The 57,671-nt window shown below is 41.6% G+C and carries 56 protein-coding genes and 2 other annotated features (2 of these 58 cut by a window edge); of the genes, 9 read left to right on the forward strand and 47 right to left on the reverse strand.

Translation table 11 applies throughout. The features are described from left to right. Positions 1–817 carry the 5' portion of a phenylalanine--tRNA ligase subunit alpha gene (pheS, locus tag NST73_RS13330; RefSeq protein WP_096881720.1) on the reverse strand. Its footprint begins 218 nt before the window's first position, so only the first 817 of its 1,035 coding nucleotides appear in the window; its start codon is at positions 815–817; its stop codon lies off the left edge, out of view. Positions 818–1,193: 376 nt separating this feature from the next. Then, positions 1,194–1,937: an RNA methyltransferase gene (locus tag NST73_RS13335; protein ID WP_096881721.1), complete on the reverse strand. Its 744-nt coding sequence runs from the start codon at positions 1,935–1,937 to the stop codon at positions 1,194–1,196. A 113-nt stretch (positions 1,938–2,050) separates the two neighbouring features. On the opposite strand from NST73_RS13335, the gene sspI reads away from it, so the two are divergent. Continuing rightward, a complete protein-coding gene (sspI, locus tag NST73_RS13340; protein ID WP_008346010.1) occupies positions 2,051–2,272 on the forward strand; it encodes a small acid-soluble spore protein SspI in 222 nt (73 codons plus the stop codon). Positions 2,273–2,317: 45 nt separating this feature from the next. On the opposite strand, the gene cstA is transcribed toward sspI, so the two are convergent. Both cstA and NST73_RS13350 read right to left on the reverse strand, forming a co-directional pair. After that, positions 2,318–4,114 carry a carbon starvation protein CstA gene (cstA, locus tag NST73_RS13345; RefSeq protein ID WP_039168858.1) on the reverse strand — a complete coding sequence of 599 codons (1,797 nt, stop codon included), beginning with the start codon at positions 4,112–4,114 and terminating at the stop codon, positions 2,318–2,320. A gap of 349 nt (positions 4,115–4,463) precedes the next feature. Then, on the reverse strand, positions 4,464–5,552 hold the full coding sequence (locus NST73_RS13350; protein WP_017358255.1) for a M42 family metallopeptidase: 1,089 nt from the start codon (positions 5,550–5,552) through the stop codon (positions 4,464–4,466). Between the two features lie 179 nt (positions 5,553–5,731). On the opposite strand from NST73_RS13350, the gene NST73_RS13355 reads away from it, so the two are divergent. Further along, positions 5,732–6,136, forward strand: coding sequence for a hypothetical protein (locus NST73_RS13355; RefSeq protein WP_008346017.1), 405 nt, complete (start codon positions 5,732–5,734; stop codon positions 6,134–6,136). 17 nt (positions 6,137–6,153) lie between these two features. On the opposite strand, the gene NST73_RS13360 is transcribed toward NST73_RS13355, so the two are convergent. From NST73_RS13360 to NST73_RS13395, 8 genes are all read right to left on the reverse strand, one after another. Further along, a complete protein-coding gene (locus NST73_RS13360; RefSeq protein ID WP_096881722.1) occupies positions 6,154–6,420 on the reverse strand; it encodes a DUF1294 domain-containing protein in 267 nt (88 codons plus the stop codon). A gap of 62 nt (positions 6,421–6,482) precedes the next feature. Further along, a complete protein-coding gene (gene rplT, locus NST73_RS13365; protein WP_007501659.1) occupies positions 6,483–6,842 on the reverse strand; it encodes a 50S ribosomal protein L20 in 360 nt (119 codons plus the stop codon). 31 nt (positions 6,843–6,873) lie between these two features. Further along, the gene (gene rpmI / locus NST73_RS13370; protein WP_003216324.1) at positions 6,874–7,074 is read right to left on the reverse strand and encodes a 50S ribosomal protein L35; all 201 of its coding nucleotides are present in this window, start codon (positions 7,072–7,074) and stop codon (positions 6,874–6,876) included. 25 nt (positions 7,075–7,099) lie between these two features. Beyond that, positions 7,100–7,615 carry a translation initiation factor IF-3 gene (gene infC / locus NST73_RS13375; RefSeq protein ID WP_024718649.1) on the reverse strand — a complete coding sequence of 172 codons (516 nt, stop codon included), beginning with the start codon at positions 7,613–7,615 and terminating at the stop codon, positions 7,100–7,102. A 71-nt stretch (positions 7,616–7,686) separates the two neighbouring features. Further along, positions 7,687–7,818: a sequence feature (ribosomal protein L20 leader region), on the reverse strand. A gap of 128 nt (positions 7,819–7,946) precedes the next feature. Then, positions 7,947–8,642, reverse strand: coding sequence for an antiholin-like protein LrgB (gene lrgB, locus NST73_RS13380; RefSeq protein WP_172793272.1), 696 nt, complete (start codon positions 8,640–8,642; stop codon positions 7,947–7,949). 14 nt (positions 8,643–8,656) lie between these two features. Continuing rightward, positions 8,657–9,100, reverse strand: a complete 444-nt coding sequence (gene lrgA / locus NST73_RS13385) for an antiholin-like murein hydrolase modulator LrgA (protein WP_035391171.1) — start codon at positions 9,098–9,100, stop codon at positions 8,657–8,659. Positions 9,101–9,237: 137 nt separating this feature from the next. After that, entirely contained in the window at positions 9,238–9,975 is a 738-nt protein-coding gene (locus NST73_RS13390) for a LytTR family transcriptional regulator DNA-binding domain-containing protein (RefSeq protein ID WP_048002761.1), read from the reverse strand. Continuing rightward, positions 9,972–11,729 (reverse strand): sensor histidine kinase, encoded by a 1,758-nt coding sequence (locus tag NST73_RS13395; protein ID WP_041092526.1) that lies wholly within the window; start codon positions 11,727–11,729, stop codon positions 9,972–9,974. Before NST73_RS13395 ends, NST73_RS13390 begins: the two co-directional genes overlap by 4 nt. A gap of 177 nt (positions 11,730–11,906) precedes the next feature. On the opposite strand from NST73_RS13395, the gene NST73_RS13400 reads away from it, so the two are divergent. Then, the gene (locus tag NST73_RS13400) at positions 11,907–12,686 is read left to right on the forward strand and encodes an HAD family hydrolase (RefSeq protein WP_342499145.1); all 780 of its coding nucleotides are present in this window, start codon (positions 11,907–11,909) and stop codon (positions 12,684–12,686) included. A 55-nt stretch (positions 12,687–12,741) separates the two neighbouring features. Here NST73_RS13400 and NST73_RS13405 read toward each other — a convergent pair whose 3' ends face one another. From NST73_RS13405 to NST73_RS13500, 20 genes are all read right to left on the reverse strand, one after another. Next, positions 12,742–13,662: a methyl-accepting chemotaxis protein gene (locus NST73_RS13405; RefSeq protein ID WP_342499146.1), complete on the reverse strand. Its 921-nt coding sequence runs from the start codon at positions 13,660–13,662 to the stop codon at positions 12,742–12,744. 171 nt (positions 13,663–13,833) lie between these two features. Further along, the gene (thrS, locus tag NST73_RS13410) at positions 13,834–15,774 is read right to left on the reverse strand and encodes a threonine--tRNA ligase (protein ID WP_342499147.1); all 1,941 of its coding nucleotides are present in this window, start codon (positions 15,772–15,774) and stop codon (positions 13,834–13,836) included. A 45-nt stretch (positions 15,775–15,819) separates the two neighbouring features. Beyond that, positions 15,820–16,067: a binding site (T-box leader), on the reverse strand. A 43-nt stretch (positions 16,068–16,110) separates the two neighbouring features. Further along, positions 16,111–16,980, reverse strand: coding sequence for a putative sporulation protein YtxC (gene ytxC / locus NST73_RS13415; RefSeq protein ID WP_268356007.1), 870 nt, complete (start codon positions 16,978–16,980; stop codon positions 16,111–16,113). Positions 16,981–17,040: 60 nt separating this feature from the next. After that, positions 17,041–17,679: a TVP38/TMEM64 family protein gene (locus NST73_RS13420; protein WP_058336551.1), complete on the reverse strand. Its 639-nt coding sequence runs from the start codon at positions 17,677–17,679 to the stop codon at positions 17,041–17,043. Between the two features lie 32 nt (positions 17,680–17,711). Next, entirely contained in the window at positions 17,712–18,641 is a 930-nt protein-coding gene (gene dnaI, locus NST73_RS13425; protein WP_008346034.1) for a primosomal protein DnaI, read from the reverse strand. Between the two features lie 17 nt (positions 18,642–18,658). Next, a complete protein-coding gene (locus NST73_RS13430) occupies positions 18,659–20,080 on the reverse strand; it encodes a replication initiation and membrane attachment family protein (RefSeq protein ID WP_342499148.1) in 1,422 nt (473 codons plus the stop codon). 99 nt (positions 20,081–20,179) lie between these two features. Then, entirely contained in the window at positions 20,180–20,638 is a 459-nt protein-coding gene (gene nrdR / locus NST73_RS13435; protein ID WP_003216720.1) for a transcriptional regulator NrdR, read from the reverse strand. Positions 20,639–20,642: 4 nt separating this feature from the next. Beyond that, entirely contained in the window at positions 20,643–21,029 is a 387-nt protein-coding gene (locus tag NST73_RS13440) for a hypothetical protein (protein ID WP_017358264.1), read from the reverse strand. Positions 21,030–21,213: 184 nt separating this feature from the next. Next, positions 21,214–21,594, reverse strand: coding sequence for an adenosylmethionine decarboxylase (gene speD, locus NST73_RS13445; protein WP_003216492.1), 381 nt, complete (start codon positions 21,592–21,594; stop codon positions 21,214–21,216). 235 nt (positions 21,595–21,829) lie between these two features. Further along, positions 21,830–22,852 (reverse strand): glyceraldehyde-3-phosphate dehydrogenase, encoded by a 1,023-nt coding sequence (locus NST73_RS13450; protein ID WP_008346043.1) that lies wholly within the window; start codon positions 22,850–22,852, stop codon positions 21,830–21,832. Positions 22,853–23,024: 172 nt separating this feature from the next. Next, positions 23,025–23,630 (reverse strand): dephospho-CoA kinase, encoded by a 606-nt coding sequence (gene coaE / locus NST73_RS13455; protein ID WP_268417923.1) that lies wholly within the window; start codon positions 23,628–23,630, stop codon positions 23,025–23,027. Between the two features lie 13 nt (positions 23,631–23,643). Next, the gene (gene ytaF / locus NST73_RS13460; RefSeq protein WP_007501684.1) at positions 23,644–24,276 is read right to left on the reverse strand and encodes a sporulation membrane protein YtaF; all 633 of its coding nucleotides are present in this window, start codon (positions 24,274–24,276) and stop codon (positions 23,644–23,646) included. A gap of 174 nt (positions 24,277–24,450) precedes the next feature. Further along, complete coding sequence (gene mutM, locus NST73_RS13465; RefSeq protein WP_007501686.1) at positions 24,451–25,284, reverse strand: DNA-formamidopyrimidine glycosylase; 834 nt, start codon at positions 25,282–25,284, stop codon at positions 24,451–24,453. Between the two features lie 25 nt (positions 25,285–25,309). Next, complete coding sequence (polA, locus tag NST73_RS13470; protein WP_017358267.1) at positions 25,310–27,949, reverse strand: DNA polymerase I; 2,640 nt, start codon at positions 27,947–27,949, stop codon at positions 25,310–25,312. Between the two features lie 254 nt (positions 27,950–28,203). Continuing rightward, on the reverse strand, positions 28,204–29,946 hold the full coding sequence (locus NST73_RS13475) for an ATP-binding protein (RefSeq protein ID WP_017358268.1): 1,743 nt from the start codon (positions 29,944–29,946) through the stop codon (positions 28,204–28,206). Then, positions 29,939–30,667, reverse strand: coding sequence for a response regulator transcription factor (locus NST73_RS13480; RefSeq protein WP_007501691.1), 729 nt, complete (start codon positions 30,665–30,667; stop codon positions 29,939–29,941). The genes NST73_RS13475 and NST73_RS13480 overlap by 8 nt, the downstream gene beginning before the upstream one ends. A gap of 187 nt (positions 30,668–30,854) precedes the next feature. Next, positions 30,855–31,793 carry a malate dehydrogenase gene (mdh, locus tag NST73_RS13485; RefSeq protein WP_007501693.1) on the reverse strand — a complete coding sequence of 313 codons (939 nt, stop codon included), beginning with the start codon at positions 31,791–31,793 and terminating at the stop codon, positions 30,855–30,857. Between the two features lie 34 nt (positions 31,794–31,827). Then, the gene (gene icd, locus NST73_RS13490; RefSeq protein WP_024424789.1) at positions 31,828–33,099 is read right to left on the reverse strand and encodes an NADP-dependent isocitrate dehydrogenase; all 1,272 of its coding nucleotides are present in this window, start codon (positions 33,097–33,099) and stop codon (positions 31,828–31,830) included. A 146-nt stretch (positions 33,100–33,245) separates the two neighbouring features. Further along, positions 33,246–34,364 (reverse strand): citrate synthase, encoded by a 1,119-nt coding sequence (gene citZ, locus NST73_RS13495; RefSeq protein WP_160757459.1) that lies wholly within the window; start codon positions 34,362–34,364, stop codon positions 33,246–33,248. A gap of 374 nt (positions 34,365–34,738) precedes the next feature. Beyond that, positions 34,739–35,203, reverse strand: coding sequence for a DUF441 domain-containing protein (locus NST73_RS13500; RefSeq protein ID WP_007501699.1), 465 nt, complete (start codon positions 35,201–35,203; stop codon positions 34,739–34,741). Between the two features lie 100 nt (positions 35,204–35,303). Between NST73_RS13500 and ytvI the strand changes: the two genes are divergently transcribed. Further along, positions 35,304–36,422: a sporulation integral membrane protein YtvI gene (ytvI, locus tag NST73_RS13505; RefSeq protein ID WP_342499149.1), complete on the forward strand. Its 1,119-nt coding sequence runs from the start codon at positions 35,304–35,306 to the stop codon at positions 36,420–36,422. Positions 36,423–36,446: 24 nt separating this feature from the next. On the opposite strand, the gene NST73_RS13510 is transcribed toward ytvI, so the two are convergent. From NST73_RS13510 to dnaE, 7 genes are all read right to left on the reverse strand, one after another. Next, positions 36,447–36,836: an FxsA family protein gene (locus tag NST73_RS13510; protein WP_061419875.1), complete on the reverse strand. Its 390-nt coding sequence runs from the start codon at positions 36,834–36,836 to the stop codon at positions 36,447–36,449. A 99-nt stretch (positions 36,837–36,935) separates the two neighbouring features. Further along, complete coding sequence (gene pyk, locus NST73_RS13515) at positions 36,936–38,696, reverse strand: pyruvate kinase (protein ID WP_024718661.1); 1,761 nt, start codon at positions 38,694–38,696, stop codon at positions 36,936–36,938. A gap of 27 nt (positions 38,697–38,723) precedes the next feature. Beyond that, positions 38,724–39,683, reverse strand: a complete 960-nt coding sequence (gene pfkA / locus NST73_RS13520) for a 6-phosphofructokinase (RefSeq protein WP_017358271.1) — start codon at positions 39,681–39,683, stop codon at positions 38,724–38,726. Between the two features lie 339 nt (positions 39,684–40,022). Beyond that, positions 40,023–41,000 carry an acetyl-CoA carboxylase carboxyl transferase subunit alpha gene (gene accA, locus NST73_RS13525; RefSeq protein ID WP_008346075.1) on the reverse strand — a complete coding sequence of 326 codons (978 nt, stop codon included), beginning with the start codon at positions 40,998–41,000 and terminating at the stop codon, positions 40,023–40,025. Further along, complete coding sequence (accD, locus tag NST73_RS13530; protein ID WP_342499150.1) at positions 40,985–41,860, reverse strand: acetyl-CoA carboxylase, carboxyltransferase subunit beta; 876 nt, start codon at positions 41,858–41,860, stop codon at positions 40,985–40,987. Before accD ends, accA begins: the two co-directional genes overlap by 16 nt. 304 nt (positions 41,861–42,164) lie before the next feature. Then, positions 42,165–43,397 (reverse strand): malic enzyme-like NAD(P)-binding protein, encoded by a 1,233-nt coding sequence (locus NST73_RS13535; protein ID WP_007501712.1) that lies wholly within the window; start codon positions 43,395–43,397, stop codon positions 42,165–42,167. A 141-nt stretch (positions 43,398–43,538) separates the two neighbouring features. After that, complete coding sequence (dnaE, locus tag NST73_RS13540; RefSeq protein ID WP_342499151.1) at positions 43,539–46,874, reverse strand: DNA polymerase III subunit alpha; 3,336 nt, start codon at positions 46,872–46,874, stop codon at positions 43,539–43,541. A 137-nt stretch (positions 46,875–47,011) separates the two neighbouring features. Here dnaE and NST73_RS13545 point away from each other — a divergent pair, with 137 nt between their 5' ends. From NST73_RS13545 to NST73_RS13555, 3 genes are all read left to right on the forward strand, one after another. Then, positions 47,012–47,353: a YtrH family sporulation protein gene (locus tag NST73_RS13545; protein ID WP_007501717.1), complete on the forward strand. Its 342-nt coding sequence runs from the start codon at positions 47,012–47,014 to the stop codon at positions 47,351–47,353. Continuing rightward, on the forward strand, positions 47,350–47,853 hold the full coding sequence (gene ytrI, locus NST73_RS13550) for a sporulation membrane protein YtrI (RefSeq protein ID WP_007501718.1): 504 nt from the start codon (positions 47,350–47,352) through the stop codon (positions 47,851–47,853). Before NST73_RS13545 ends, ytrI begins: the two co-directional genes overlap by 4 nt. Before the next feature lie 109 nt (positions 47,854–47,962). Next, entirely contained in the window at positions 47,963–48,148 is a 186-nt protein-coding gene (locus NST73_RS13555) for a hypothetical protein (RefSeq protein WP_008346082.1), read from the forward strand. Positions 48,149–48,197: 49 nt separating this feature from the next. Here the strand turns inward: NST73_RS13555 and NST73_RS13560 are convergent, their stop codons facing one another. Further along, positions 48,198–49,139 (reverse strand): bifunctional oligoribonuclease/PAP phosphatase NrnA, encoded by a 942-nt coding sequence (locus tag NST73_RS13560; protein ID WP_025207776.1) that lies wholly within the window; start codon positions 49,137–49,139, stop codon positions 48,198–48,200. A 147-nt stretch (positions 49,140–49,286) separates the two neighbouring features. Here NST73_RS13560 and NST73_RS13565 point away from each other — a divergent pair, with 147 nt between their 5' ends. Continuing rightward, entirely contained in the window at positions 49,287–49,589 is a 303-nt protein-coding gene (locus tag NST73_RS13565) for a YtpI family protein (RefSeq protein ID WP_008343164.1), read from the forward strand. 201 nt (positions 49,590–49,790) lie between these two features. Here the strand turns inward: NST73_RS13565 and NST73_RS13570 are convergent, their stop codons facing one another. The 3 genes from NST73_RS13570 to NST73_RS13580 all read right to left on the reverse strand — a co-directional run bounded on the left by NST73_RS13570 (position 49,791) and on the right by NST73_RS13580 (position 53,525). Beyond that, positions 49,791–51,113, reverse strand: a complete 1,323-nt coding sequence (locus NST73_RS13570) for a CBS domain-containing protein (RefSeq protein WP_017358275.1) — start codon at positions 51,111–51,113, stop codon at positions 49,791–49,793. 423 nt (positions 51,114–51,536) lie between these two features. Beyond that, positions 51,537–52,250: a DsbA family oxidoreductase gene (locus NST73_RS13575; RefSeq protein ID WP_144679813.1), complete on the reverse strand. Its 714-nt coding sequence runs from the start codon at positions 52,248–52,250 to the stop codon at positions 51,537–51,539. Positions 52,251–52,583: 333 nt separating this feature from the next. Next, positions 52,584–53,525, reverse strand: coding sequence for an oxidoreductase (locus tag NST73_RS13580; protein WP_144679811.1), 942 nt, complete (start codon positions 53,523–53,525; stop codon positions 52,584–52,586). A 281-nt stretch (positions 53,526–53,806) separates the two neighbouring features. Between NST73_RS13580 and NST73_RS13585 the strand changes: the two genes are divergently transcribed. Further along, on the forward strand, positions 53,807–54,394 hold the full coding sequence (locus NST73_RS13585) for a TetR/AcrR family transcriptional regulator (protein ID WP_235672207.1): 588 nt from the start codon (positions 53,807–53,809) through the stop codon (positions 54,392–54,394). A gap of 595 nt (positions 54,395–54,989) precedes the next feature. Here the strand turns inward: NST73_RS13585 and NST73_RS13590 are convergent. From NST73_RS13590 to argH, 4 genes are all read right to left on the reverse strand, one after another. Continuing rightward, positions 54,990–55,673 (reverse strand): metal-dependent hydrolase, encoded by a 684-nt coding sequence (locus NST73_RS13590; RefSeq protein WP_035391153.1) that lies wholly within the window; start codon positions 55,671–55,673, stop codon positions 54,990–54,992. A gap of 66 nt (positions 55,674–55,739) precedes the next feature. Then, the gene (locus tag NST73_RS13595; RefSeq protein WP_008343153.1) at positions 55,740–56,495 is read right to left on the reverse strand and encodes an SDR family oxidoreductase; all 756 of its coding nucleotides are present in this window, start codon (positions 56,493–56,495) and stop codon (positions 55,740–55,742) included. Between the two features lie 95 nt (positions 56,496–56,590). Continuing rightward, positions 56,591–57,496 (reverse strand): phosphotransferase, encoded by a 906-nt coding sequence (locus tag NST73_RS13600; protein WP_144679979.1) that lies wholly within the window; start codon positions 57,494–57,496, stop codon positions 56,591–56,593. 118 nt (positions 57,497–57,614) lie between these two features. Beyond that, a protein-coding gene (argH, locus tag NST73_RS13605; protein WP_008343150.1) for an argininosuccinate lyase crosses the window boundary here: on the reverse strand, positions 57,615–57,671 show its final stretch. 1,317 nt of this gene lie beyond the right edge of the window; 57 of the gene's 1,374 nt are visible here — the last part of the coding sequence; its start codon lies off the right edge, out of view — the gene reads right to left on this strand; it ends in the stop codon at positions 57,615–57,617.

Raw genomic sequence — 57,671 nt, forward strand, 5'->3', positions numbered from 1 at the left:
AGCCTTTCCCGCCGCATTTAAAGCATGACACATCAACTTCAACGGAAGGTTCTGTGAATGGGAAAAAGCTTGGGCGCAGTCTAATTTCACGATCTTCACCAAACATTTTTCTTGCGACTGTCTCAAGCGTTCCTTTGAGGTCACTCATGCTAATATTGTGATCGACCACAAGTCCTTCAATTTGCATGAATTGATGGGAGTGAGTGGCATCATCGCTGTCACGTCTATATACCTTACCAGGGCAGATGATTTTCACAGGGCCTTGGCCTTTATATTTCTCAAGTGTACGTGCTTGAACGGGTGATGTTTGCGTTCTCATGAGTGTGTCTTCAGTAATATAGAAGCTGTCCTGCATATCACGTGCCGGATGTTCTTTTGGAAGATTGAGCGCTTCAAAGTTATAGTAATCTGTTTCCACCTCTGGGCCCTCTTCAACGGTATAGCCCATGCCGATAAATAAATCTTCAATATCTTCTACGACAATCGTTAATGGATGTCTTGCCCCAATTTTGATCGGACTTGCTGGTAATGTGACATCAATGGTTTGAGAAGCCAGTTTCTTTTTCACTTCTTCTGCTTCTAGCTGCTCATTTTTTTCAGCAATGGCACCAGCAATCTGCTCTCTCACTTCATTTGCAAGTGCGCCCATTTTTGGTCTTTCTTCAGCGGAAAGCTTGCCCATTCCGCGCAGCACTTCTGTAATCGGACCTTTTTTCCCTAAATATTGAACACGAATATTATTGACTTCTTTGAGCGAGCTGGCTGCTTCTACCTTCGCTATCGCTTCTGTTTCAAGCTGTTTTAACGTTTCTTGCATGAGTGTTATCCTCCTTTTAATATACAAAACCGTCTGAATAAACGGGTGTTTGATTGTTTGAAGACAATAAAAAAACCCGCCCCTCCAAAAAAGAAGGGACGAGTTGTGGTCGCGGTACCACCCTTGTTAAGCACAAATATATGTGCGAATAAGCTTCATTGACATAACGGAATCAAACGAATCCGGTCCACCTTTACGCAAAATCTGCGGTCCCGGTGACAACTCCAGAGGTGAATTCCTGTTTCAGCATTCCTTAAATGCACTTTCAGTCTACGATGCATTCTCCCTATTAGGACGCTCCGTGAAACAATCTTCCTCTATCATGGTTTTTAAAATATTAGTTTCATTATAGTGAAAAATAGGACGTGTTGCAACACTATCCGCGCAAATGATAGACAAGAACCGCTGCTGCCACAGCCACATTTAATGATTCCGCTTGTCCGTACATCGGAACATATAAATTTTGATCTGTCATTTGAAGAATCTCTGGATCAATACCTGCTCCTTCGTTGCCCACAATTAACGCAAATGGACCTTCTGATGCTATGTGTCTATACTCTTTCGCATCTTTCAAAGCACTCCCATATACGGGTATACCTTGCGCCTTTAATGCTGGAATTGTCTGTTGGAGTGTTTGTTTTAAGATAGGCAGGTGAAAATGAGACCCTTGTGCTGAACGGAGCGTTTTTCCGTTAAACGCATCAACGGTTCCATCCCCTAGGACCACAGCATCAAGACCCGCTGCATCTGCTGTCCGAATAAGTGTGCCTAAATTCCCCGGATCCTGCACTGCATCTAACAGAAGCATTCGTTCATACTTCTTCTCCTCAAATACAGGAATTGTACAAACCGCTGCGATTTGCTGAGGTGTTTCCGTTTCCGTCATCGCAGTAAAAGCCTCTTCACTTAATTCATACAACTCAATGTCAGGCTCGATGTCAGCAGGGAGCGTATCAGGCGTTGCGACCATTAACTCTTTCACAACCCCGCTTTTCAATGCTTCTTCTACTAAGTGTTTTCCTTCAACAAGGAACAGCCCTGTTTTCGTTCGTTCTTTTTTTGTATGGAGCTTTTTCCATTGTTTAATGTGTGCGTTTTTAGCTGATTCTATATATTTCAAGCGACTTTAACTCCTTTAAATATCATGAATTTATTATATCTCAAGCACACTACATAATAAACCTGTCTTTGAGACAGAATAGGGCTATCACCATCAAAAAAGGAGTGTGGGCAATGGATTTTAATTTAAGAGGCGCAGTGATTCAAAACATTACTGGCCATAATCAAGAGCAGCTTGAGCATACGATTTTAGATGCGATTCAAAGTGGCGAGGAAAAAATGCTGCCAGGGCTTGGCGTTTTGTTTGAGGTGTTATGGCAAGAGGCATCAGAAGATGAAAAAAATGAAATTCTTGAAACATTGGAGCAGGGCTTAAAGCCTGAGCATCAGCAATAACAAGAAGCCGGTTTGCTTATCTATGAGCAAGCCGGCTTTGTTCATTTAGCCAGTGATTGGCGTCTCCATTCGAAGAGCTGGATCGCGCCAAATCTCGATCCACTTTTTAATAGCGAACACGATAATGACAAAACCTAAAATCAGCATAATCATCGAAAGCACGGCATTCAGTACACTGTAGCCAGATGCTTCAGGATTGAGATAGACATTCGCAACCATCCAATAACCCGCATAATTCACCGTCACATATAAGTAAGCAAGTGGAATTAAACAAGTCAACATATACCGTCTTTTATCCGCAATTTTTAATACAACCGTCGCCCCAATGATTAATCCGACCGAGGCCATTAATTGGTTTGACACGCCAAAGAGTGCCCAAATGGATCCAATGTCTCCAGAGTAAAGCAAGTATCCCCACATAAAACAAGCAAGTGCACTTGCAAAGACTGACCCTGGTACCCAGTCATTTCGTTTCAGCGGTTTATATGCTTCTCCAAAGAAGTCTTGGATCAAATATCGCGCGACACGGGTTCCTGCGTCAATCGCCGTTAAAATAAAGACGGCTTCAAACATAATCACGAATTGGAAGAAATAAGAGGCCAAATGACTAAAGAACGGAATACCCGTAAAGATGTACGCCATCCCTACAGCTAATGTAACAGCTCCACCTGTTCTTCCTTCTAAGTCAAGACCGATTTCTTTGCTTAGTTGAGGAAGATTCTCGACACTCATACCAAGCGTACGGAACACTTCAGGTGTACTATTAATTGCAAAATAATCTCCCGGATGAAGCGCAGTAGCGGCAATTAACGCCATGATTCCCACTAAACATTCTACGAGCATCGCGCCAAACGCCACCGGCTTCATATCACTCCAACGATCTAGCATTTTTGGCGTTGTGCCAGAGCCAACAAATGCATGAAAACCAGAAATCGCGCCACAAGCAATGGTAATCGAAATAAAAGGCCATACAGGTCCAGCTAAGACAGGCCCTCCTCCATTTACAAACTCCGTAAACGCCGGAAATTGGATGGTTGGATTAACCACAAAGATTCCCGCAATCAGCGCGATGAAAACACCAATTTTCATAAAACTGCTTAAATAGTCTCTTGGTGCCAAAAGCAACCAAACCGGCAGGGCCGCAGCAAAGAACGCATAGATTGGCAGGGCAAGAGCAAGCGTTTTTGTATCAAGTGTTAACAAATCTCCAAGTGCTGTTCCTTGAATATTCGGTCCAAGGAATACCCCCAACATCAGTAATATGAATCCTGCAGATGTCGCCAGCTTTAAATTGCCTGTCTTTTTATAATAAAGGCCGACTCCCATCGCTATTGGAATGGTAATACCAACTGCAAAGGTTCCCCAAGGATTTCGTTCTAAAGCATGAAGCACAACCATGGACAGTCCTGCCATTGTAATTGTAATAATAAATAACATGGCGAGCCCTGTGCAAAATCCTGCCACAGGACCAAGCTCCTCTTTCGCTACCTCGGATAGTGATTTCCCCTTTTTTCGCATCGAAGCAAACAAGACCACAAGATCATGAACAGCTCCGCCAATCACCGCTCCAATTAAGAGCCAAAGGAGACCAGGTAAATACCCAAATTGTGCGGCTAAAATCGGACCAACTAATGGACCAGCAGCGGCAATTGCAGCAAAGTGATGCCCAAATGTGACCCATTTGTTTGTTGGCACATAATCTTTCCCATCCTCGAGTGCATGAGCCGGTGTAGGATGATCATCTGTGACCTTTAATACCTTCACCATCATAAACGTGCCATAGAGGCGATAGGCAATCGCTAAAATACACATCGATCCTATCACAATTGAAACCGCATTCATTTAACCATCCCCTTTGTATAAACAATTTGTTACAAATATAACATAAATTGATTGATTTTTCTTTCTTTTAAAACCTAGTTGACAAATAGGAATAATTGATTTAATCTAAAATAAGCTTCACCTACTTCCATAAACTCTCTTTTGACAGAGCCTCAATTGGCTCTGTCCTTTTTATTGATTTCATCTTACATAAATACAAGATAGATCACATGTGCCTTCCTCACTAGAAAAATATCACTTCATTTACTGAAAACAGTTCTTTTGACACAACTTACATTCCAAAGTTCATTTCCTGGGAAATTCAACGCAATTAAAAAACCTTTCCCCATACTGAGGAAAGGTTTCATCATTAAGAACCGTACGTAATTTGTTCGACCGTTTTTTGATCAAGTCTTTTGATGACTTCTGTTAAAAGCTTCACCGCATTTTCATAATCATCTCGATGAATCATGGCTGCATGGGTATGAATATATCTGCTTGGAATCCCGATGGATAGTGATGGAACGCCATGACCTGTTAAGTGAATACCTCCAGCATCTGTTCCTCCACCTGGCATGGAATCATATTGATAAGGAATGTTTAATTCATCTGCAGTTTGGACAACAAAATCGCGAAGCCCTTTATGAGAAACCATGGAAGCGTCGAATACAACAATCGTTGGTCCTTTGCCAAGTTTGCTTGTTGCTTCTTTTTCAGTAATACCTGGTGTATCACCTGCTACTCCAACATCAATAGCAAATCCAATATCAGGCTGGATGGTAGCTGCAGCTGTTTTAGCTCCTCGCAAGCCAACTTCCTCTTGGACAGTTGCTACACTGTATGCAATATTTTCATGCTGAGTATCCTTTAAATTCTTCATGACATCAATCGCTACTGCACAGCCGATACGGTTGTCCCAGGCTTTTGCAAGAAGCATTTTTTCGTCATTCATTACCGTAAACTCAAAGTAAGGTACGATTTGATCTCCAGGGAGGACGCCCCATTCCATTGCCTGTTCTTTGCTCGAAGCCCCAATATCAATGAACATATCTGTGATTTCGATTGATTTCTTTCGTGCTTCTGGTGATAAGACATGTGGCGGTTTAGAACCAATCACACCTGTAATGTCTCCTTTTTTCGTCACAATGGTGACACGCTGCGCCAACATAACTTGTGACCACCAGCCACCGACCGTTTGAAAACGAATATAGCCTTTGTCATCGATTTTTGTCACCATGAATCCTACTTCATCTAAGTGACCAGCAAGCATCACTTTAGGCCCATTTGCATTTCCTTCCTTCTTAGCAATTAAGCTGCCAAGGCGGTCTGTAGAGACTTCATCCGCATATGTTTCTATGTATGACTGCATGACTTTTTTTACATCACGTTCATTTCCTGGAATCCCTTTTGCATCCGTTAGGTCTTTCAGCATAGTTAATGTTTGATCTAGTTTTGTCATTCTGTGTATCCTCCTTTTTCTTCATGGTGCATTCTTATTATACAAAACCTCTTTCGTTCAATACGATCTTTTTATGAATATTTTTTCGTTAATCGAAATATTTTTTTAAAAAAAGTTGAAACCTTTTGTCTTTCTCATTCGTAGTACATCAGATAACGGTATTGGAGGTGCATCCTGTCATGTTTGTCATCCTCATTAGACTTGCTCTTGTTGCATTGCTTGTCTATATATTCTACATGGCGGTAAAATTCTTCTCAAACCCGAGAAGAAAGCTGAAACAAGCACAATTAAAAGAAGGCTTTTATTTTATGGACGAACAGCAAAATGCCCGTAAAAATTTTAATTTCGTCTATAAAGGTGTCTTGTTTGAAGGGGAGAAGCATGTTCCTTCTAAGGATCATCCTCTGTTTGTCCACTCCATTTACGTTTGGACGGAGTCACCTGAGAAGCTAAATGAATTCACATTAGAAGACTTTGAAAAACTTGAGGAAAACATCATTGAACGGTATCCTCAAACAAAAATTGATTGGGATCAGCCCATCAAAAAAATCAAACAAAAAAAGGGAGCAGACACGCCGACTTAACGGCGTCTGCTCCCTTTTCAGATGAGATTGAGATAGACCAATATCACCAGTTGGACAACTATTAAAGCAGGCATACCCATTTGAAAGGCAGGATGCTTTGTTTTATGACGGAAATACTGCATGCCAAGAAATGACCCAGCAGCACCAAAAAGTACTGCGGCACTCCATAAGTGCGCTTCTGATATTCTCCATTTGTGTGCTTTCGCCCGGCGTTTATCCTCTCCCATGAGACAAAACCCATAGACATTGACCGAGATGAGCAGCACGATCAGAGCGATATTCATTGATTTCACCTCACATGATGAGAAAAAAGATCACTCCTTGGCGGAATGATCTTTTATATGACTTACTTGTCTAGTTGTGCTTTTGCAGCATCAGCAAGCTGGTTGAATGCGTTTAGGTCATTCACAGCAAGATCAGCAAGCATTTTGCGGTTTACTTCGATACCAGAAAGCTTTAAGCCATGCATTAAACGGCTGTAAGAAAGACCGTTCATACGAGCTGCAGCATTGATACGAGTGATCCATAGTTTACGGAAGTCACGTTTTTTCTGACGACGGTCACGGAAAGCGTAGTTTCCAGATTTCATCACCTGTTGGTTTGCTACTTTATATAATCTATGTTTTGAACCGAAATAACCTTTTGCTAATTTAAGAACCTTTTTACGACGCTGACGCGACACAGTTCCGCCTTTTACTCTTGGCATTGTAATTCCCTCCTATGATTCCTATTCCAGATTACTTGATGTTTGCAAGTTGTTGTTTGATACGTTTGAAATCTCCAGCACTTACGATTGCGCTCTTACGCAATTTACGTTTTTGCTTTGTAGATTTGTTAGCGAACAAGTGACTTGTGTACGCATGAGAACGTTTAAGTTTACCAGAACCTGTTTTTTTGAAACGTTTAGCAGATCCGCGGTGAGTTTTCATTTTTGGCATTGGATGTTTCCTCCCTCTGTTACTTTTACTTTTCGACTTTTGGTGCAAGCATGAGGAACATGCTGCGTCCGTCCATCTTAGGTTTTGTTTCTACTGTTGCTACTTCAGCGCAAGCTTCAGAGAAACGGTCTAACACGCGCTGTCCGATTTCTTTATGCGTAATCGCACGGCCTTTAAAGCGGATAGAAGCTTTCACTTTATCTCCCTTTTCAAGGAATTTGATTGCATTACGGAGCTTCGTGTTAAAATCATGTTCATCGATTGTCGGGCTCAACCGAACTTCTTTTAAGCTAATGATTTTTTGATTCTTACGTGCCTCTTTTTCCTTCTTCTGTTGTTCGAATCGGAACTTACCGTAGTCCATGATTCGGCAAACAGGTGGTTTTGCATTTGCAGCAACTAACACAAGGTCAAGATTGGCTTTCGTAGCAATTTCCAGAGCTTCCTGGCGGGTTTTAATCCCCAGCTGATCGCCATTTTGTCCGATCAAACGAACTTCACGCGCACGAATACCTTCATTAACTAATTGATCTTTGCTAATAGTGAGCCACCTCCATGAGATTTTGAATTGAGTTCACAATTCATTTTGACCATTTCGTTGTATGTTTTACAGGCAAACAAAAAGTGTGGGCATATAAAACACCCACACTGCGAACATTTGCATGAAAAAATAAATGTACGGTCAACCTGTCAACTACAAACATGTGTCAATCAGGTGAGAAGCGGGTGCTTCTGCTTGTGATATCTATTCAATTCGTTAACTATTCTACACAATTTTCATTTGTCCGTCAAGTAACCGAACTCTTGAAACAACTTTTTCATTTTAGCATGACGAAACGATTTGAGCAAGCTTTTTTCAAACAATGCTGCGATTAAAGAATCAATTGCAAGAAGATTGGGATGACAATTACGGTGACAACCCCTACTACCACCACAGCGATACTCGCCATTGCCGCTTCCACTTCCCCCATCTCAATCCCAACAGAAACGCCAAGCGCATGTCCAGATGTACCAAGTGCAAGGCCTTTGGCCACTGGGTTTTTAATCCGAAACAATTTTAAGAAGAAGGCACCTAGCGCATAGACAATCACCGCATTAAAAATGACTGCAAAGGCTGTAATATCTGCAATTCCGCCAATATCTTTTGCAATTGGCAAAGCAATCGCTGTCGTCGCTGCTTGTGGGAGCATGCTTTTCATAACAGCAGCATCAAGATGAATCCCTTTTGCTACTATATAAACAATTGTAATAGAACAAAGTGAGCCGACAAAAATAGCGGATAAAATTTGCCACCAGTATTTCTTCAGCAGTGCTCGCTGCTTATAAAGAGGAATCGCAAACGCGATGGTCGCAGGCTCTAAGAAAAACTTGATAATCTTACCGCCTTCATTATAATCTGCATAGGAAAAACCGCCAATTTTCAAAAACAAAATGCCTAACACCATGGCAACAAATAGCGGGGTGAATAAGAAGAAACCTTTAGACTTTTTAAATAAAAATGTGCCAATCCCAAAGGCCACTAATGAGACGACAATGCCAAAATAAGGACTCATAGTACTTGTACCCATCTTACACCTCTCCTTTAATGCGTAGTTGAAGCTGGTTTATTTGAATGAGAAGGAGTGGATTTGCTCTCCTTTGTCTTTTGTCTCTGCTGTGGTCTTTCTGATAACTGCATCAGAAGCTGAGAGAACAGCCCAGTGGCGGCAAGTAACATAATGGTTGCAATGATAATCACACCCACTACCTGTACCCCTACTTCTTGCATGACACCTAATGATTGAATGACCGAGATACCAGAAGGAACAAATAGAAAACTAATAAGACCTGTCAATGAGCTACCTAATTGCTCTACTTGCTCTAGTTTCACAATCTTTGTTGTTAATAAAATAAATAATAGAACCAAACCAATAACAGATGCTGGCATCGGAATCGGTAAATACATTGAAATGAGATTAGAAACGAACATTACCGTTGCAAAGATAAATGCTTGAGATAGAAATCCATATACTTTTGTGGCACTCATGCCCTTTCACCTCTTTCTTCGACTGCCCTCAGTATATGGCATGAAACAAACAAATGAAGCGTTTACAATAAAACTCACCTAATATCCTGACTGAAATGCAAAAAATGAGGATTGAAATGCAAATGAAAAAAGCCGCCCTATTCTAATAGGAGCGACTTCTTTAGTTCTTTCGCATATGTTCGGCTGACAGGGACGATAGACCCGTCTGTCATATGAAGATTATACGTTGAATTAAACCAAGGCTGCACTTCTTTCATATGAGACGTGTTGACGATATAGCTTCGGTGAACTCTCATAAAATAAGCCTCAGGTAATTTCTTTTCAATGACCACAAGCGGTTCTGTCACCTCATACATATGATCTCTTGTTTTCACAACCTTTTTTCCTTCACTAAGCCCTACATACATAATCTCGTCAACCTGCAAGATCACAATAGACTCATCGACAGAGATCGCTAATTTTTGGTTGTGAGAAAATTTGTCTTCTGAAAGAGACGGCTCCTGCGTCTCAATAGCTTTCCACTTCTTAAACTTTTGCATCGTTTGCAACAGCCGCTCTTCATCAAAAGGTTTTGTTAAGTAATCTAGTGCACTCACCTCAAACGCCTTCAGCGCATATTGATCAAATGCTGTAGCAAATACAATCGCCGGCGGATCAGACATTCGGTTGAGTCTTTTGGCAATATCAAATCCATTCTCACCTGATAAATCGATATCTAAAAAGAGCAAATCGGGCTTATGATCGACCATCCGGTCAAAAGCAGATTCTATATTTTCCGCTTCCTCTATTTGAACATTCTCTTTTGTTCTTTGTAACAAATATTTTAATTCGTCTCTTGCTAAAACTTCATCATCTACAATCAATACCTTTATCAACGAGAATCATCCTTTTTTACATAATCCATTGGAATGCGAAATGAGATGTCAGTGCCTTTGCCGCTATGAATGGATAAAGCAGCTTGCCGGCCAAAAATTCCTCTTAGCCGCTGGTCTAAATTATAAAGTGCTGTACCTGTTCCTTCTTTTGATTCAACTGGCGATTTTAATAATTGAGCCATCTTGTCGTCTTCAATCCCCTGGCCATTATCTGTGACTTTCATATAGACATGCCCATCTTTTATCAAAGCGGATACGATGACTTCACAATTTGTTTGATGTTTAGGAAAAGCATGTCTCACTGCATTTTCAACAAGCACTTGAAGCACAAAGGGAGGGATCATGACCTGTTCCAGCTCTTTTTCAATTTGAAAGGTCACTAGATATTTATTTGGGAATCTCGCTTGCTCCAGTGATAAATAAGCCTCCACATGCTGAATTTCTTTATGCATTGGAATAAGCAGCTGGCGAGCACCTTGTAAATTCGATCGAAAATAAATACTCAGCTGTAGTAGCAACTTCCTTGCCATCTCTACATTCGTTCTACACAAAACGGAGATGGTGTTAATGGCGTTAAATAAAAAGTGCGGATTCACCTGGGCCTGAAGCGCCTTGATCTCTGCATCTTTCAGCAGACGGCTTTGGGTCTCAGCCTCTCCAAGCTCAAGCTGTGTGGAAAAGAGCATCGCCAAACCTTCTGCAAGCTCTTCTTCTACTCTGCTTAATCCGACTGGAGAATTGAAATACATTTTTAATGTTCCAATTGTTTGACCATTAGACGTGAGTGGAAGCACTATGGCTGCTTCAAGCGGGCAGTGGGCGACTGAACAATTGATTTCATCTTTTGAGTGCGCCTTCATAATCTTCCCACTTATCAACACTTGCTTAGACAGTCCTGTAATCAGGCTTTTCGATGGAATATGATGATCAGTTCCATCTCCGACATGTGCTAAAATCTTTTCTGTATCTGTTAAGGAGACAGCATCTGTTTCTGTTAAACGATGAATGATTTCTGCCACACTTTTACATGATTGTTCGTTTAGCCCTTGCCGGAAATAAGGAAGTGTTTGATCTGCGATAGAAAATACTCGATGCGTCTGCATCGCTTTTGCCTGCTCTTCCTGACGAATCACTGACTGTAAAATAGATAAAAAGATAAAACTCCCGATTCCATTCACAAAGATCATCGGCAGCGCAATAATACTCACAAGGCCCCAAGCATCAGCAAATGGCTTCGCAAACAGAAGGATAATGACCATTTGTAAAGATTCCATCGCTACACCAAAAATCGCTGCTTGTCGCGGTGTGACCATTCGATTCTTCCGCTTAAATCGCCTGCCGACATAGCCTGCAATCACACCGGCTAAAATGGAAGAAATTGCACAGCTAAGCGCGGTGCTCCCTCCTAGTGAATAGCGATGAATGCCAGCTAAAAGCCCAGCACCAATCCCTACAAACGGCCCTCCTATTAAGCCGCCCATTTCGATCCCCATAATTCTCGTATTGGCGATAGAACTTGATGAGCCTAAGTGATATGAAAATTCGTGGTTCATCACAATCTGCTGCTGGATTTCAATTCCAGTGTAATTGCTGATGATACTAAAAGAAGCAAAGATAAAGACAAGGATTGCCTTTTTTCGAAACCCTTGATTATGTAGTAAGAGATTGCGAAAGCCCTTGACATGGGCAAGTACAAATCCCAAAATAACGATGATTCCTACACGCTCAATCATCATAATAATTAAATGAAGCAAACCGGCCACCTCAATTGATGTATGTGATATCTACTGTCTATCTATTCTATCATGCACGGTCAATGCTCAAAAATCTCTCAAATCTTTTCTTTATTGCCCTCTCCTTCTATTGTAAAATGAACATGAGCCTGTCACATGCAATTGAGGGTAACTACATACATAACAAGGGAGAAGATCATGAAAGCCGTATTTTTCGATTTAGATGATACTTTGCTTTGGGATGAAAAAAGCATTCATACCACTTTTCAGGAAACATGCAGGGAAGCGGAAAAGAAATATGGACTTGATCCAGAATCGTTTGAACAGATTGTGCGTGAAGAAGCAAGAAAGCTGTACTCTTCTTATGAAACATATGATTATACTGTTATGATTGGCATTAATCCTTTTGAAGGACTGTGGTCTAATTTTAGTGAGCCGATTAGCGAAGGCTTTCAAAAGCTGAACGCCCTTGCACCAGAGTATCGCAAAAATGCTTGGACGAATGGCTTAAAAGAGGCAGGAATTGACGATGAAGCATTTGGTCAATACTTAGCAGATTTCTTTGCAGCAGAGCGCAGAAAACGCCCGTATGTCTATGAAGAAACGTACCCTGTTTTAGAGCGCCTGAAGGGCACTTATGAATTACTCCTTTTAACAAATGGAGATCCTAGTCTGCAAAAAGAAAAACTTGCAGGTGTTCCGGAACTTGCCCCTTACTTTAATGAAATTGTGATTTCAGGAGATTACGGAAAAGGAAAGCCTGATCCTGGCATCTTTGAGCACTGCCTTCAGCTGTTACATCTCACAAAAGATGACGTCATCATGGTAGGAGATAATCCAAAAACAGATATTCTAGGGGCATCTCGCGTTGGCATCCAAACCGTTTGGATCAATCGTCATGGCAAGAAAAATGAAACAGATGTGACACCAGATTATGAAATTAAAGACTTACACGAATTGTTTGATATTTTAAAATAAACCATAGGAAAAACACCCTTCTCCTGATCGAGATTGGGTGTTTTTTCGTTTTCGGCTATACAATTGCTGCTAAACTTTGTGCTTGACGATCTAAGCCGCGTGCTGCTTCTCCTACATTCATGAATTCTTCGCTTGCTTGCTTGACAAGATCCCGGTTTGTAAACACGCTTGTCTTTGCACGGCTTGTTCCGGTGCTGACCTTTTCAACTTCTAAATGGATCGCCTTCACATAACGATCCACCTTTACGATCGCTTCCTTTGAATCTGTCGCAAGCTTACGGATTTCTGCCGCGACGACACTAAAGCCATTTCCATAGGAACCCGCATGCGCAGCTTCTATGGCCGCGTTCAATGCGAGCAGCTGCGTTTGGGAAGCGATACTGTTAATCGTTGTAGCAATTGAGCTGATCGACTCCACCTGCTCTGTTAACCCTTCTAGCAAACTCATGTTTTGATCAGTTTCATTCGCGATATGTTCAAAAGAAGCATTTACACTTTGACTATGCTGGATGCCGATTTCCGCTCGCTCCATTAATTTTGCAGACATATCCTTTAGGTCTTCTACTACCTGCTTCATTGTGTTTTCTCTCTCCGTAATATCTGTTGCTACTTTCACGACAGCCACTACATTCCCCTCTTCATTGAGCACTGGCGTATACGTCGCTTCAAGCCATAAGGTGTCACCGTACTTCGTGATCCGCTGCACCTTTTCCTGAAACACTTGACCATTCTTCAAACGCTTCCAAAACATTTGATAACTTGCGTCTTCTGCAATATGCGGAGGACAAAACTGTCTATGCTTTAAACCAATCATTTCTTCCTTTGAATACTTCATGGCTTTTGCAAAAATATCATTGACCCATAGGACCTTACCTGTGACATCAAATTCAATCATCGCCAGTGAGTGTTCTAACGCTCGAAGAACGGCTGATTGCTCTAATACTTGTGTTGATAAAGTGTTTGTTGTTTGAATCATCGCTTTCATTCCCCCAATTTGCCTCTCTCTAATAGTACATACTTACCCATACTTTCGTACTATCTAAACGTATCATTTGCGTACTTGGATCACTAGTGGAGAATTTTTTTCCATAAGAAAAAAGCCAGCAACCTCAATAGATGAGATCACTGACTGTTTCGTGCGCCTTCATTATTTTTTTGCTTCTGCGACTGCATGTTTCACAAAAGCTTCGAGGTCCATTGTTTCTGAATCTTGTTCCCCATATTTTCTTACATTGACCTCGCCATTTTCTGCTTCTTGATCACCGACAACCAGCATGTACGGAATCTTTTGCATTTGCGCTTCTCTAATTTTGTATCCTATTTTTTCATCACGACTGTCTAGTTCTACACGCAGTCCTTCAAGCTGCAAACGTTCTTGCACTTTTTTCGCGTAATCTAGATGGACAGATGGTGAAACCGGAATGACTTGGAATTGTACAGGTGCTAGCCATGTTGGAAGAGCTCCTTTGTATTCTTCAATTAAGAAGGCAACGAAGCGTTCCATTGTGGACACAACTCCTCTATGAATGACAACTGGACGATGGTGTTTTCCATCTTCTCCGATATATGTGAGATCGAAACGCTCTGGAAGTAAGAAGTCTAGCTGTACAGTAGACAAAGTCTCTTCTTTTCCAAGAGCTGTCTTTACTTGGACGTCAAGCTTCGGACCATAAAATGCCGCTTCGCCTTCTGCTTCATAATAGTCATGTCCAAGCTCGTCCATTGCATCTTTCAGCATAGACTGTGCTTTATTCCACATTGCATCATCGTCAAAATACTTCTCAGTATCTTCTGGATCACGGTAAGATAAGCGGAATGTGTAGTCATTCAAGCCAAAGTCTTGATACACTTCTTCAATTAGGCGAACTGTCCGGATGAATTCGTCTTTGATTTGATCTGGACGAACAAAGATATGGGCATCGTTTAATGTCATCCCGCGAACACGCTGAAGGCCGGATAAAGCACCTGACATTTCATAACGGTGCATTGTACCAAGCTCTGCAATCCGAATTGGTAGTTCACGATAGCTATGCGGTTCATTTTTATAAATCATCATATGGTGCGGGCAGTTCATTGGACGGAGAACAAGATCTTCATTGTCCATTTCCATCACAGGGAACATGTCTTCTTGATAATGCGCCCAGTGGCCTGATGTTTTATACAATTCTACACTCGCAAGAACGGGTGTATACACATGCTCATAACCAAGGCGTACTTCTTTATCAACAATATAACGCTCAATGACGCGGCGAATTGTGGCCCCTTTTGGCAGCCAGAGCGGAAGACCTTGGCCCACCTTTTGTGAGTTCGCAAACAGTTTCAATTCTTTGCCTAGTTTACGGTGATCACGCTCTTTTGCTTCTTCAAGCAGACGTAAATGCTCGTTTAATTCTTCTTTGCTGAAGAAAGCTGTTCCGTAAATACGCTGAAGCATTTGGTTGTTACTATCGCCTCTCCAGTAAGCACCTGCAAGGCTTAACAGCTTGAATTCTTTGATTTTCCCTGTAGACGGCAAGTGAATACCACGACATAGATCGAAGAATTCACCTTGCTCATAAATTGTGACGGCTTCGCCTTCTGGGATTGCTTCTAACAGCTCTAGCTTCAATTCATCGCCAATTGCTTCAAAGCGTGCTTTCGCTTCTTCTCTTGAAACTTCAATGCGCTCAATCGGCAAATTGCTGTTAATGATTTTTTTCATTTCTTTTTCAATCTTTGGTAAATCTTCAGGTGTAATCGCTACATCGATGTCGACATCATAGTAAAAGCCATTTTCGATGACAGGGCCTACGCCAAACTGGACGTGATGCTCTTTTCCATAAATGCGTTTGATTGCCTGTGCAAGCAAATGCGCTGTGCTGTGTCGCATAATATCGAGCGCTTCTTCACTCTTATCTGTGATGATCTCGATTGTTCCACTTTCTAACAGCGGCGTACGCAGATCTATTTCTTTGCCGTTCAATTTACCGGCAAGCGCTTTTTTCTTTAGGCCTGGGCTAATTGATGCCGCGATGTCTTCTGTTGTAGCTGTTTTGTCAAACTCCTTGACTGCTCCATCTGGAAATGTAAGTTGAATTTGTTCTGACATCTCTAGTCACTCCTTTTTTTGGCAATATAAAAACCCCGCCCCCTGGAAAGGGACGAGGTTGAATAAACGGAATCGTGGTTCCACCCTTTTTCCCGTATTTGCAGCTTGCTTTGTCAAAAGCAAATACGGCTTGTGGTTCAATAACGGGAATTCCCGTCAGCTATTACTAAACAGTTCACAGCTGATGTTCAAAGGTGGTAAAGCAAATGGTCCTCTGCTAGGAAGCTTTCAGCCACGGCTTCCCTCTCTTTAAGCGGGTGTTCATTTGTTCATGTCCTTATCAATACGGTCTCTGTATGAAGTTACACCGTATTATAAAACGTTTTTTCGTGAAAATCAAGAAAGCTTTTCACTTTTCTTTTCCAAATGACTAGGAACAAATTGAACATGCTGTTCCTGAAACGAATGAAGAGGGAATACCTCAACTCTTTCTTGAAAAATATTTTGAATGGTTTGCACCATCGAGTGACCTGTATCATCTGTAAATAGGTCAATCTTTTGTGGCGCAATGGATACAAGCGGTGCAATCAACTGCGAATCAATATACATTGGATGCTCTCTTACAAACTGTCTGTCTATGTATTGTTTTTGATCACGCTCAGAAGCGTACCGAAATTCCCAAATCATCAGGCGGTCCTGATGCACAACATGTACTTTTTCAAGCTTAGGTTCTCTTGACATCACATAGTCTCGAAGGGATTGAATAAAGTTTTGATATTCTTGTTCCATTTTATATTCTTCGATGGATACTTCAACATAGTTCTTCAGCCTTCTGTCATACGCTGAGAGCCTAAATGTCATAAATGAACCAATGGAAAAAACACCTTTCTGTAAAGAAATCGTCTCAAGCTCTTTTTTCAACAGATCCTCCCTCGGTGGGTCTTGATGAATTCCAGGAATATCATCTAGATCCCCTTTCATGATGCTATGGGCGATTGAAAGAATTTGGTGCTGCTCTTCTGGATCTTTAAATAAGTATGTGTTTTCAAGGATGCTGCGCATGCGTTCATTTTCTTTGCATTCCAAAAAAAAGTGAATCAGCAATGTCCGCACAATGTGCTCAATGGCTTCTCCTGATTTCTTCGCTTCTATGAGAAGCCGGTCTTTCCCTTGTTGAATCGAAATGTGATGCCGACTGTCCAAGTGTTCAGCAAGATGTAAAAAAGCGGCGGTATCATATTCATCTTCAAAGATTATTTCAAGCATGTTTGTCCCCCCTAACGACATCTGTTACATATATATGGGGAGAACATAAAAAATAGACGCCTAAAATAAATCAGGCATCTTTCTTTTTAAAATCAGTGGCACTGAGATAAAGATCAAATAAATCAAACAAACAATCGCTAAGGCGGCATAATTTCCGCTTACAAAGCTTGATCCAAGGACATTTAACGCCACAGTACCAGGTATTAACCCTAAAAAAGTCGCTGCCGCAAATGCACGATAATTCGCACGTGAAGCTGCTGCAGCATAACTGACAAAATCAAAGTGAATGGGCGCAATGCGTAATAAGAGGATATAAAGAAATCCATGCTCTTGAATACGAGACGTCACCGCTTTTAGCTTCCGATTGCTTGATTCGGTTTCCTGCTTGTTTGAACGGAAGGTTGAGGCAAGCAGGAAAGATCCTGTTGCACCTGCTGTCGCACCAGCTAAGGCATAAATGGTCCCAAGGACACTGCCGAATGCCAAACCTGCTGCTAGCGAAAAGACGGTGAGTGGGACAAGCACAAATGGACGAAAAAGTGATAAGAAAAGAAAGACAAAGGGAGCTAGCATCCCAAATTGAAGAATCCAATTCTTCACATCTTTCGGCGACAGTTGAAAATGCTGTTTGTTGAGCCACCATAGCACAGCAGCTAGGACGCCAATCACGAGGAAAAGCAGCCATTTTCTTTTATTCATTTCATCCGCTCCCCTTCACGTGACCTATCTTTTTATAAATGACGGCGATTTTCCCCTTCAAGCAGAACTGGTTCAGCTAGGTAGAGAATACGTTCCATTAATCGAGCTGCCTTCACCTCTTCTTTTTCCCCGCGCTGTGAGTACGTAAAGTGATGTTTTAACTCATTCGGTGAGAAATTAGAAGAGAAAAAAGTCGGCAGCTGCTCTGCCATGCGGTATTGCAAGATTGTTCCTAAAAGTTCATCTCGTACCCAGCTTGTCATCGACTCTGCTCCGATATCATCAAGCATTAAAATTGGTGTAGATTTGACCATATTCAGCTTCTCTTCGAGTGTATGATCGGCTAACGAATTCTTTAACTCTCTCACAAATTCAGGCACGTATACAAGGAGAGATGGATACTCTTTTACCGCTAGCTGTTGCGCAATTGCTGCCAGAATAAATGTTTTTCCGACCCCAAACTTCCCATGTAAATAGAGGCCTTTGCCCTTACCTGTTTCATCATAACTTTGCAGGAATTGACCTACTTTTTGAATGACTTCTTGTCTTCCAACCACATTTAAATCAGCAAACGTCGCTTGAAGAACATTCTGCGGAATATACATGCTTTTCATGAGTTCTTGCTGTTTTTTCTGTCTATCAAGCCGCAGTTTGACAGGACAAGGGGAATATTCAATATCAATGCTTTGACCTTTGATCACAAGCTTCGGGTGATACCCGTCTAAAATGACATTTACATTCTCTTCCTCTAAGCAGTAAGAACAGCCCTTTGATTGTTGTACATATTCAAAGAGCCTGTTCAAGCTGCGATTGATCATGTCTTCTTGGATGTCCTCTTGATGCTCCTTTAAAAAAGCTTTTACATCTTCATCAGCTAGGACACTTTCTTTAATCTGATTGTATCTCACGCGAAAATCTACCCGTCCTTTTAGCTGATCAAATGAACGACCGATCGGTTTCATCTCCATCTCACCTCACATTAATGTGCATTGTACTTTTTCATATTATTAAACTGATCTAACAATTTTTCTTTTTCTCGTTCGAGGTCCTCTGTAGACAAGTTATCTGTCTGTTCTTTTGGCTGTTCTTTCGTTTCAGCTTCTTTCATCCAGTCAGGCAGTTTCTCCTCGCGGATCACTTTTCCTGATCCATATGATTGACGCTTATTTTTTTGCTGTGCCCATTCTGTCATTTGCCTGTTCTCTTCTTTGGCAATTTTCATAGCAGCTGCCACTGTTTTGATTTTCTTTCGCACCCAGTGGGCGGCGATTTTCTGCATATATGTTTTGGACAGCTTCATATCCGTTTTTAGCAGTGTATAGTAGATCAGGACATTCATGACCCCAGGCTCTAGCTGCTGCTCAAGCATAATATCTTCAACAATTCTTAAGTCTGCATACGTCGGCTCAATGCCATCTGCCATATCTTTTAGAAGCTCTCTAGGCGAAATATGATCAAGCTTTTCAATCAATTTCGCATCAGGTGCATCTGCAGCTGAATTCTGCGTGACATTGTGACGTAAATGTCTTGGCTGTTTTTGATCAATCAGCTTCGGCTGTTCGCCTCTGTATTCAATTTGATACCAGTCTCTCGCTGCTTTTCGCAGATCCTCAGTTGATATCATCTGATCTGAACCACAGGCACCTGCGACAATATTTTGCATTTGCAGCGGGGTGATGCCATAGACGACCGCTAACTTCTTAATTGTCTCTTTCACTTGCTTTGTCAAAGCTTTTCTTGGAATCATCATGTCCGACATGCCTGCTAACAATAGATCAAAATCAAAAGATTCATCTGAAAGCGGTGCAGGCTGACTTGAGCCAACTGTCACATATTCGTAGCCCTCGTCAAGCGATGACGCCTGATTGATTTCCTCTGTCATCTTGCGCTCTCCTGGCTGCAAGACGTGAAACACTTCTTCAAACGATCGGGAGATGTTCTTTGCATCAGCAGGAACTCCTGGATAAGAAAAATAATCACGAAGCTGCATATATTTTGCTTTCTCTACCCGATGATACAAAAGGACATTCAGCATACCGTCTTGGAAAAATTCATCCGGTCTCAGCGGCGGCACGAGCTCATATGTAAACAGTCTGCCTTCTTCCGTTTCCTGTTCATATGTGCGGAGTAATCCGATCGCTTCAAGCTTTAAACGCTCCTCAAAAATATCATTTAAATTCGTTTGCAGCATCACCATCAGCTGACGGTGAGGTGCGGGTTTCCCCCACATTCGATTTTGTTCCAGCTCTCCCCACAGCGTCATGTATAAACTGAAAGCGGACATGCCAATAAGCGGCTGATATAAAAGAGTAATAAGCTGTCTATCGATGTCACCGAGCAATGAAGCGCTTTTGACGACATACGGATCGACGGCTAGCACTTCCTTCCAATGCTCTGTCATATGCTGATCCTCCCTTAATACGGTTGTCTTCATTGTACACTCTTTTTGCGTTTTACGCTTTACGCAGGAAAAAGAGCATGAAGAATCTTCAGCTCTTTTTTAGCGTTCTTTCTTTAATAAATCTTTTAATTCATCAATAAATACATTGATATCTTTAAATTGACGGTATACCGAGGCAAACCTGACGTAAGACACTTCATCAATTTTCGCCAGCTCGTCCATCACCATTTCCCCTACAAGCTCGCTTTTCACCTCTGACATGCCTTGGTTACGCAATTCCTTCTCGATGTTAAAGCAGACATCCTCGAGCTGTTTTAAAGCGACAGGACGTTTTTCACATGCTTTGATGAGGCCTCTCAGCATCTTTTCCCGGCTGAATTCTTCTCGAATTCCTTCTTTTTTCACCACAATCAATGGCAATTCTTCTAATTTTTCAAACGTCGTGAAGCGATATTGACAGCTTTCACACTCTCTTCTCCGACGGATGGACTTCCCTTCATCTACTGGTCTTGAATCAAGCACCCTTGTGCCAAGGTGCTGACATGTGGGACATTTCATTTCATCAGCTCCGATCTCTTCTTGGAAGTTGTTTGTCTAGTTCTTTATAAAGGGACAAAACAGCCTTTTGACTGTAGCCAAAGTCTGTGGGCAGTGCTGTTTCTGTTGTCACATTAAAATCGACAGCTGTTTCAAAAGGACGAATTGAAATGACAGTCGCCACGAGAAAAGCTTTTTTCGGCGTTCGTATGTTTGCGCTGATTTCACCTCGTTCTGCTGAAACAGATGTCACTTGATAGGAATCGTTTCTTGAAAGAACGGCTTCTACCGCTTGGAAAACTTGAGTTTGTGTCGATTTGTAGTAATGGCTTTTCAGCTCTGACACTGGATGATGGTCAGATGTTTCTGTATGATTTGAAATGAATCGTTTGAGCTTTTGTCCTAAAGTCATACACGTATCCCCTTTGTCATAAACCCTCTTCTTTATTTTATAAAAAAAACCTTTGTTTTCCTAGAACAAAAGTATAGACAGGTTGGATCATGCTGGATGTCGTGTATGGAACAAATATAAAAAGGAGCATAACACAAAGGCATTTAATGCTTTTGGCCAGCTCCCATTGCAATCTTTTTTATGTTTACAGTGCTTTGGCTTGCGCCTGTTTCACTTGTACAGGTCCCATGCCTCGAGGAATTTCGATGTTTTCTCTTGTTTCAGCACCTAGTTCATCTCCGATATGATCTGCTGCAATATTCGGATCTAGATCGCCGCAAGTATAAACATCTATGCTCGCATAACCATGTTCAGGAAAGCTGTGAATTGTCAGATGAGATTCAGAAATAATGACAACTCCACTTACTCCTTGAGGTGCAAATTTGTGAAAAGCAACCTCTCTTACTTCAGCTCCTGATTTCAAAGCTGCATTTACAAACGTTTTTTCAATAAAATCCATGTCGTTCAGTTTATCACAGTCGCATCCCCATAACTCGGAGATAACGTGACGTCCGATTGTTTCCATCATGGACCCCCCTTAAACAAGAATGAAAGAGTGAAGTTCTAAGCAGCCGGACCGGACATATACCACGGGGGAAAGTTAGTCCAAAGAGGTCCTAACCCTTTAAGTATACCCGAATGAGTCTGCGAACAAGAAGTTCACGAAAAATAGTATACTTTGTTTAGACCCATTTTGCAAGCTGTGTTTTTAGTGGGATTTTCTCTCATTTCTTGAAAAGGGACGTTCAGTCTTCTTCATTTCAAACAGCTGAAAGCTCTTTCATCTGGGAACCAACAAACTTTACAAGATCAACCACTCTGCAAGAATAGCCCCATTCATTGTCATACCATGCAAGAACTTTTACTTTTCTGCCTTCCATCACCATCGTTGTAAGTCCATCAACGACAGCAGAATAAGGGTTTGTGTTAAAGTCTGTGGAGACAAGTGGTTCATCGGTGTAATCTAATATGCCAGCAAGAGATGTTTTTGAAGCCGTTGCAAAGGCAGCATTGACCTCTTCTGCTGTGACATCTTTTTTCAAGTCGACCACAAGATCAACCATCGATACATTAGAAACTGGCACTCGAAGTGCAAGTCCATGTAATTTCCCTTTCATGTGCGGCAGCACTAAAGAAAGCGCTTTAGCGGCACCCGTCGTCGTTGGAATGATGGACTGGGCACATGCTCTTGCCCGGCGCAAATCCTTGTGGGGGTTGTCGATATTTTTCTGATCATTTGTATAAGCATGAACCGTTGTCATTAAACCGTTGTCGATGCCAAATTCATCATCTAACAATTTGACAACTGGTGCTAAACAGTTTGTTGTACATGATGCGTTTGAAATAACGACGTGCTTTTCAGGATCAAGATCATCCTCATTGACACCCATTACAATTGTAACGTCTTCATTTTTACCTGGAGCTGTAAGTACGACCTTTTTCGCTCCGGCATCTATATGGCCCATCGCTTGATCTTTTGAATTAAATTTCCCTGTTGCTTCGATCACGATATCAATCCCAAGCTCTCCCCATGGAAGCTGCTTTGGGTCTCTATTATTGAGCAAAAGCACTCTTTTGCCATTGACAATCAACGCGTCATCTTCTGCTGTCACATCGCATTCGTAACGTCCATGATTTGTGTCATATTTAATTAAATGTGCTAGCGTTTCGGCAGGATAGCTTGCGTTCACCGCTACAATTTGAATTTGATCATCAAGCATTGCTTTTCTGAAGACCATGCGTCCAATTCTGCCAAACCCATTGATCGCTGCTTTTACCTTCATGAACAGGTCACTCCTCTATTATGTGTTATACTCAATAAATTTATTTATGAAATTAGTATATCACATTAGAATGTAATTGCCAGTATATAAACGTATATTTTCAAAAAAGGGCTGTTCTTTGCAATGAAATTGACGAAAAAAGCATAAAAAAAGAAGAGTACTGTATGTACTCTTACTTATCTGTATGTTCCCATTCGTTTAATATGTTCTCTAATTGCTTTCTAATAAAAGCAAGATCTTTTGTGTTTTCTATCACGCAGTCTGCTTTTTGGCATTTTTCCTCAAGAGGCTGCTGGGAGTGAATGCGATTCAGTGCTTCTTCCTCGCTCAGGTCGTTTCGATTCATGAGCCGCGACAGCTGCAATTCAGGCGTCGTGTACACAACGATGATGCGGTCGACTAGCCCTTCCAGCTTGCTCTCGAATAGGAGCGGGATATCAAGCACAACAAATGTTTCATTGTTGCTCACCCCTTCATCACGCTGCTCGAGCATTTCCTTTCTGACTTCAGGATGAACGATGGCGTTGAGCTTTTTTCTTTTCTCTTCATCAGAAAAAATGATCGCTCCAAGCTGCTGCCGGTTCAGTTCACCATTTGGCAGAAGAACCTCTTCACCAAAAGTTTGAACGATTTGATGAAGGGCAGCCGATCCTTTAGAAACCGCTTCTTTTGCAATGACATCAGCATCCACCACCCGAATGCCTTTCTCTTTTATCATCTGCGAGACTGTGCTTTTTCCGCTAGCAATCCCGCCTGTTAATCCAATGACGAGCGTCAATTCGTTTCCTCCTTTACAGCTTCCACACCCCAATTAAAATGAGCAACAGCCCTGGTAAGCATGCGAGTTTATCGATCCAGCGCCAATTGGCCAAATAATGACCTGCACGCAGTCCGATGCATACAAAAAGAGAACTCATCACAGCGACCGTGATGCTCATGACAATTGGAGAAAAACCAAGAATCGCGGCACCAATCCCTGCACCAAATGCATCGATGGATAAAGCAATTCCAAGAAGCACCGCTTCCATTCCATTAATGGTGCCAGAGCGGTCAATATCTGCACTTGTAGGCTTTCGCAAAATATGAATGACAAGCCCAAGAGACTGCACTTCTACATTGAGAAGTGTTTTTTCATGAAGGAGCAAATCACGCTCTTTCGCTGGTTTATAAAATTGATACAGAACCCAAAGTCCGATAGCAATTAAAATGCCTCCACCCAGTTTATCTGTCACTGAGACAGGGAGGAATGTCGTGAGCAGGCTGCCAATCAGCATGGAAATGAGCAACACAATTCCTGAACAGCAAGCAATAATAACGATGGCTTTAAATGGAATCCTCATCTTGCGAAGACCATACGTAAAACCTACAGAAAAGCTGTCAATGCTGACGGCAATAGCTAAAAACAGAAGCGAAAACGAAATCATACCTGTACTCTTCCTTTCTGTTCATGCAACGATGATCAAGAGTCTCTAGGCGTCCTTAGACTCTTCTTCACTATATGAAGAGCAGGTGGGCTGTGTGTCAGTCTACACCTTGCTGAAAAAAGAATGTTTTTTATCGTATGCATGGCAAAAAGGAAGCATGCTGACGGCTTACCTTTATGAAGGGCGTTTTTGGCAGGTCACACAAAAATGAGTGCCGCGCCCTCCCACCACTGTTTTCTCTATGATACTGCCGCACGTCTGGCAAGGTTCTCCCCGCCGGTCATATACAAGAAGCTGTAATTGAAAAGTCCCAATATCACCTTGTGAATTGATGTAGGAGCGAATGGTGCTGCCTCCTGCATCAACAGCCACTTGAAGCGTGTCAATAATATGTTTGTGGAGCACCTTGCAAGATGCAAGACTTAGCTGATTCGCTTTTGTTTCTGGATGAATGCCTGATTTAAACAGCACTTCATCTACATAAATATTACCGAGACCAACCACGATTTTTTGATCAAGTAAAGCCGTTTTGACCACGCGGGAGGTTTTCTTTAATTGCTCCCATAAATAGTCTGGTGTAAATGAGTCTGAAAAAGGTTCATACCCCAGCTGTGACAGCGGAAGTTCTTTTTCTTCTTCGCCTGGCTGAAATAGATGCATCGTCCCAAATTTACGGACATCATGGTACCGAAGTTCGGTACCATCTGTGAACGTAAAGACGACGTGTACATGTTTATCATAAGGCTCACCAGTTTCATGTACACGGTATTTCCCTTCCATTCTTAAATGGGAGACCATCACATAGTGGTCTAAATGAAAGAGTAGAAACTTCCCTCTTCTTTCAATGGTTTGAATGGTTTCTCCTACCATCCTTCTAGCGAACTCTTCCGGTTCCCCAGGACGTTTGATGATATTTGGCCATTTGATATCGACCGTTTCAATCGTTTTTCCTTTGACTAACCGCTGAAGAGTGCGCCGGACGGTCTCAACCTCTGGTAATTCCGGCATGCTCCTCGCTCCTTTTTCTCTCTCTTTATTTTGCGTCGTACCAAGATGGACCTGAAGCGAAATCGACTTTTAGCGGCACATCGAGCTGAAGTGCGCTTTCCATGACTTCAGGGACGATTTTTTCTAATATGGCGATTTCTTCTTTTGGCGCTTCAAAGATCAGTTCATCGTGCACTTGCAATAACAGATTTGCCTGCAGATTCTCTTCTTTTAACTTTCGTGCCATATCAATCATCGCTTTTTTGATGATATCGGCGGCACTGCCTTGGATCGGTGTGTTCATTGCCGTTCTTTCCGCAAAGCTTTTCACATTAAAATTACGGCTTGTGATATCTGGGATATATCGTCTTCGTTTAAGAAGCGTGGTCACATACCCTTTTTGTTTTGCTTCCTGCACGATGTCCTCCATATAGGTTTTCACGCCTTTAAAGCTTGTTAAATAACGTTCAATGAAGGCCGCTGCTTCTTTTCTTGTAATCCCAAGGTTTTGAGACAGTCCATAATCACTAATTCCATATACGATTCCGAAGTTGACAGCTTTGGCCTGTCTTCTCATAGAGGAAGTCACTTCTTCTTCTGAGACATGGAACACATCCATGGCAGTCTTCGTGTGAATATCCATATCTTGCGTAAAGGCTTCAATCAAGTTCTCATCTTGAGAAATGTGCGCAAGGACACGCAGCTCAATTTGAGAATAGTCAGCTGCAAACATGAGCCAGCCTTCTTTTGACGGAACGAACGCTTGACGAATTTTTCGGCCTTCTTCTAAACGAATCGGGATGTTTTGAAGGTTTGGGTCTGTTGAGCTTAGTCTTCCTGTTTGTGTAAGTGCCTGATTAAATCTTGTGTGCACTTTATGCGTATCTTTGCGCGTCACTTTCATTAAGCCTTCCACATAAGTGGATTGCAGCTTTCCTATTTGACGGTAATGCAGAATGGACCGAATAATTTCGTGCTTATCTTCAAGCTTTTCAAGGACATCCGCAGACGTAGAGTAGCCTGTTTTGGTCTTTTTGATAACCGGTAGTCCTAATTTTTCAAATAAAATCACACCAAGTTGCTTCGGTGAATTGATGTTAAATGTTTCTCCTGCTAACCGATGAATGGTTTCTTCATATTCCTTCAGCTTCTTCGTGAGTTCTTCACCCATTTTCTGAAGACGTTCAACATCCACTTTTACCCCAAGAGATTCCATTTCACCTAAGATGAGGGCAAGTGGCAACTCTAAATCTTCATATAGCTCATGCTGATCATTCTTTTCTAACGCTTCAAGGGTCAAATCATGCAACGCAGAGATCGCTGCTGCTTTTCTTCCAAGATGGTCTTTTAGCTCTTCTTCAGGTGGAATCGCCTGTTTCGCTCCTTTTCCGTAAACTTTTTCATCGGAAAGGGCTATGTTCAGGCCATATTCCTTCGCCACACTTGCAACGTCCTCATAGGATTTCTGCGGATTGACCACATAGGAAGCGAGCAGGACATCGTTATCGACACCTTTAAGATCAACATCATGCCATCTGAGCGCAACAACCGCTCTTTTGGAATCAAAGACCCATTTCTTCTTCGTTTCATCCTGTACCCATTGTTTAAACGCTTCAGATTGCAGAGCATCTTCTTTTGTCATAAAAAATGCACCGTTCTCATTATGGATCGCAAACCCTATCAAATCGGCTTCGTGATAATTGTCTCCTAGCTGTTCTACCACAAGTGCAGCGTGATCTGTCAGCATGTCCTCCGTGACATCTGTCATTTTCTTCACGTCTAGTTCGTCTATTTCTACTGGTTCATCTGATTCTGGCGCTTCTCCTAAACGCTCTAGCAGCGTTTGAAAGCCCAGTTCTTTATAAAGCGAGATGACCTGCTCCATGTGAGGACCTTCATAGGCGAGCTCTTTGCTTGACACATCTATTGGTGCTTCTACGAGAATCGTCGCCAGCTTTTTACTCATCACCGCTTGTTCTTTATATTCTTCAAGCTTTTCTTTTAGCTTTTTCCCGCTGACTTCGTCAATATGATCAAGCAGATTTTCAACCGTTTCAAACTGCTTTAGTAATTTGATCGCTGTTTTTTCACCGACACCAGGCACACCAGGGATATTGTCTGATGAGTCTCCCATCAGCCCTTTCATGTCGATGATTTGATCTGGTCTGAGGCCGTATTTCTCTTCAATATGGGCCGGTGTGTAATATTCTACTTCTGTGATGCCTTTTTTCGTAATGGCTACTGTTGTATGGTCTGTTGAAAGCTGCGTTAAGTCTTTATCTCCTGAGAAGATTTTGACCTCAAAGCCGTCCTTTTCTGCCTCTACAGCCAGTGTGCCGATAATGTCATCCGCCTCGTATTGCGGAAGCTCGTACCTTTTCACTTGATAAGCATCTAATAGCTCACGGATGAACGGCATTTGTTCTGATAGTTCTGGCGGAGTTTTTTGTCTTCCGCCTTTATATTCCTTAAAGGTCTCGTGACGGAAGGTGGTTTTACCCGCATCAAATGCTACGAGCATATGAGTCGGCTTCTCGTCTTCCAGCATCTTCATTAAGATCATCGCAAAGCCATAAATGGCATTTGTATGTACGCCTTTATCATTGGATAATAGCGGCAAAGCAAAAAAGGCTCGATAAGCGAGACTGTTTCCATCCACAAGTACTAATTTCTTTTGATCTGTCATCTTTTAATCCTCCATCGACTGAGCCGGCTCAGCCGTCTCTTTCGCACATTGTATGTTCATTTTATCAAAGTTTATTTTGAAAAGAAAATAGACGAGCCTGCATAAAAAAGGGACGAAAACAACAAGTGTTTTCGTCCTTCCAAAATTGGCTCCTTGGATGAAGGGGTTCCTATTCATCCTACCAATGATTGATTAACAAAACATGAATTCATTGTAAAGATCATGTAAATTTTAACGCCACTTTCCATTCTTCTCTATTTTGACTTTAAACTCACGGTAAACGTCGTCCCTTTGCCTTGTTTGCTATGAACAGAAATCGTTCCTTCATGTGCTTCGACAAGGTGTTTGACAATGGCAAGACCAAGCCCTGTACCGCCTGAGTTTCTACTTCTATCTTTATCAATTCGATAAAACCTCTCGAATATTCTTGGAATCTCACTCTTTTTCATACCGATCCCTGTATCTGCTACATCAAATTCATAGCTGTCTTTCCTCTGTCTTGCTGTGATCGTGACACTTCCTCCCTCTGGTGTATAGGTGAGGGCATTATTGATCAGGTTGAGGAAAATTTGTTTTAATCTCAGCGGATCTGCCATGACATAGACCGGCTCTTTCGGGACACGCACTTGTAGGTCAATGCCTTTTTCAGCAGCCTTTTGTTTTAGCAGTACTTCAATCTCTTGAATGATTTCTGTCGCATTGGCTTCTTGAATATTCAGCTTAAAATGCTGCTGTTCAATTTTCGAGAGATCAAGTAAGTCTTGGATGAGCGTTTCTAAACGAATACTCTCTTTTAGGATGATGGACAAAAATTGTGTCAACGCTTCTTTATCGTCAATGGCACCATCCAGAAGTGTTTCAGAAAAGCCTTTAATTGACGTGATCGGTGTCTTTAATTCATGTGACACGTTAGCGACAAAGTCTTTTCGCATCTGTTCTAGCTGCTTTGTTTCTGTCACATCATGAAAGACAAGAACAATCCCTTTCCATTCATCGTCTGTACTTAAGATCGGAACACCATCGACTTGGAAATAACGGCGCTCGATGTCAACAGCGAGACGTAAAAACTTTCGGACCTTGGTTTCTGTCATGAAAATTTCGTCTATTAACTCAATAATCTCTTCATGGGTAAAAGCTTCATGATACAGCTTGTGCATGTAAATATGTTTTTGCACTTTGAATTGCTTGCGGAATGTTCGATTGACTAAGTGGATATAGCCCATTTTATCAATCAAAATGATCCCCGCTCCAATGTTTTCAATGACTGTTTGCAGACGATCTCGCTGCATTTCGCCAGCGCTTGTCATGTCTTGAAGACTTTCTGCCAGACGCTTCATTGATGTATTGAGTTCACTTGTTTCAATGATCAACTCTTCATAGTTATTTGTATCATAGTTCCCTCGTTCAAGCTGTTTGGCCACCTTTGTGGCATAATCAATCGGCTTTACATACTTCATCGACATGCGATAGCCAAAAAAGACGATGATAATGATGGCCGAACCAAGACAAAAGGCTAATGCAAGCCAGAGCTGACCATCAATCTCATTCAAAGGCTGGAATGAAGCATGAAGAAATAAATATCCCGCCGGTTCGTTTTGTTTCATCATTGGGACTGCATAATGAAACAGCGCATCCTTCTCATCCTCAATGAACGTTCCTTTTGTTTGGAGCTGCTCACTTTTCAGTGTGTTTAAAATGACAGCCCTTTGTTCTGCTTGACCCGTTGTATGTATGATATTCCCCTTCACGTCCACAATCGACGCATTCATATCGAGATGCTGCTTTGCTTGATTGAGAATCTTCTTGTTTTGCTCCGCATTCAAATCTTCAACATTCATAGAAGAAAGGAGAAAACTCGATTCCTTTTCCATTCGTTCGGTTAATTTTGTTTCATAGAAAATATGAAACATATGATCCAAGAAAAGACCAAGCGCAACAAACACAATAAACAGGAGAAAAATGAGCCCAGAAAAAAGGCGGGTTCTCACTTTACTCATTTGGCTTTGGCTCCTCCAATTTGTAGCCTAAGCCTCGAATGGTTTTAATATATGTTGGTTTTTTCGTGTTCTTTTCAATTTTGTCCCGCAAGTGGCTGATATGCACATCCACAATACGAGTATCACCTGCAAAGTCATAATTCCAAACCGCACTTAACAATAGATCACGCGTAAGGACACGGCCTTTATGCTTAGCCAAATAAAGAAGCAGTTCAAATTCCTTTGGCGTGAGCTCTAGACGTTCTTCTTGGAAATAGACTTCGTAATGTTCAGGTAAAATGCGCAGGTCTCCAATTTTGATTTGGTCTGCAATGATCTCTTCCTTCTCTTCTTGCACGGGAGCCGGCTGAGATTGCTGTGCTCTTCTCAAAATGGCTTTTACCCGAGCACCCACTTCTCTAGGACTGAAAGGTTTTGTCATGTAATCATCGGCTCCAAGTTCAAGACCGAGCACCTTATCAAATTCATCGTCCTTTGCTGTCAGCATTAAAATAGGGAACATCATTTTTTGAATTCTCAGTTGTTTGCACACTTCAATGCCGTCCATTTTCGGAAGCATTAAATCAAGCACAATCAGATCAGGCTGTTCACTTGCTGCTTTTTCAAGCGCTTCTTCTCCGTCTCTTGCTGTGACGACATCGTAGCCCGCCCTTTCAAGGTTATAGCTTAGAAGTGTTACAATTGATTCTTCATCATCCACAACTAATATTTTTTTATTCATGTTGTGCCTCCAATTAGTGATTTCCCCTGCATCCGGTTTTTTGTATCTTATGTGAAAAGCGAGAAGTCATGCTTTCTCTTTCATTTTAACGAAAGCTTAACAAGAGAACAATTTAAAATTTCGACAAGATTGGCTTTGTAAACAAAAAGAAGACTCCTCATACGAGAAGCCTTCTTTTTTATTCATATTAAGACAATACTTTCATGACGTTCTTTACAGATTCAACAGAACGGTCAAGCTGACTTCTTTCTTCTTCTGTCAGCTCAAGCTCGATGATCTGCTCAAGGCCGTTTCCACCTACGATTGTTGGAACTCCAAGGTAAATGCCTTCGTAGCCATATTCACCTTCAAGGTATGCAATCGTCGGCATGACACGGCGTTGATCTTTTAAGATCGCCTCAACCATTTCAACGAGTGAAGCAGCAGGTGCATAATACGCACTACCGTTACCTAATAGGTTGACGATTTCACCGCCGCCTTTTCTTGTTCTTTCAACAATTGCATCAATTCGCTCTTTAGGAATTAATGTTTCCAGCGGGATACCGCCTGCATAAGAGTAACGTACAAGAGGAACCATGTCGTCCCCATGTCCGCCAAGAACAAAGCCCGTCACATCTTTCACAGATAGGTTTAATTCTTGAGCAACGAACGTACGGAAACGTGCTGTATCAAGAATTCCTGATTGTCCGATGACTTTTTCTTTTGGTAATCCTGATTCTTTATAAACTGCATATGTCATTGCATCAACAGGGTTTGTTAACACAACAATGATCGCTTCTGGAGAATATTTAACGATTTCACGTGTCACACTGCGCATGATTTTTTCATTTGTTGACACGAGGTCGTCACGGCTCATTCCCGGCTTTCTTGCAATTCCTGCCGTAATGACCACGACATCAGAACCGGCTGTATCTTCGTAGTTAGAAGTTCCTGTAATATTCGCATCGAAGCCTTGAACAGGGCTTGCTTCCAGCATGTCAAGTGCTTTCCCTTTTGTCGGGTTCTCAAGCTGAGGGATATCCACTAATACGACATCCGCTAATTCTTTTTGAGCTGTTAGAAATGCTGTAGTTGCTCCAGTAAAGCCTGCTCCGATGACAGATACTTTTTTACGCTTGTTTGCCATTTCCTTTTTCCCCTTTAACTTTAAAGTTTAAGAATCAAGACAAGTTTTTGATGAGCTCGTCAGCAAACTCAGAACATTTCACTTCTGTTGCACCGTCCATTAATCTAGCAAAATCGTACGTGACGACTTTAGATGCAATTGTTTTTTCAACAGATTGAATCACTAGATCAGCAGCTTCTTGCCATCCAAGGTGCTCAAGTAAAAGCACGCCTGATAGAAGAACAGAAGATGGATTCACTTTATCAAGACCAGCGTATTTCGGTGCTGTTCCGTGAGTCGCTTCAAAAATAGCGTGTCCTGTTTCGTAGTTGATATTTGCACCAGGTGCGATACCAATTCCACCAACTTGTGCTGCAAGTGCATCAGAGATGTAGTCTCCGTTTAAGTTCATTGTTGCGACAACATCGAACTCAGCTGGACGAGTTAAAATTTGTTGAAGGAAAATATCTGCAATGCTGTCTTTGACAATGATTTTGCCAGCAGCTTCTGCTTCACTTTGCGCTTTGTTTGCCGCATCTTTTCCATCTTGTTCTACAATACGATCATATTGTGCCCATGTAAAGACTTTGTCGCCAAACTCTTTTTCAGCCACTTCGTAGCCCCAGTTTTTGAAGGCTCCTTCTGTAAATTTCATGATGTTTCCTTTGTGAACAAGTGTCACAGATTTACGGCCTTGGTCAATCGCATATTGGATCGCTGCTCTGACAAGACGAGATGTTCCTTCTTCAGAAACTGGTTTGATTCCGATACCTGATGTTTCTGGGAAACGGATTTTATTCACACCTAATTCGTTTTTCAAGAAGTCGATTAACTTCTTCACTTCGTCTGATCCTTTTGCATACTCGATTCCTGCATAGATATCTTCAGTGTTTTCACGGAAGATGACCATGTCTGTGTCTTCTGGACGTTTCACAGGAGATGGTACACCTTTGAACCAGCGAACTGGACGTAAGCATGTGAATAAATCAAGCTCTTGTCTTAGTGCCACGTTCAATGAACGGATTCCTCCGCCAATTGGAGTTGTCAGTGGTCCTTTGATCGCGATTAAATATTCACGAATGTCTTCAAGTGTTTGCTCTGGAAGCCACTCGCCAGTTTTATTGTAAGCTTTTTCACCTGCATATACTTCTTTCCAAGTGATTTGCTTTTCACCTTTATATGCTTTTTCTACAGCTGCTTCAAGAACTCTTGATGCTGCTTTCCAAATGTCAGGGCCGATTCCGTCCCCTTCGATAAACGGGATAATTGGATTATTTGGTACATTCAATACGCCGCCAGTAACTGTAATTTTTTCGCCTTGTGACAATGATATTACCTCCCAGGTTATGTAGTGAATATTTGAAACTTCCAAGCTTGATGTCTGCAAGCCAAGAAGTTTTTCACGTGATTCGTTTTTTGTTGATATGGAGGCTGATTGGTTTAGATGGATCAGCCTCCGCTATTCTATAAACATTAGTCTCTTTCACTGATCGGAACAAACGTTTGAAGATCAGGTCCAATATAGTCAGCTCTTGGACGGATCAGACGGTTGTTGTCATATTGCTCTAAAATGTGAGCAATCCATCCAGAGAATCGGCTGATCACGAAAATTGGTGTAAACAAGTCATGATCAATCCCAAGACTGTGATAGACAGAAGCAGAATAAAAATCAACATTTGGTGGAAGATTTTTCTCTGATGTCACGATTTCCTCTGCGCGTACAGACATTTCATACCATTTTGGCTCGCCTGTGAGATTTGTTAAGCGCTGGCTCATTTCTTTTAAATGTTTTGCACGCGGGTCACCTTGGCGGTAAACGCGGTGGCCAAAGCCCATAATTTTCTCTTTCTTCTCTAGCTTACCATGAATATAGGAATCTACGTTTTCAACTTCGCCAATTTCTGAGAGCATCTTCATTACGCCTTCATTCGCGCCGCCATGAAGTGGTCCTTTCAATGCGCCGATAGCCGCTGTTACACCAGAGTAGATATCTGATAGTGTAGCAACACATACACGTGCTGTAAATGTCGATGCGTTTAATTCGTGATCCGCATGTAGAATGAGCGCTTTATCAATCGCTTCAATTTCTACTGGTGAAGGCTCTTCGCCGTTTAGCATATATAAGAAGTTTGCAGCATAGCTGTATTCTTCTTTTGGCTGTACAGGCTCAAGTCCCTTTCGAATACGTGAGAATGCAGCGACAAGTCCAGAAATTTTCGCTTGTAAGCGAATGGCTTTTCTGTAATTTGCTTCTTTGTCCATAATCTCTGATTCGTCATCAAGTAAACCTAATAAGGATACCGCTGTACGAATCGCAGACATTGGATGAACCCCATCCAGCGAATAAGATTTAAAGTGCTCAATGATCTCTTGCGGAATATGAGCATTTTCATTGAGCTGCTGCTTTAACTCGCTTAGCTCATGCTCATTCGGCAGCTTTAAGTGCCATAACAGGTAGACAATTTCTTCGAAAGTCGCTTTTTCAGTTAAATCATCGATATTGTACCCTACATAAGTAAGAGTATCATCAATAATTGAGCTTACGGATGAAGTTGTTGCCACGATACCTTCAAGACCTCTTGTTGCTGTCATGTTCAATCTCCCCTTTTTAAAAAGATTCCCCTTCGTTGCAAAATTCTCGCTTTTTGAAAGCGCTATCCAACCAAAATAGGCTGGCAGGTTTAGAAAAGAAAATGCTTACATTTACCTATACGGTTAGAGCGCTTTTAGCCTCATATCTCGTGTTTGATCAATGAGTTCAAAATTAAGCCTATTCCCATTATAAACAATAATCAGACATTTGTTAAATGTTTAACTATAATTTTTTTTGATATTTTTTTTTCCAGCCTTCCGGTTCGGGCATGGAATAAAGGGATTTTGCTTCTTTTAATATATTTAATTATGTTTTTTTGCAAAAGCTCACGCCAGAAAAAAATCAAAAGAAAGTGGCATGAGCCACTCTCTTTTTAACCGCTGAAAAATTTCACTGCTTGCATCGCTAAATAGGCAATTCCAGCACCAATCAGCGGGCCAACAGCCACACCTTTGAATAAGCTGACTGCCAAAATCGTACCGAATACAAGTGCTGCTGTGATATGCGGATCGTTTTCGAGTAGCACAATGCCGTTTTTTGCAATTAATGCTACTAATATACCCGCTCCAAGAGCTATCCAAGCATAGGAAGATTTCATCGCTTCTCCAAGTTGTTTAAATCCAATGTCCCCTGTTGCGATCGGTACAAGCACAGCGATCGTGATGACCGTCACACCCCAATTGATACCTTTTGATTGCAGAACCGGGAATATTTTTTGATCCAGGCCAATCAGCTTAATGGCAATCAGCACAGAGACCGCTAAAATTAACGAATTGTTTTTTGCAATAAGTGCAATAACGAGTAAAAGAACCAAAAACAAATTTGCTTGAGTAAACATACGCCGCTCCTTTCTTTCTTTTTATTGCGACCTTTTCATATTACTAATCTTTTTGAATAAAATGAAGTATCGGACATGCTTGTTTTTTGGAGGGGATTGTGTGAATCACACTTATGTGGGCATTTTTTTGCGAAGTTTGATGATTTTCAGCATCGCCGTTTGTGCGGTTGTTTTTTTATATCAGTCTTTTCCGTTTTTATATCCATTTTGGATTGCATTTGCCGTGTCGTGTTTGATTCATCCAGCCGTATGCAAAATTGAAAACATGACCGGGATGCCAAGAGGTTTTGTTGTCATCATTGTGCTATTACTCTTTTTAGTGGCAGCCGCCGGATTCATGACACTTTTAGTGGCGGAAATCATTTCAGGAAGTGCTTATTTAGCAAAGGTCCTGCCAGGTCATCTTGATCAACTGATTGGGATCGTGGAACGTTTTTTCACAGATCAGATTTTGCCTTTATATCATGATTTGACTGCTCAATTTAATACACTTCAAGCAGGTCAAAAGGAATCGATTTTAGGACAAATCCAAGCACTTGGTGACGAAGCAGCGGCAAAAATCGGGACTTTCCTTTCAAAAACTCTTGAATTCATTCCAGCTTTTTTAGGTCTTTTGCCTGACGCAGCAGCGACGCTTTTATTTTCCGCCCTAGCGACTTTTTTTATCACAAAAGATTGGTTTACGTTAAAAAAATATGGTTCTCGTATCTTTCCCGCCAAATGGATGCTTCATACACATGCGATTTTATCTGAAATCAAAAAAGCCATTTCTGGCTTTATGAAAGCCCAGCTTCTACTTGTTGCCATGACCATTGGGATCGTGCTGATTGGACTTTTCATCTTAAAGGTCGAGCATGCGATTGTGATCGCTCTATGTATTGGTCTAGTTGATTTACTTCCTTACATCGGGAGTGGCACGGTTTTTCTTCCGTGGATCATTTACTCCGCCATGACAGGAAATCTTTCACTCGCCATTGGACTGGGCATTTTGTATATTGTGGTGCTCATTCAAAGACAAATATCAGAGCCAAAAGTCTTAAGTAAATCAATCGGTCTTAATCCTTTAGCAACACTTGTGGCACTGTTTGTCGGGTTAAAATGCTTTGGTTTTCTTGGACTTGCACTCGGTCCCGCTTCTCTTGTCGTTTGGCAGGCGTTTCGTAATGCAGGGGTTTTCAGAGACCTTTATCAGTACATTCGGTATGGTGCGCAAAAGTAAAAGAGACCTGATGCGAAGGTCTCTTTAGCGTATAATCGTATAGCGTTTGCGATTGGACATATTTCTAAGCCAGCGCTCAAAGAGCGGTTTGATCCGTTTTCTTGTCATGGGAATGAGCAGCACAGCCCCAATCAGATCAGAAAGGAATCCAGGTATGAGCAGCAGCAAACCACCGATCAGAATGCAGAATCCATCGACAATGGTGGCCCCTGGCATTTTGCCATACTGTAAATCTCGCTGCACTTTCTGAAATGCTTCTATTCCTTGTTTCCTTGCAAAGTAAGCACCTAGTGCGCTTGTTAGTACAATGAATAGCATCGTTGGTAAAATACCAATGATGTTACTTGAGATTAAAAATAAACTAATTTCCACTGCTGGGAACAGAATCAATAATAGTAGAAAATATTTTTTCAACCATATCACCTCATGGGGTCTCTTTCATCGAAAGCTGTTTACTTTTTTTAGTGTAACATAAAAAAAGAGAGGAGTCAGATAACTCCCCTCGTGTGTGATTTAAAGGACGCTTGCACGGCCTTTGTAGATCGCTCCGCGTGCTGGATCTACTGTAATCTCTTCGCCTTCTTTTAGAAGTGTTGTGGCACTGTCAAGACCGACAATGACTGGAATTCCAAGACTAAGCCCAACGACTGCTGCATGGCTTGTTAGACCGCCTTCTTCCGTGATAAGGGCAGACGCTTTTTCTAAAGCACCCATCATATCACGATCTGTGCAGTTTGCGACAAGAATCGCACCATCATACATTTTTTCCTCTGCTTCTTTTCCGCTTTGTGCAATAACAACCGGTCCAAATGCAGATTTGCGGCCAATTCCTTGACCCTTCGCAATGATGTCACCGACAACATACACTTTCATTAAGTTCGTTGTACCAGCTTCTCCAACCGGCACACCAGCTGTAATGACAATCAAGTCGCCATGTCTTACATAGCCAGATTCAATAGATTTTTCTACTGCATTCTCTAGCATTTCATCAGTAGATGACGTATTTGATCCACTCTTCGCAAATACACCGAATACGAGAGATAGCTTTCTTGCTACTGATTCGTTTGCTGTGACTGCAACGATTGGTGCTTTAGGTCTATATTTTGAAATCATTCTTGCTGTATGACCACTCTCAGTAGGTGTCACAATCGCTGCTACATCAAGCTTCATTGCTGTGTGCGCAACAGATTGACCGATCGCATCTGTAATGCTGACCTCTACTTCTTCGCTTCTGCGAGAAAGGATTGCTTTATAGTTAAGTGCTTCCTCTGAACGTGAGGCAATGTTGTGCATCGTTTGCACAGCTTCAACTGGATATGTTCCTGCTGCTGTTTCACCAGATAGCATGATCGCATCTGTACCGTCAAAAATAGCATTTGCCACGTCACTTGCTTCCGCACGAGTTGGACGCGGGTTACGCTGCATGCTATCCAGCATTTGAGTTGCTGTGATGACAGGCTTGCCTAAACGGTTGCATTTTTTGATCAGCATTTTTTGAACAAGTGGTACTTCTTCTGCCGGAATCTCTACACCAAGATCTCCACGCGCGACCATCAGTCCATCTGATACCTCAAGGATTTCATCGATGTTATCAACGCCCTCTTGGTTTTCAATCTTCGGAATGATTTGAATGTCAGCTGCGTTGTTCTTTTCAAGTAGCTCACGAATTTCAAGAACATCAGAAGCTCGTCTCACAAAAGAAGCTGCGATGAAATCGACACCTTGTTCAATTCCAAACAGAATATCATTGGCATCCTTTTCTGTAATACCCGGCAAGTTCACACTCACACCTGGTACGTTGACACCTTTTTTGTTTTTCAGTGTGCCTGTATTCATTACTTTTGTGACGATTTCTTTTCGGTCCTTATTTAATTCTTTTACTTCTAGACCAATCAGACCATCATCTAATAAAATGGTTGAGCCCACTTCTACATCATGAATTAAATCTTCGTACGTCACACTGATTTTTTCAGTGTTTCCCACAATGTCTTCCATACTCACGATAAGATCAGCACCAGCAACTAACTCAATTGAGCCGTTTTCAACTGTGCGTGTACGGATCTCTGGACCTTTTGTATCAAGAAGGATCGCAATGTCCTTGCCTAAAGTTTTACCTGCTTTGCGAATGTTTTCAATACGTGCACCATGCTCTTCAAAATCTCCATGAGAGAAGTTTAGTCTGGCTACATTCATTCCTGCTTCAATCAATTCAGTCAGCTTTTCAATGCTTTCACTTGCTGGACCGATTGTACAAACGATTTTTGTCTTTCTCATTACTGTTCCTCCTAAGGTCTTCTCGTTTTATATAGAGAGCTCTTGTGAAAGTCGGTACATATTTTGATCGACTGTATGCTTTTTATCTAAGATGTCTAAAATATCGTGATGAACGAGTTCGTTGCTTTGAATGCCTACACAGCGTCCGCCTCTTCCTTCAAGAAGAAGTTCTACTGCATACGCTCCTAGGCGACTTGCGAGCACTCGGTCAAACGCACTTGGAGAACCTCCACGCTGAATATGTCCTAAGACAGATACACGCGTTTCAAGGCTTGTCTCCTCTTCAATTCTCTTACCAAATTCGACACCGCTGCCTACGCCTTCTGCGACGATGATGATACTGTGCTTCTTGCCGCGTTCATGCCCTCTTCTCAATCTGGCAATAATTTCGTCCATGTCATAGTCTGCTTCAGGAATCAAAATTGATTCGGCTCCGCCTGCAAGACCTGACCAAAGAGCAATATCACCAGCATGTCTTCCCATTACTTCCACTACGTATGTACGTTCATGAGATGTGGCTGTATCACGAATTTTATCAATGGCATCAATGACTGTATTTAGTGCTGTATCAAAGCCAATAGTGAAATCAGTACCAGGAATGTCATTGTCAATCGTGCCAGGGACACCTACACATGGAAAACCGAGCTCTGTTAATTTCTTCGCTCCCATGAATGAGCCATCTCCACCGATGACAACAAGTCCTTCAATACCGAATTTTTTTAAGTTCTCAATCCCTTTTTCACGACCTTCAACTGTCTTGAATTCAGGACATCTTGCCGTGTAAAGTTTTGTTCCTCCACGATGAATGATATCGCCTACTGAACCTATTTCGAGTTTCTCAATTTTACCGTTAATTAGACCTGAATATCCATTATAAATACCGTAAACTTCTACATTATGGTAAATTGCTTTCCTTACAACTGCGCGCACAGCTGCATTCATTCCTGGGGAATCCCCACCGCTCGTTAAAACTCCTATACGCTTCATCTTTTTCACCTCAGAGACCATATATGAATTAAACATACCATTTCCACTGCTTGAAAACAATCATGAGCAAAACCAGATGTTTTCAATACGAATTTCTAAAACCGTACTTATTATACAATTAAATAAAATGTTTTTAAACAAAAGTTAAGATAGTCTTGAAAGCACTTTGTTCAAAAAATAGTTGATTGAAGTGCTATAAACCTTGTCAAATCAACGTTTTCAGACGTTTCAAATTTTATGAAAACAAAAGAAAATTATTTTCAAATAGCGCTTACATCAGATCGTTTTGATGAAAAAAGACGAAAAAAATAAACGCCAGCCAAAAGGCTGTACGTTTATTTAGTTTACCCCAATATATTGATTTTCAATCGATACTTTGCCGATTGCTTTGTATTTTTGATATCTTTGTTCGACTAATTCTTCAGGCGATTGTTTGAGCAAAGATGTAAGTGACTGTTTTAATGTTTTTTCAATGTAGGCTGCTTGTTGTTTCACGTCTCGGTGTGCTCCACCTTGCACTTCTTTAATAACATCATCTATAATATCTAATTCTTTTAGGTCTGGAGCGGTAATTTTCATTGATTCTGCAGCTTTTTTCGCAAGTGATGAGTCCTTCCAGAGCAGTGCTGCTGCACCTTCAGGTGAAATCACTGAATATGTTGAGTTCTCTAGCATAAATAGGTGGTTTCCTACGCCTAAGCCTAGTGCTCCGCCACTTCCGCCTTCTCCAATGACAATACAGACAACCGGTACACGAAGTCCTGCCATTTCGAAAAGGTTTTTCGCAATTGCTTCACTTTGCCCGCGTTCTTCAGCTGCTTTACCAGGATAAGCTCCTTTTGTATCAATAAAGCAAATGATTGGACGATTAAATTTATCTGCTTGTTTCATCAAGCGCAATGCTTTACGGTAACCTTCTGGATGCGGCATCCCGAAATTACGGCGCAAGTTTTCTTTTGTGTCTTTTCCGCGCTGATGACCAATGACTGTGACAGGAAGTCCTTTAAACGTAGCAATTCCTCCAACGATGGCTTCATCGTCCCCATAAAAACGGTCACCGTGACATTCGAAAAAGTTATCAAACAGCTCTTGAATGTAATCGAGAGTTGTTGGGCGCATCGCATGACGAGCAATTTGTACTCTGTCCCAAGGCTTTAAATTTGTATAAATGTCTGTTTCAAGCTTACTCAGACGCGTTTCAAGGCGCTCAATTTCCGCACTTAAATCCATCTCTGAGTTTTGTGTGAACTTTTTCAATTCATCAATTTTCGCTCGGAGTTCAATGACAGGTTTTTCAAATTCTAGTTCTCCAGCCACTCTCGTTCACCTCCTGTGCTGTGTAATGCTAAGATTTGGCCTAATGTTTCTTTCATTTCTGCACGGTGAATCACAGCATCTAGCTGACCATGCTTCATTAAAAATTCAGCCGTTTGGAAGTCCTCTGGTAGGTCTTCACGAATGGTTTGTTCAATGATTCTGCGACCAGCAAAACCAATTAATGCACCAGGCTCTGCAAAGTTGTAATCACCGAGAGACGCGAAACTAGCTGATACACCGCCAGTTGTCGGATTGGTCATCACAGAGATAATCAGACCTTGATCCTCGCTGAACAGCTTTAATGCTGAACTTGTTTTTGCCATCTGCATCAGACTAAGAATCCCCTCTTGCATTCTTGCTCCTCCAGATGCAGTGAAGATGATAAATGGCACCTTGTCCGCTTTTGCTTTCTCAATAGCTAATGTAATCTTTTCACCAACGACTGAGCCCATGCTGCCCATACGGAACGTGGCATCCATGACAGCAATGACAGCACTTTGACCTTTAATTTCACCTTTTCCTGTTACGATGGCTTCATTCAAAGATGTTTTTTCTCTGTCTTTCTGAAGCTTTTCTTCGTAGCCTGGGAAACCGAGCGGGTTCTCAGAAATGAGGTGACCGTTAAATTCTTCAAATTTGCCTTCGTCTACAAGGCTTTCAATACGTTGTTTTGCATTCATTTGCAAATGTCTGCCGCAATTCATGCAAACACGTAAATTTTTATCTAGTTCTTTGGTGAGCATTATTTTTTTACATTGCGGACATTTGGTCATGATGCCTTCAGGCACATCTTGACTTGCCTGTTCAGAGGGTACAGATGCATATTTTTTCTTTTTACTGAAAATATTCTTGATTGACAAATGACTACCTCCCTTTTTGAAGGGTTTTTCTTTACACGCACATCCACTATTATAGGACATGTCATAACTGTACCGAAACTATTGTACTTTTTTTGTCAAACGCTGTCATCCTTCATTCAATTTTTTCAGTGGGGAATTGATGAGAAATGAGTATAGGTTTGGGGCGCTGAGTAGTTGGTATATGTGAATTGTGAACGTCTACAAAAAAATCTCATTTAGGATGAAAAAAATTTCGTGTAAGAGAGGAAATGGTGCACGTTTTTCCTCCAAATTCAGAAAGAACGTGCACACTTTTCCATTTCGATTACTCGCCGATAATCGTTAATTTTCTTGTTTTTTCTGCAACAGCTTCTGGGTCTACTTTAATTCTTGAAACGCCCGTTTCCATTGCTGCTTTTGCCACTGCTTTGGCTACTGCTGGCGCTACTCGTGCATCAAATGGTGCAGGGATAACGTATTCCGCTGACAATTCTTCATCTGATACAAGGGAAGCAATCGCTTCAACAGCTGCAATTTTCATTTCTTCGTTAATGTGTGTCGCACGTACATCAAGCGCTCCACGGAAAATACCAGGGAATGCAAGGACGTTGTTCACTTGGTTCGGGAAGTCAGAACGGCCAGTTCCTACAACACTTGCACCTGCTGCATGTGCATCTTCTGGCATGATCTCTGGGTTTGGATTCGCCATTGCGAAGATGACAGGATCTTTTGCCATTTTTCCAACCATTTCTTTAGTTAAAGCACCTGCTACTGAAACGCCGATAAAGACATCTGCGCCTTCAATCACTTCTTCTAAAGAACCTTCTTTACGATCTTGGTTCGTGAATTTAGCTACTTCATTTTTCACTGCATTCATACCATTCGGACGGCCTTCATAAATAGCGCCTTTTGTATCACACATGATGATATCACGTACACCGAAATGATAAAGAAGTTTGATAATCGCAATTCCTGCTGCTCCAGCGCCGTTTGCAACCACTTTAATTGAAGACATTGATTTTCCAGACAGCTTCAGTGCATTCACAAGTCCTGCCACTGTTACAATCGCTGTCCCGTGCTGATCATCGTGGAAAACAGGAATGTTTGTCTCTTTTTTCAAACGCTCTTCAATGATAAAGCAGTTTGGTGCTGCAATATCTTCAAGGTTCACGCCGCCAAACGTCGGCTCAAGAAGCTTCACTGTTTCAACGATTTTGTCTACATCGTTTGTTGCAAGTGCGATTGGGAATGCATCAACACCTGCAAAGCTTTTGAATAAGACAGCTTTTCCTTCCATTACTGGAAGAGATGCTTCTGCCCCAATGTTTCCAAGCCCTAATACAGCACTTCCGTCTGTGACAACAGCGACCATATTGCCTTTCATTGTATAATCATACACTTTGCTTGTATCGTCATAAATATCTTTACATGGCTCCGCTACACCTGGTGAGTAAGCCAAGCTCAAGTCTTTCGCATTTTTCACTTGTACCTTTGATTTTGATTCGAGTTTGCCTTGATTCTCTTTGTGCATATGTAATGCTTCTTCTCTTAATGACATGTGATGAACACTCCTTCAAGTGGAAAATGATTTAATGAATTGCTAAGTTGATAAGCACATACTTGGCAGTTTAAATACACAGAATCTTTAAAATGATAACACAATAGGTGAAATTGTAAAACATATTCAGACGATTTGTCATCATTTAATCACAACGTTTTGTTCACCTAGCAGCTCTTTTAACTGGAAAATGACCGCATGATCTGCATGAACTTTGTATGCATCTGGAAGTCTCATCGTCTTTTTTTGCTTTTCATAATACAAATAGACATCTGCTTCTCCCCTGTGCATGGAGATTACTCGCTTCACTTGTTCTAGCAGCTCCTGCGTATGGTTCTCTTCTTTGACTCGAATGTAGACAGATTCTTTTCTTTTAGAGCCCATCTCTTCCAGTAGAACAGCTTCTTGTACGATGATTTGACTGCTCTCATTTCTGACATCTATTCTGCCTTCAACATAAAGCATTGCGCCCTCCTCAAGTAAGGGGGACAGCTTTCTAAATTGCTCTGGAAAGACGACACCTTCCATTTCTCCCGTTTCATCCCCGAATGCGACAAATGCCATCGATTGTCCATTTTTTGTCCGAATCGATTTCACCTTTGTCAAAAGACCACCCATTGAGATCTTCCGCTTTATATAGGAAGAAAGTCTGATGATTTCCACTGCACCATTCTCTCTTAAGCGATCTCGATACGCTTGTACTGGGTGATTTGATAAATATAACCCGAGTGCTTCTTTCTCAAATTGCAAAAGATCGACAAGCGGCAGTTCGTCTATCTCCGCATATTTTGGCTTAATGGAGAACGTTGTATCCCCAAGAAAGTCCAATTGATCCTCAGGTGTTAAAAATGACACATGGTCTAACGCAATATCTATCGATGCTAATAACGAAGCACGATTTGGATGAAGCTCATCCATTGCCCCTGAGAAAATGAGGGCTTCAATCGTTTTTCGGTTGACACTCTTTGTTGATACCCTTGCGCAAAAATCAAATAAATCTTCAAATGGCCTTTCCTGTCTTGCTCTGTATATATCCTTTACAGCTGACACTCCGACATTTTTAATCGCTCTTAAGCTGTAGCGGATCTCCCCTTTTTCAACCGTGAATGGAAATTCGCTCTTATTAATAGAAGGCTTCAACACCGATATCCCTTTTTCCTTTGCCTCATAGAAATATTGAGCCACTTTGTCTTCATTTCCAATCACACTCGTTAAAAGACCGCACATAAAATATAACGGATAATGCGCTTTTAAATAAGCAAGCTGAAAGCCGATCATGCTATATGCAACAGCATGGCTTCTATTAAAACCATAGTTTGCAAATTTGACGATTAAGTCATAAACGTCATTTGCAATGTTAACAGGATACTCCTTTTTTAGGCATCCTTCAACAAAATGGCTTCGCTCTTCATCAAGCACCTTTTTATCCTTCTTTGAAACGGCTCTTCTTAGTAGATCGGCCTCGCCCAGCTGAAAGCCTGCCATCTTTGCTGCAATCAACATGATTTGCTCCTGATAGACGATGACCCCATATGTATCCTTTAAGATGTCATACAAATCTGGATGCGGGTAGGAGACTTTCACTCTGCCATGCTTTCGGTCGATAAAGAGCGGGATATTCTCCATCGGACCCGGGCGGTATAAGGCATTGACAGCCACGATATCTTCTAGACTAGAAGGTTTCAGTCGTCTCAGCACCTGACGCATACCTTGTGACTCCAGCTGGAAAATCCCCGTTGTATCTCCCGCTGATAACAAATCAAACGTTTTCTGATCTTCATATGAAATGTCACTAAAGTTAATGTGGACGTTTTCCTGTCTTTCAATCTGGTTTTTAATGGATTCAATTAATGTTAAGTTTCTCAAACCTAAAAAATCCATTTTCAAAAGACCGAGATCTTCTAAATAATTCATCGCATATTGCGTCAAATACACTCCATCATGCCCTTCTTGAATAGGCACGACTTGTGTGAGCGGCTCCTCACTTAGGACAACGCCGGCTGCATGTGTTGACGTATGTCTTGGTAATCCTTCTACCTTTAAAGCGGTTTGAAACACTCTTTGCAGCTCCTCAGATTGCTGGAGCAGTGTTTTTAATTCTGAGGAGACTGTCACCGCTTCTTTCAGTGTCGTCCCTGGCTTTGATGGGATGAGCTTTGCAAGGCGGTCTGCTGCTTTTGAATCAATTCCCATCACACGTCCGACATCTCTTAAAGCTGCCTTTGCAGCAAGTGTTCCAAACGTGACAATTTGCGCCACATGCATATCCCCATATTTGTCTTTTACATATGAAATGATTTCATCTCTTCTCGTGTCAGGAAAATCGATATCTATATCTGGCATGCTGATTCGTTCAGGATTTAAAAAACGCTCAAATAAAAGCCCGTGACGGATCGGATCGACATCTGTAATAAACAGAACATACGCAACTAAAGAGCCTGCTGCTGATCCCCTGCCAGGACCTGTGACAATGCCATGATCATGAGCATACTTCATAAAATCCCACACAATGAGGAAATAATCACTGAAATTCATTTTTTGAATGATGCTCAGCTCATACTCAAGCCTTTTGATGTATGTGTCATTTGAAGCAATCTGTCTTCGTTTCATGCCTTCTTGGCACACTCTTCGTAAAAATTGATCAGCTGTTGATTGATCAGGCGTCGGATAGGTTGGCAGTTTCGTCTGGCCAAGATTTAAATCGACCTCGCAGCGGTTTGCAATCTCAACCGTTCTTACCAGCAATTCTGGATCATCACCATACCACTTCATCATTTCTTCGATCGATCTGAAATGCTTGTCTGCTTGATCTTCCTCAATTTCTGATAGCTGCTGGCCTGCTTTAATGGCTTTTAAACATGTATATGCGGTTTTGTCCTCTTGATGGATATAGTGGACATCACCTGTTGCCACAAGCGGGATGTTCGCTCTTTTTGAGAGTTCCCTTAGCTTACGAGACAGCTCTTCGCCCTGCTGAAACGGCTGAACGGCTAAATACACATGTTCCTCACCAAAAAGATCTTTTAAATGGCTGGCTGCATCCCTTGCTTCATCTAGCTGATCATGTTGCAGCAGCGTTTCAATATAGCCGGATACGCCTGGTGTGATGGCAATAAGGCCATGATGATAGGCTTTCAGCCATTTCTCTTTCAGGCCGGTTTTTGATTTTGATTTCAAGACACTGCTAATTTTGATCAAGTTTTGATAGCCTTCATTGTTTTTGGCAAGGAGGATCAAAGGATAAGCCTCTGTCTCTTGTTCATCTATGAAGACAGAAGCTGTTAAACCAATAATCGGTTTGATGCCATGTGTTTTACATTCCTTATAAAATTCAACCGTTCCATACATCACATGGTCATCGGTAAGAGCGAGCGCTTGATAGCCAAGTTCTTTCGCCTTTAATACGAGCTCCTTGACCTTCGCTGCACTGCTCAACAAGCTGTATCCACTGTGGACCTGAAGATGAACATAGGACATGCTTAATCCACTCCTTTCGTCTAAATTCATTCTTTCATTATAAAACGCGATGCGGTGAGAAACAAATGTTCTTTCTTTTCCGCTCGTTCATACTTGTCCAGCATTCGCCATATATTGAATAGAGTGAGGTGGGAAAAATGGATGTGAAGGAAGCCTTTATTCCAAACTTTATTAGCTGTTATTTTATCGCACTAGGGGTTATTTTGGGCGGTGCCATCATAGGCGGGGTAGGTGCATATTTATCTGGTCAGCCGCCGCTATCAATTATTTCAAGTCTTGCCAACCGATTAAAAATTTGGGCACTTGTTGCGGCAATCGGTGGAACTTTTGATGCGGTCTATAGTTTTGAAAGAGGGATTTTCGAAGGGAACACACGTGATATTTTCAAGCAGATCTTGCTCATTATCTCTGCTATGGGCGGTGCGCAAACGGGGTATCTCCTGATTACGTGGCTCACTCAGGAGCATGTGTCATCATGAGGGTGCCTGAGCTGTATAAACGTCCAGGCTGGCAGCGTTTTTTTGCTGGGATGATGTTCGGCGCAATTATCAGCTGGCTGATTTTTCTCTTTACGTATGGCACCTTTCAGGAGAAGCAAGTGACACTGCTCAGAAGCCAGCAGCACCATATGGACAGTCTGAAAGAACAAATCACACTCTATCGGGAAGATTTGCATAAATTAAATGAAGACAATAAGCAGCGTCTGCTTATTCAGAGCGTAGACGTTCACCTCGTCAACCGAGAGCAGTACAAAATCCCGGAGCCAGATACCTTGAAATTTGAAGATCAGGTGAAAGAAGATATCTCTGAGGTGATCACAAAGGATATTGAAAGTGTCTATAAAACAAAAGAGCTCTTAAAACGGACCGTGGAAAATAAAGAATATACGATTAGAGAAAAGGCATACCGCGCTAAAGTCACCGAACTGACCATCTATACAAAGCTTTCGCTTGAAGTGCGTATTTCCTTCGCTGAATAATAGATGATGTGGAATTTTTATGAATTTCTGCACTCAATGATCGCTTTTCACTTGTTATTTTTATACACTAAAAGAAGAACGAGATGATTATAAGAAAGAGGTGAGAACAATGGAGGTTTACAGCTATCGTCAAATGGCACGAGACAAAGCAAGCCGGATTAAAGACGGCATGTGTGCTTATGCTGAGACAGAAATGATGGCCCATTTAATTAAAAAAGAATTAAAGCATCAAAATCTCCAAGCCTATGAAGATTCAACTGACATCGGCTGCTGGTTTATCCCTGTATCCAAGTAACCCTTTTCTCAAAGCTCAAAAAAAGAGAGGGGGACTTGAAGCCCCTCTCTCACGATGATGATTTACATACTTCTTCTAAATCACGCAAAATCTCATCTGCAACTGCCCAATCATATATGGACGCACCGGCTGCAAGCGGGTGACCTCCGCCATGATATTTTTTAGCAATGGTGTTAATGACGACGCCTTTTGAGCGGAATCTCACACGAATCTGATCGTTCTCTTCCACAAAAAAGACCCATGCCTTAATCCCTGCAATATTTCCAAGTGTCCCAACAAGCTGTGAGGCTTGCTGCGCTGTTGTTTGGAACGACTCCAAAATGTCACGTTTAATAAAAACAGAAGCTACGCCATTCTCTGATAAAGAGATATGTTGAAAAATATAGCCATTTAATTTCACGACATTCAAATCCGTCTCATACAATTGATTGAAAAGGTCTGATGATGAAAACGGATATTCGATGAGTTCACCCGCATATTTGAGTGTCTTTTTCGTTGTGTTTGGGAAAAGGAAACGGCCTGTGTCTCCTACAATGCCGGCATAAATGAGTTCTGCCGCCTTTGTATTCAGCTGATATCCTTCTTCTTTCCCCTCTAAATACAGCTCATAAATCATTTCACTGACAGAGCTTGCTTCTGTATCAACCCAAAGCAAATCACCATACGGATCTTCATTCGGATGATGATCAATTTTCATCAGTTTATCGCCCATTGAATAGCGCTGATCATCAATTCTTGCTTGATTCGCAGTGTCACAGACAATGACAAGAGCACCTTTGTACACTTCATCCGGCACGTCATCTAATTCATATAAAAATGAAAGGGATGGCTCAGGGGTTCCTGTTGCATAAATATTTTTTTCTGGATAGGTGGCACGCAAGATTTCCGTAAGGCCGCACTGCGATCCATATGCGTCTGGATCAGGTCTTACATGTCTATGAATGATGATGGTGTCATATAATGATATGGTTCTAATCAGTTCTTTTTTCATAAATACTCCTTCTTATGCGATACTCTTTTTATTATTAAATCATAATCTACCCAGACAGAAAAGTGAGGAATAGACAATTTATTCTAGTAAGCAAGCCTATTTACGTTTAAAATAGGGTTGTAACCACTTACAATGGAGGCTTGGCACATGCTTGTTTTGATTGTGTTTATTATTTGTTCTGCCATGTTTTATTTATACTACAAAGCAAAGAATGTCCGTACGAACCGGCCGGTCGAAAAGAAATTCTGGTCTGCCAAATCAAGTATGGCACTTGGCTGCTTTGTCCTGCTCTTCGGTGTGAATCAATTATTTTTAAACCGCTCGTCACTCGCATTTGTCATTGGGTTTGTTTTTGTTGCAGTTGGTATCGGCAGTACATGGGCCGGATATAAAGCCTATAAGCACTATCTTCCGCTCTTTTTAAAGGAAGGCGAAAAAGACCACGCATAATAGAGAAAGGGCTAAAATGAACTTGATTTTAGCCCTTTCTCTTCTTTTCAGCGTGTTAGAAAACCTTTGCAGTCTAGGAAGGACAGCTACTTTTACGGAGCGAATTTGTCATTCGTGAGCACCAGCACGCAGGACTGATAAAGAATACGAGGGTTTGTTTACACGCTGAAAGGGCGCATTCATGCCGCCCTTTTTTGCCATTTATCCTCTCTCCATCAGCTGCACCATCAACATCGCTTTGCCTACAATATTTGACTGATGGTAAACTTCCACTTCCAGCTTTCCAAACTTGCGCCCAACTTCTAAAATATTCGGTTTGATCTGTATCGTGGATTCCATTTGAACCGGTTTTAAGAAATAGACAGAAAGACTTTCTACAATTAGTTCACCTTTTTTATGAGACTTTAAGAAGCGGTTGGCTGATTCGATTAAAATTTGTGTAAACACACCATACGAAATATTACCGAGTTGATTTGTCATTTGTGGTGAGACTTCATATTGGTACACCGCATCTGTTTTTGGTTTTTCTGTCTCAGTCTCCTTAAATCCTCGTGACACGACATCATCCAACTTTTCACCGACCTGCGGCTGCTTTTGAATCATTTGCAGCGCCTTCAGCACGTCCTGACGGCTAATCATCCCAATCAGCTTCGCATGATCATTTACAACTGGCAGTACCTCAATACCTTCCCACACCATCATTTGTGCAGCTGAAGCGACAGATGTTTTGCCAATAACGGTCAGCGGATTTTTTGTCATCACCTTTTCAATCGGTGTAGAACGGTCATGGCCTGCAATATCCTTTGAGGTCAAAATGCCGTGAATTTTCATTTGATCGTCTGCTACCGGGAACCGGCCGTGCCCGGTTTCATAATTCTTTTCATACCATTTCTCAAGTTTGTCTTCTGGCGATAAATAGACGGTCCGTTCTATCGGCGTTAAAATATCCTCCACAAGCACAATTTCTTTTTTAATCAACTGGTCATAAATGGCCCGGTTAATGAGAGCCGCTACGGTAAATGTATCGTAGCTTGTTGATAAAATGGGCAGCTCAAGCTCATCTGCGAGCTGAATAATTTCATCATCTGTTGAGAATCCGCCCGTGACCAGCACAGCCGCTCCCGCCTCTAATGCTTGCCGGTGAGCATTGATTCGGTTTCCGACGATTAACAGGTTGCCTGCTGCTGTGTATCGCATCATCGCATCCAGTTCCATTGCACCGATGACAAATTTATTTAACGTTTTATGTAAGCCGGCTCGTCCGCCAAGTACCTGACCATCAATGACATTGACGACTTCCGCATATGTCAGCTTTTCAATATTTTCTTTTTTCTTCTGTTCAATTCGAATGGTACCGACTCGTTCAATGGTGCTCACGAACCCTTTATTTTCAGCATCCTTAATAGCCCGGTAAGCCGTGCCTTCACTGACTTTCATTTCTTTCGCTATACGCCGGACAGAAATTTTCTCTCCGACATCCAATGAATCAATATACGATAAAATTTGCTCATGCTTTGTCGCCAATCCCGTTCACCCTTTTTGTTTTCAGCGTTTTCATCTATATTTCATTATAAAGGCAGGAGGCTTTTAATAGCAATTTGTCTTTTACACGAGCACAATAAAGGCAAACAAAAAAACCGGCTTTTTTGTGCCGGTTTTAGATGGGGGAAATCCGAGATAAGTCCAAAAAGCGCCATACAAATGTAAAAAAATGAAAAAAGAACACAAAGGCCCTCCATTAAGCTGTTTTAAACCCTAACCCCAGCCTTTCATCTAAACTAAAGGTTCAGGCAGTTCTTCTAAATCAATGATGTAATCGTTCCTTAAGATAAGGACTAAATACACTTAGGTCATCCGGGTCTATGTTAGTTCCAAAACTTATTCCCCAAAACTTATTCCCCAAAACAAAGTTCCATCTAAACAAATCAAAACCTTTTTGAAAAGTCATTAAAATTTACATGTTCCATCTGAACAATAATCATCGAGCGACGGCTCTAATTTATGCTCTTCAGCCTTAGCCTTCGCGTAATCTTCTTGCCAAACATTTTGTAATGTTTCTAAAAATACTTGGCTAGGTTGCGCTCCTGAGATGGCATATTTGTCATTCACTACGAAAAAGGGCACACCTTGAATCCCAATATTCGATCCCTCGGCTTTATCAGCTGCAATATTCTCGTTATATTTATCATTTACTAAAACATCCAAAGCTTCGTTGACATCAAGACCTATCTCACTTGCAAGTTGAACAAGTGTTGCATGGTCACCGATGTCTAGTGAATCCGTGAAGTGAGCTTTCATAATACGCTCTATGAACTCCTTCATTTTACCTTTCTCTTTTGCATAATAAGAAAGACGATGTGCATCATATGAATTTGTAGGAATCATTTTATCCATTTGATAATCTAATCCAACTGTTTTCGCTTGTTGCACCATGTGATCATTTAACGCTTTTGCTTTTTCATATGGGATACCATGTTTTGAAGATAATACTTGATGGATATCCATCCCTGTATTTTTTTTCGCATATGGATCTAATTGAAAACTACGAAATACGACTTCTACCTCTTCTTTATGTTCAAACTGTTCTAACCCTATTTCAAATTTACGTTTGCCAATATAACAAAAAGGACAAACATAATCCGACCATATCTCAATTTTCATTTTGAATGCTCCCTTTTAAGCTGATTTAATTATTATAGACAATGGGCATTTTTCTGTTCAATTGGCTTTGCTGAGTAGCGGCATATATGAATTTCACCACATTTTCCCTAGTGGCGGATAGTTTAGCTTTACCAATCGCCGAATGAATAATCATAAGATTGCCCTTTGTGTTTGACATTAGGATTATTCATTCGTACAACCGTCCTATCTAGGTTCGATTGTTTAATTATTCCTTCCATCTTCTTCATTTTTGGTGATTGATGCCGGATTATACCCCAATGGAGATATCTTGTTCACTACACCCTTTCTCTTGTTATAAACAAAAGTACAGTTTCAAATTACAGGAGGCAAGCCGGGATCGATCCCTGTCATATCAACGGATACATCCCACAGTCGCTTGGCAAGCTTCGGATCTTTCGCCTCCTCTGAGCGGGAACATTCACGGGAAGGTCCCCGCAACTCGCCTAATCCTGACGGCCCGTAATAGCCGCCTGGCTTTATCTTCCCTGTGGCTGCGTGCAACGCGCCCCAGGCACCCATGGCCGGTTTGGCAAAGAACAGGCCGATCAACGGCATCATTACTTTGCCAGCCATGTTATCGCGTCCAAGGTCCGTTCCCACAAGGCCCGGGTGACAAGCCACGACTGTTACTGGTGATCCCGCCGCCCGCAACCGCCGGTCCAGCTCGAAGACGAAGAGCATATTCGCGAGCTTACTGGCGCCATAGCGCGGGAGCCATTTGTAGCTCTTTTCTGCATTAAGGTCTTCCCACTCGATTTTCGCGTCTTTGTGTTGACCGCTACTCGTGACGACGATGCGCGACCCAGGCGTTTCCATGAGCTTGGGCAGCAACAGCGTGGTGAACGCGAAACAGCCAAGGTGATTGACGCCGAACGTCAGCTCGAAGCCTTGCACAGTGTGCCTCAGTTTCGAACCTTGCACGCCGGCATTGTTGATCAATACATCGATGCGTGGTTCCTTGGCGGCCAATTCAGCTGCACTCCGCACACTCTCCATATCCGCCAAGTCGAGGGGCAGGAAAGCTAGGTCCGCTCCCGGGGTCTTCCTCCGAATCCGATCCATGGCTTCTTTCGCCTTCGCATGGTTGCGGCAGGCCAGCAGCACACGTGCACCTCGTGCTGCAAGCACTTGCGATACTTCGAAGCCAATTCCAGTATTGGCCCCGGTGACGATGATGCATTTGCCCGATTGGTCAGGTACATTTTCATCCGTAAATCCTGTGTGACCGCTTGCCTCAAAAATAGTGATGTTCATGGTCTTCTGCCTCCTTGTGTTATGATAGGTACTATTTTATTTATTAACAACCAATTGTCTTTTCAATTTTTGGGTATGATTCTGAATGATCACAATAATTAGCTTGATAAAACCCTCCCCAAAAAACATGTGTTATTTAAGCAACATACGTTGTATAATTGATGATAAGATGAAAAAGAACTATCAACAACCACCAAAATGGCTAACATGTTGTTTACCCAACACTTCTAATGTATTGTCGTTTTTAGACAAGATGATGAACCCTAAAAGGAGAAGAAAAAATGATTATGCCAAAAAAAGATCCGAGAATCCTTCGTACAAGACAATTGATTGTAGACTCTTTTCTTTCGTTAGCTAGTGAAAAAGATTTCAACCATATAACGGTACGTGATATCACAGAAAAGGCTACTATTAACCGGGCTACATTTTATGCGCACTTTGACGATAAATTTGATTTGTTACATTCTACAATCACCAATACATTTACAGACAAATTGAAAAAAAGACTCAATGATCACGATGGATTCAATGAAAAAGTCATTGCAAATATTTTTCTAGCCATGTGTGATCACCATAAAGAGATAAGCGACCTATGTCCTAAAGGTTATCAATCTTTAGGAACTATTATCGAAAGTAAAATTAAAGAGGAGTTACAGAAGCTAATAGCTGATCTTATGCTAAAAGGAACTAACAACATCATAGAATTAGAGGATAAACAAATGGTAACAACCCTATCTACTATGCTAAGTTGGGGGATATACGGAGCTGCATACACATGGAATAAGGATGGAAGACTTATTTCATCAGAAGAGCTAGTGACTAAGACCCTGCCTATCTTTAGAAATGGCATGAGTAAATATTTCTTTTAAAGAAACTTATGTTAATTATAAAAAGTAGCGATAAACTTTTGGTATTAACTGTTTTATGATAATAAGTTAAAAACTCCAGTCATCGTAATTTAACAATCGGGCACTATTGTTGAATAAAACTTAGATTTTCAAACGACTTTATTGTTAAATTTTTAGTGTAGTGAATTATCTTACATCAAAAATTAAATAACTACAGTTTTAACCCCGTCCTAAATTTAGAACGGGGCTATGCATGTTTGAGACTTTAAAATTAAATAACTTTATTGCCATATTACAGGAGGGCTTATACGGAAAGCTAAAAGCATAATAAGGGCTTATGTACTTTTATTTACATTTTCTTGCATCTGCATGGCGCTTTTTGGACCTTATCTCGGACTTACCCCTAGATTATTGGCAAAGGGCTAAAATGTACTCTATTTTAGCCCTTTGCCTTCTTTTTAGCGTGATAGAAAACCTTTGCAGTCTAGGAAGGTCTAGCTCAGGAGCGGAGCGAATTTGACATTCGTGAGCACCGGCGCGCAGACCTGACAACAAATGCGTGGGTTTATCTACACACTGAAGCCAATATTTGTGTGCCGGTTTTTCTGCATCTTGATTAAATATCGATGGATTCTCCGCTGTTTAATACGTGACCCACGCCGCCATGCAAGCTGTCTGCAAACGCATGAGGATCTTGCTCAATCGGCGGGAATGTACTGTAATGAATCGGTACGACTTGTTTCGCACGAAGCCACTCTGCTGCGATTCTTGCATCGTCTGGTCCCATTGTGAAGTTATCACCTATTGGCAGGAAGGCGAGCTCAATATGATTCAGCTCCCCAATGAGTTTCATATCCGAGAAGAGAGCCGTGTCTCCAGCATGATAAATTGTTTTGCCTTCAGCAGTAAATAAAATACCGGATGGCATCCCTGTATACGTAATCGTTTTGGATTCTTCATCAATGACCGCTGAGCCATGGAACGCTTGCGTCAGCTTGACTTTACCAAATTCAAATTCACGTCCGCCACCAATAGAAAGCGGGTGTGTTTTCACCCCTTGCCAGCCTAAATAAGTGGCAAGTTCGAATGGCGCAATCACGAGTGCGTCATTATTTTTAGCGATTTCAATCGTGTCTCCGACGTGATCTCCATGCCCGTGCGTGAGCAAAATCACATCTGCTTTCACATCTTGCGGTTTGATATCCGTGTGCTTATTTCCATTTAAAAATGGATCAATCCAAATATGGTATCCGTTTGTTTCAATGTGTACGACTGAATGTCCATGATATGTAGCTTTCATGTAAATATATCCACCTTTCGAATTTGAACTCATTTTGTCTATTCCCTCTATAAAAAGCTGAAAAACTTAGTGCCTGTGAATTACATTAAGACCACCTGTTGCTTCAATGACGGTTCCTGTAATGAGGTCTGAACGGTCATCACATAGAAATGAAATGATACGACCGATATCCTCACCTGTCCCAGACCGACCAATCGGTGTTTCATCGTCTTTTATCTGACGTGCTTCCTCTATCGTTGATTCTTTCATGTCTCCAACGATTTTGCCTGGACACACCATATTAGCGGTGATGCCGTTTTCGGCTTCTTCAATCGCAATGGTTTTCGTCAATGACGCAAGGCCCACTTTTGCCGCTCCGAAAGCTGATCTGTGCATCCAGCCTGGCGCATGGTCTGCTCCTTGGAAGCCATATGTGATAATCCGGCCAAAGCCTTGTTTTCTCATCATAGGGATCACCATTCGGAACAAATGGAACACTGCGGATAGGTTGCCTTCCATCATTTGATACCATTCGTCTTCAGAGTAATCCGCGAGTTTTTTTCGTTCAAAAATATAAGGTCCAGCATTATTGATCAAGGCATCAATCCGCCCAAATCGCTCTGCTGCCAGCTCGACCATGTTTTTTAAATCTTCTTTGTTTGTCACATCGCCTTGGACAAATTGAAGCTTTTCTTCGTATTCTTGCAGTTCTTCTTTCATCTGCCGGACAGCTTCATCATCACTTCGATAATTGACTGTCACAGAATACCCCATATTCAGTAAAGACTCGGTGACTTTCCTGCCAAGTCCTTTAGAACCCGCTGTTATTAATGCGTGTCGCACACAATCTCCTCCTAAAACAAAGGTTGCAAGTTCATGTGTTTCTTTTGTTATCTTTACTTTACTATAAACCGGCTCCCTTCGCACTTTTGAACCCTTTAACAGTGAGGGGAAAAACGTATAGGGTGATTCATCCACTTTTTCATATCCCATGAGCCATGGATATCGAGAAGCAGCGAAACAAACCGATAGCATTCTCTCACCTCATGAAGCTGGCGAGGAAGCGGGCAAATCTCTTCATACCCTAATTGAACCGCTTGTGCAGCTTCTTTCGTCAAAAGGTATTCGAGTGCAATCAAATCAAACGCAGCTGGTCCAAATACGACATATTCCGTATCAACTAGACTCGTCACTTGATCATCGTCTTCAATATATTGCGATGGGTCTAAATCAATTAAAATGAGACTGGCTGCATCAGGAGGACTTAGCTTTTCAAGCTTTTGCTGCACCTTTTCTGCATAATTCTGATATTCAGGCTGATCAGCGTAATAGTGGCTGATGAGTTTGGAAACTGCCTTTTTTAACAGCGCATGGAATTCTCTCAAATGTCTCTTTTCTCCCCCGTATACTGCACCGAAAAAGTTTGTTTGATATGAATGAAGATGCGCTAGTTTCCTCCCGTAATCCCTATAGAATTGTGCTGAACGGCCCTCAAAAGATGTTAAAGGGATTCCTTCTACTTTTTCCATGACATAAAAGTGTTTCCCCGCCTTCTTCACTTTACGAACAACTTTCGGAATATGAAAGGAATTCGTATGAGCCAGCTTTTCATTGATTTCATCAAGATGCTCCTGTACAGTACGGGCATCTACTCCATAAATCATGTTGATCCCATACACAAATTCACTTTCTTCTCTTGCAGTTTTAGGAGATTTCACTACATATTCCGTCTGGTCTTGTAAGGAAATCAGCCACACATCATTAGCCCGGCCGTCGTATGGTTCTCCTAACGTTTTCACTGATACGATAGGCTGATCAAACAAAGCCTGAAGCGTTTTCTTCATGAACTGTTGTCACTCCTTATTCAGCTTGACACTGGTATGCTTTCATTTTCTCCAGTGAAGATCAATCTCCTTTTTCCCATGAAAAAAACCATCCGTATAAACGAATGGTTTTGGCGAATTACGCTAGGCAGGCTTTTGCTTTTTCTAAAGCGAGCTGAATTTGTTTAAATCCAGT

Source organism: Bacillus sp. FSL W7-1034 (assembly GCF_038593365.1).
Taxonomy (GTDB): Bacteria; Bacillota; Bacilli; order Bacillales; family Bacillaceae; genus Bacillus; species Bacillus altitudinis.

Excerpts from the sequence above, each read along its gene's own strand:
- rplT (WP_007501659.1), bottom strand. The coding sequence starts at position 6,842 with ATGCCAAGAGTAAAAGGCGGAACTGTGTCGCGTCAGCGTCGTAAAAAG.
- citZ (WP_160757459.1), bottom strand. The coding sequence starts at position 34,364 with ATGACAGCAACAAGAGGTCTTGAAGGTATCGTGGCAACAACTTCATCC.
- NST73_RS13405 (WP_342499146.1), bottom strand. The coding sequence starts at position 13,662 with ATGATTCAAACAACAAACACTTTATCAACACAAGTATTAGAGCAATCA.
- mutM (WP_007501686.1), bottom strand. The coding sequence starts at position 25,284 with ATGCCGGAATTACCAGAGGTTGAGACCGTCCGGCGCACTCTTCAGCGG.
- NST73_RS13360 (WP_096881722.1), bottom strand. The coding sequence starts at position 6,420 with ATGAATATCGCTCTGATCGTGCTGCTCATCTCGGTCAATGTCTATGGG.
- NST73_RS13440 (WP_017358264.1), bottom strand. The coding sequence starts at position 21,029 with ATGACTTTAGGACAAAAGCTCAAACGATTCATTTCAAATCATACAGAA.
- nrdR (WP_003216720.1), bottom strand. The coding sequence starts at position 20,638 with ATGAAATGTCCCACATGTCAGCACCTTGGCACAAGGGTGCTTGATTCA.
- NST73_RS13480 (WP_007501691.1), bottom strand. The coding sequence starts at position 30,667 with ATGAATAAAAAAATATTAGTTGTGGATGATGAAGAATCAATTGTAACA.
- NST73_RS13420 (WP_058336551.1), bottom strand. The coding sequence starts at position 17,679 with ATGAATAAAAGAAAATGGCTGCTTTTCCTCGTGATTGGCGTCCTAGCT.
- mdh (WP_007501693.1), bottom strand. The coding sequence starts at position 31,793 with ATGGCAAACAAGCGTAAAAAAGTATCTGTCATCGGAGCAGGCTTTACT.
- NST73_RS13600 (WP_144679979.1), bottom strand. The coding sequence starts at position 57,496 with ATGAAGAAAACGCTTCAGGCTTTGTTTGATCAGCCTATCGTATCAGTG.
- NST73_RS13475 (WP_017358268.1), bottom strand. The coding sequence starts at position 29,946 with ATGAGTAAAGTGAGAACCCGCCTTTTTTCTGGGCTCATTTTTCTCCTG.
- NST73_RS13450 (WP_008346043.1), bottom strand. The coding sequence starts at position 22,852 with ATGAAGGTAAAAGCAGCGATCAATGGGTTTGGCAGAATTGGACGCATG.
- NST73_RS13555 (WP_008346082.1), top strand. The coding sequence starts at position 47,963 with ATGGAGGTTTACAGCTATCGTCAAATGGCACGAGACAAAGCAAGCCGG.
- NST73_RS13355 (WP_008346017.1), top strand. The coding sequence starts at position 5,732 with ATGTTTGTCATCCTCATTAGACTTGCTCTTGTTGCATTGCTTGTCTAT.
- lrgB (WP_172793272.1), bottom strand. The coding sequence starts at position 8,642 with ATGGGTACAAGTACTATGAGTCCTTATTTTGGCATTGTCGTCTCATTA.
- NST73_RS13575 (WP_144679813.1), bottom strand. The coding sequence starts at position 52,250 with ATGAAAATTGAGATATGGTCGGATTATGTTTGTCCTTTTTGTTATATT.
- ytaF (WP_007501684.1), bottom strand. The coding sequence starts at position 24,276 with ATGATTTCGTTTTCGCTTCTGTTTTTAGCTATTGCCGTCAGCATTGAC.
- dnaI (WP_008346034.1), bottom strand. The coding sequence starts at position 18,641 with ATGAAACCGATCGGTCGTTCATTTGATCAGCTAAAAGGACGGGTAGAT.
- speD (WP_003216492.1), bottom strand. The coding sequence starts at position 21,594 with ATGGAAACAATCGGACGTCACGTTATCTCCGAGTTATGGGGATGCGAC.
- pyk (WP_024718661.1), bottom strand. The coding sequence starts at position 38,696 with ATGAGAAAGACAAAAATCGTTTGTACAATCGGTCCAGCAAGTGAAAGC.
- NST73_RS13535 (WP_007501712.1), bottom strand. The coding sequence starts at position 43,397 with ATGTCATTAAGAGAAGAAGCATTACATATGCACAAAGAGAATCAAGGC.
- NST73_RS13500 (WP_007501699.1), bottom strand. The coding sequence starts at position 35,203 with ATGTTTACTCAAGCAAATTTGTTTTTGGTTCTTTTACTCGTTATTGCA.
- NST73_RS13565 (WP_008343164.1), top strand. The coding sequence starts at position 49,287 with ATGCTTGTTTTGATTGTGTTTATTATTTGTTCTGCCATGTTTTATTTA.
- NST73_RS13585 (WP_235672207.1), top strand. The coding sequence starts at position 53,807 with ATGATTATGCCAAAAAAAGATCCGAGAATCCTTCGTACAAGACAATTG.
- NST73_RS13560 (WP_025207776.1), bottom strand. The coding sequence starts at position 49,139 with ATGAAAAAAGAACTGATTAGAACCATATCATTATATGACACCATCATC.
- NST73_RS13580 (WP_144679811.1), bottom strand. The coding sequence starts at position 53,525 with ATGAACATCACTATTTTTGAGGCAAGCGGTCACACAGGATTTACGGAT.
- NST73_RS13350 (WP_017358255.1), bottom strand. The coding sequence starts at position 5,552 with ATGACAAAACTAGATCAAACATTAACTATGCTGAAAGACCTAACGGAT.
- NST73_RS13430 (WP_342499148.1), bottom strand. The coding sequence starts at position 20,080 with ATGACAGAGCATTGGAAGGAAGTGCTAGCCGTCGATCCGTATGTCGTC.
- polA (WP_017358267.1), bottom strand. The coding sequence starts at position 27,949 with ATGACAGATCAAAAGAAATTAGTACTTGTGGATGGAAACAGTCTCGCT.
- NST73_RS13590 (WP_035391153.1), bottom strand. The coding sequence starts at position 55,673 with ATGAAAGCTACATATCATGGACATTCAGTCGTACACATTGAAACAAAC.
- thrS (WP_342499147.1), bottom strand. The coding sequence starts at position 15,774 with ATGTCAGAACAAATTCAACTTACATTTCCAGATGGAGCAGTCAAGGAG.
- ytxC (WP_268356007.1), bottom strand. The coding sequence starts at position 16,980 with ATGCTTGAAATAATCTTTGAAGATGAATATGATACCGCCGCTTTTTTA.
- lrgA (WP_035391171.1), bottom strand. The coding sequence starts at position 9,100 with ATGAGTGCCACAAAAGTATATGGATTTCTATCTCAAGCATTTATCTTT.
- sspI (WP_008346010.1), top strand. The coding sequence starts at position 2,051 with ATGGATTTTAATTTAAGAGGCGCAGTGATTCAAAACATTACTGGCCAT.
- rpmI (WP_003216324.1), bottom strand. The coding sequence starts at position 7,074 with ATGCCAAAAATGAAAACTCACCGCGGATCTGCTAAACGTTTCAAAAAA.
- dnaE (WP_342499151.1), bottom strand. The coding sequence starts at position 46,874 with ATGTCCTATGTTCATCTTCAGGTCCACAGTGGATACAGCTTGTTGAGC.
- NST73_RS13400 (WP_342499145.1), top strand. The coding sequence starts at position 11,907 with ATGAAAGCCGTATTTTTCGATTTAGATGATACTTTGCTTTGGGATGAA.
- pfkA (WP_017358271.1), bottom strand. The coding sequence starts at position 39,683 with ATGAAGCGTATAGGAGTTTTAACGAGCGGTGGGGATTCCCCAGGAATG.
- ytrI (WP_007501718.1), top strand. The coding sequence starts at position 47,350 with ATGAGGGTGCCTGAGCTGTATAAACGTCCAGGCTGGCAGCGTTTTTTT.
- cstA (WP_039168858.1), bottom strand. The coding sequence starts at position 4,114 with ATGAATGCGGTTTCAATTGTGATAGGATCGATGTGTATTTTAGCGATT.
- NST73_RS13545 (WP_007501717.1), top strand. The coding sequence starts at position 47,012 with ATGGATGTGAAGGAAGCCTTTATTCCAAACTTTATTAGCTGTTATTTT.